We start from the raw sequence: 57,372 nt of genomic DNA, 5'->3' as shown, positions 1-57,372 counted from the left end.
CTCGATGTCTTTGTCACGCAATACCAGTTCTGTTCCCGTGCCCCGTTTCTCGGTCTTGACCGCCTCGGCGCGCGCCTCTTGCCGTGCGTCGGCCAGCCGCTGCCCCACCCGTGTACCGAAGGCCAGCTGAAAGTTCAGGCGGGCCGTGATGGTTGGTGTGGGCCGATGCGCACCCGAACCGATGTAGGTATCCGAGGCCCTGACCATCTGGACCACCAGGCTGGCGTAGAGCGCGTGGACGGCGTCGATGTCCTCGGCGAAGCCGTAGGCATATACGTAGGTCGAGTTGGATGCGACATCACACGTGACGTCATTGGCGCCGGCGATCAACGCGAACAGGTTGACGTAGGTCCGCAGGCCACGGGTGCCCGCCTCACCGATGGTGATGGTGCGCTGGGTGGGCCGCGCCTGGGCGTCTCGTTTGGCCGAGTGCGCACGGGCGACCGCCAGGTCGATCGAGGTCGCGGTGGCAAGGCGCTGCGCCGCCGCCATGAAAGCCTCGGCTTCATGGGCGTTGTCCGTGCCCTCGGCCTGGCGGAGCAGTGCGGCGATCCGCGAGAGCTGCTTGTCCTCTGTCACGAAGGCCAGATTAGGCGAGCGCGGGGACATGCGACCGCGGCAAGCATCACCCCCACTTCTGACAACCTCTGTTGTCAAGTCGTTCGAGTTGTGTTTCGATAGCCGCACATGAGACATACGGAGATACCGGAGGCCGCGTGACCATTCAGGAAAATGCAGTACTGCCTGCGGCTTACGCGGAAAATCTCGCACATCCCGCACCCGCACACACAGGGCTGCGCAACACCCTGCGCCGTTGGACGGGATTCGATCTCACCCCATCCGAAGAGGTAGTCCGCCAATACGGGGCCGGCCTGTGGATAACCGATCCGGTCGCCGAGAGCTTCGTTGAGGAGGTCTACTACGGGCAGATCGGCCCGGAGCACGGCCGCGCGTTACTGGAGCGCGCGCTCAGTGAGGGAATCGACGCCGTCGAGGAGGCACCGGAGTCGATGCGGGCGTTGTTCGCCGAATTCGACACGCTGCCACCGTGGGCCGATCCGCAGCTCATCGAGGCCGGTGCTGCCGTGTGGCGGCGGTGGGGCTATGACATGGGCTCCATCGCCAACGCCGGCACCATGGACACCTACACCGAGGGCTGGCTGGCGACCCCCCTGTCGCTGGCCGGTGGTTATGCGGGCCAGGGCGCGATGCACCGGCATCTCGAGACCAGCCGGTGGTGGCTGGAATGCGCACGACCCGGCGCCGCCCTGGACCGATACTCAGTTGCCCGGCAGATCACGATGAAGATCCGTGTCATGCATGTCTCGGTACGCCGCGGGGTGCGCAAGCATCCCGAGTGGCGCCGCGAGCAATGGGGCGAGCCCATCAGCCAATCAGAGATGCTGCTGACACTTATCGCCGGCAGCGTGGCGCCCGGGCTCGGCCTGTGGGCGGTCGGCTATCTCACCACACGATCGGAAATGATTGCGGCCCTGCATTTTTGTCGATACCTGGGATACCTGCTCGGGGTGCGCTGTGATGACATCTATCCCGAGACAGTCGCCGATGCGGTACGGATCCTGTACCACTTCGACGCCACCCGCGCCTACGACGGCGGTGACGCCTCACGTGAACTCGTGGAGTCCTTCGTCCCGTCGTTCACGCCGAGTCCCGGCTCATCACCGGCCAATCGGCTCCGGGGCCTGTTCCATCTGCAACTGCAGGCGGGTTTCACACGGCTGTTCATGCTGCCGTGGAACCGCCGGCTCTATCGGATTCCCAATGGCTGGCTGGGCACCGCGGCACTCGTCGCCCGTGCTCCGTTTGTCGCCGCGATCGAGCTGGCGCGCCATGCCGTCCCGGCGGTAGACCAGCGCTGGCAGCGGGGCAAGATGCGGCGCTGGGAGCACTGGATCGACTGGCAGTCCGGCGCCCACACCCACGACTTCCAAGACCTGTCCGCCATGCGGCGGTAGCGGCGGCCGCGCGTCAGAGCCGGGCGTCGATCCAGGACAGCACCTCGTCGAGCACGAGTTCCTTCTCGAACTCGTTGAAGATCTCGTGGTACAGGCCCTTCCAGATCTTCAGCGTCGCATCGGGCGCGGACTCGGACAGCCACACGCTGCCTTCGGGCGCGGTCAGCCGGTCGTCTCCTCCGTGCATCGTCAGCACCGGGCGCCGCAGACCGGCAGCGCGCTGCCGCATCGTCTTCCCCACCCCCAGCAAGGCCCGGCCGATGCCCGCGGGCACCCGACCGTGATGCACCAGCGGATCGGCGTTGTATGCGGCAATGATCGCCGGGTCATGGGAGATCGCGTTGACATCGAGCTTCTGCACCGGCAGCCCGGGCGCCAGACGCCCCACCACCGGAGCCACCAGCGTCAGCACGTACGGCAATCCGACCTGCGCGGCAATCGCAGGCCCCGAGAGCACCATCAGGTCGTAACGGTCCTGGTGGTCCACACCGTAGGCGAAGACGATGCCACCGCCCATGCTGTGCCCGAGCACAATTCGCTTGAGGTCGGGGTACTCGCGTGCCGCGATGTCCACCAGGGTGCCGAAGTCGTCGGTGTACTCGGAGATGTCCCGCAGATACACGCGCTTACCCCCGGAACGACCGTGACCACGGTGGTCCAGGGCGTACACCAGGTACCCGGCATCATTGAACCGCTGGGCGACGTGGTCGTACCGCCGCGCATGCTCGCCGAAACCGTGCGAGAGCACGACGACGGCACGCGGCGGTCTCTCCGGCGTCCAGGTGTCATAAACAATCCGCACGTTGTCGGCGCCGTCGAAGGCGCGCTGCACCCGAGATCCACTCACCCCGAAAACTCTACGGAACCGCCGAACCTGCCATCCTCAACTAGAACACGTTCTAGTGTGGGGCCATGGGATTCCTCAAGCCCACACTGCCCGTCGTCGATATCGCCGAATGGAGCAAGGGCACCCGCGCCGAGAAGATACGTCCGATGGCCCGGCACTGGGCCGAGGTGGGCTTCGGGACACCGGTGGCCTTGCATCTCTTCTACGTCCTGAAGATCGGCCTGTACATCCTTGGCGGCTGGCTGTTCGCCATGGTCTCGACTGACGGAGTCGGGCCCGCCGACTGGTCCGCACCCATCGTCTTCCAGAAGGTGGTGCTCTACACCATGCTGTTCGAGGTCATCGGCCTCGGCTGCGGCTTCGGCCCACTCAACAACAGGTTCTTCCCTCCCCTGGGTTCAATCCTGTACTGGTTGCGTCCCAGCACCATTCGCCTGCCGCCCTGGCCGCGTATCCCCCTCACCCGAGGCAGCGCGCGAACCCCCGTGGACGTGGCGCTGTACGCCGCCTTGCTGGCGATGCTCCTGGTCGCGTTGTTCTCCCAGCCCGCACCGACGGGGCTGCTGCCCCTCTGGCCGGTCGTCGCCATCCTCGGATTGCTGGCCATCGCCGGCCTGCGCGACAAGGTGATCTTCCTGGCGGCACGCGGCGAGGTGTACGGCGCCCTCACTGTGACATTCCTCTTCACCGGGGCCGACATGATCGTCGCCGCCAAACTGATCTTCGTCGTCATCTGGATGGGCGCGGCAACATCAAAACTCAACCACCACTTCCCCTTTGTCATCTCGACGATGATGTCCAACAACCCGCTCATCCGCGCCAAACGTCTCAAGCGGGCGTTCTTCGAGAAGTTCCCCGACGACCTGCGCCCCGGACGGCTCTCCCGCGTCGTCGCACATCTGAGCACCGCAATCGAGATGCTGGTACCCATCGCACTGTTCTTCAGTCACGGCGGCTGGGTCACCACGGTCGCCGCCATCGTGATGGTGTGCTTCCACTTGGGCATCCTCACCGCCATCCCGATGGGTGTGCCGCTGGAGTGGAATGTGTTCATGATCTTCGGCGTGCTGTCGCTGTTCTTCGCGCACGCGAACATCGGTCTGCGCGATATGGAACATCCCGTGCCCGTGCTTGCCCTATTCGCCCTGAGCGCCGGGGTGGTTGTCGTGGGAAACCTGTTGCCCCGCAAGATTTCCTTTCTGCCCGGCATGCGCTACTACGCCGGCAACTGGGATACCACACTGTGGTGCATCAAACCGTCCGCCAGCGCGAAAATCGACAAAGGCATCGTGGCGATCGCGAGCATGCCGCAGGCCCAGATGGAGCGCTACTACGGCACCGACCAGGCACCGCTGCTCATGTACATCGGCTATGCGTTCCGCGCCATGAACACGCACGGCCGGGCCATGTTCACGCTCGCGCACCGGGCCATGGCGGGCCCGAGTGGTCGCGACCGCGAAGATGACTACGTCATCACCGACGGCGAACGGATCTGCAGCACGGCGATCGGCTGGAACTTCGGCGACGGGCACATGCACAACGAGCAGCTGATCGCCGCGATGCAGGAGCGGTGCCAGTTCGAGCCGGGTGAGGTGCGCATCGTCTTACTCGATGCCCAGCCCATCCATCGTCAAACCCAGCAATATCGGCTCGTGGACGCGGCCACCGGCGAGTTCGAGAGCGGCTACGTTCGGGTGGCCGACATGGTCAACCGTCAGCCCTGGGATGACGAGCTGCCCGTGCACGTCAACACCCGGTAACCGGCTGACACGTGTCGGTGGACGCGACTATTGTCGCCCCCGTGACGGCACAAGCCATCGAGGATGAATTTCTTTCGCACACCGAACAATATCGGCGCGAGATTCTGGCCCACTGCTACCGGATGACGGGCTCCATCCACGATGCCGAGGACCTGGTGCAGGAGACCTACCTGCGCGGCTGGAAGGCCTACGAACGGTTCGAGGGCAAGTCGTCGGTGCGCACCTGGCTGTATCGGATCGCCACCAATACCTGTCTGACGGCACTGGAGGGCAAGCAGCGCCGTCCGTTGCCCACCGGACTGGGAGCCCCCAGCGCCGACCCGCTCGCCGAGTTGGACGAGCGCACCGAGATCCCGTGGCTCGAGCCACTGCCCGATGACGCGACCGATCCGGCCAGCATCGTGGGTTCACGGGAGTCGGTCCGCCTGGCGTTTGTCGCCGCACTGCAGCATCTACCCGCCAAGCAGCGCGCGGTGTTGGTGCTGCGCGAGGTGCTGCAGTGGAAAGCCCAGGAGGTCGCCGAGGCGATCGGCTCCACCACCGCCGCGGTGAACAGCCTGCTGCAACGCGCCCGTGCACAGCTGCAAGAAGTGTCGCCACGGGAAGAGACCCTGCTGGAACCCGAGGACCCGATGCTGCGCGAGCAGCTCCGCCAGTACATCAACGCATTTGAGCGCTATGACGTCGATGCGATCGCGAAAATGTTCACCACTGAAGCGATTTGGGAGATGCCGCCGTTCACCGGCTGGTATCAGGGCGGGCAGAGCATCGCCACGCTCATCAAGGAACAGTGCCCCGCCGAGCACGCCGGCGATATGCGCCTGCTCGAGACGTCAGCCAACGGGCAGCCCGCCATCGGCCTCTACATGCGCGAGGGCGACGGGGTGCACCGCCCGTTCCAGATGCACGTGCTGGACGTCACCCCCGGCGGCGTAGCCCATGTGGTGTGCTTCTTCGACATCTCGCTGTTCGAGAAGTTCGGTCTCCCAACCGAACTCACCGAACTCGAAACCTAGGTTGTTGCGGGTTCGTCTCGCCTTTTCGCGCCACAACCTCGGTCTCGGCGTAGCCGCTTACCGCTGAGCGAGGCTCCCCGGGAATAGGTACTGGTCCGCGGGGCGGGTGGTGCTGTGGAACCACGCGGTGAAGAACCCGGAGAGGTCCTTACCGGTGACCTTCTGCACGTACGCCTCGAACTGCGGCCAGGTCGCATTGCCCCATTTGTGCACCGACGGCCATGACCGCAGAATCTGCAGGAACGGCCCGTCCCCGATAGTGCGGCGCAACGCATGCAGTGCCAGCGGGCCCTTGCCGTACACACCGAGTGGGTTGAAGACCTCGTCCGCACTGCATTCGGCAGCGTCCGGGCACATGTCGTAGAGCAGGTTCCCCCACACCTTGTCCTCATCCCAGATCTTCTCGACGGTTTCGCGGTAGTGCTTGTCGATGGACTTACCTTCCTTCTCCTCCGACCACATCCACGGCAGGTAAGAGGCGAAGCACTCGTTGAGGCAGATATCGCGCCACTGTTCGACCGACACCACGTCGCCGTACCACTCGTGGGTGTTCTCGTGCACCACCACCGACAGTCGCTTTTCCTCCTCGGTATCGCGGCTGAACGTGTAGTACGGGCGGGTCTGAGTTTCCAGGGCGCTGAATGAAATGTCCTCGCGCATCGGGTCGGCGAAGATGCCGCCCGCCGCGACATGCGGGTACTTGCCCAGCTTGGATTCCAGGAAACTGAGCACCTCGGGCAATCGTGCCTCGGCGCTACCGGAGCCGGCGTCGGGCGCAAACGCGCTCACCACCGGAGTACCACTGGGCAAGGTGGACCGGAACACCGAGAAATGATCCACCGCGAACGGAACCAGGTACATGGCAACGGGATTCGGCTCGTTCCAGGTGGTGGTGGTCCAGCCGCCGGACTCGGTGGCCTTCCCTTCCCGGCCACCGCCCACGGCCACCCACGAGGACGGCACCGTCGCGGTGAGTTTGAACGGCGCTTTGTTCACCGGGGTGTTGTTTGACGGGTACCAGTTCTCGGCACCATCGGGTTCACCGCCCTTGGCATAGCCACCGCTGGTGCTGCGTACCCAACCCGACAGCGCGCCGAGACCACGTTCCTTGGCCTCCTGCTGCTCGTTGAACGCGTACGTGACCGTGGTCGTGAAGGAACTTCCGGTGCGGATGCCCTTGTCCGGAGTAACAGTCATCTCGTGCTCGCCGCTGAATTCGGTGGCGGCCGGCCGGCCGTCCACGGAGGCCGTCACCGTTCCCAGATCCGAGAAGTCCAGGTTGAAGCTCGACAGGTTCTGGGTGGCGGCTGCGTGGATCACCATCGTGCCGTTCACGTCGGTGGTCTCCGGATCGAAGCGCAGCGTCAGGTCGTACTGGGTGACCCGGTAGCCGCCGTTGCCATCCTGCGGAAAGTAGCTGTCGATCCCGTTGGGTGATCCCGGGGTGAAGACGTCGGTCGCCTGCGCGGGGGCCACGCCACCACCGATCACAAGCGCCGCCAGAGCGGCCGGGATCCCGAGAGTCTTGAAAATCATGTGAGCCTTACGTAGAGCGGGCCCCTGTGACCCTGATGAACGACTCTACGTAAGGCAGCACCGATCGCGGGTAGCTACTGCAGGTGTGCCGGATCCATCCAGCTGACCTCCCACACGTGTCCGTCCAGGTCGCGGAACGACCGTCCGTACATGAAGCCAAGTTCCTGCGCCGGCATCCAATCCACCCCACCGGCAGCAAGCGCCGCATCCGTCAGTTCGTCGACACCCTCGCGGCTGTCGGCCGAAACGCAGAGCAGCACTTCACGATTCTTGGACGTGTCGGTGATGTCGTCGGCGATGAAACCGCGGAATCGTTCTTCCTCCAGCATCATCACCCAGCTCTGTTCGTTGATGACCATGCAGAGGGTGTTCTCGTCGCAGAACTGGTCGTTGAAAGAGAAGCCGAGGTGATCGAAGAACTTGCGGCTGGCCGCGGCATTGGCGATCGGAAGGTTGACGAACAGCATGCGGGACATCGGGTCTCCTCAGTGCGTAGACGGCGGCGTTTCCACCGTTCATCAGTACCGACTACCCGGAGTCCGGAAACTCATCGCCGTTCCCATGCGTACTCGGGAACGGCGCGCAGAATATCGCTCAGGTACCGCACGTGCGGCTCAACCCACTCTGGCCTGAGCGCCTCCCACCTCCAGGTAAACAGGTTGGAGTTATCGAACCTCATCGGCAGTTGAAACCGCCGGTCGGTCAGCATGCGGTGCATGGTGCTGGGATTCAGTACGTCGTAGGCGAATCGGTTGTTGTTGGTGCGGATGTGAAAGCGCCGATTGAAATCCTCCGACTCCAACTTGAGATCCCCGAGCCCCATCGCCTCCTTCAGTCCGGACAGCGCCCCTTCGGGAGTCACCACCAGCATGTTCGGCGACGGCGGAGTCCGCACACACGTCACCATGGCGGTGTAGGTGACCTCGGAGTTCTCCGATGAGTCACCCGTTCGATACGTGTAGGTGAACGACACGAAGGGCGCCCCATCAATGACGCCGCGAATCACGTCCGTCGCGGATCTACTGTGTCCCAGACCAAATGGCGCATAGGCCGAAAGCCTGACGAGACCGGGTTCACTCTCGGCGAAACTCCATCCCCGCCCGGACGCGAAGGACCATAACCACGCCAACCGTCGCTGGCGGTTGCGCCGAGTTGTCGTGAACAGCCAGATGCCCAGCACCGCCAATCCCCCGAAGATGACAGCGACCGTGCCGAGGCTCAGCAGGCCCAGCAGCGTGCTCACCTACTGCTGCGGAGGTGGATTCAGTCGGTCGAAGGCTCCGCGAATGTTGGGCACCTTTCGCGCCGCTGGATCGTCAAGCTCGAAGTAGTCGGCTGCGGTGAACCCGAACCATTTCGCCACAATGTTGGAGGGGACCGTCTGGACCTTCGTATTGAGCGCACGCACATTGCCGTTGTAGAAGCGCCGGCCCGCCGCGATGCGATCTTCGGTGTTGGCGAGCTCGCCCTGAAGTGCGACGAAGTTCTGAATCGACTGCAGCTGTGGGTAACTCTCCGCGATGGCGAAGAAGCGCCCCAAGGCTCCAGAGAGCTGCTGCTCGGCCTGAGCCTGGGCCGTCACGCCCTGATGTGTGGCGGCCGCGTCGCGGGCAAGGTTGCGCGCAGCGGTCACCTGCTGCAAGGTGTCTCGCTCGAATTGCGCTGCCGTGCTGGCTACTTCAACGAGGTTGGGAATGAGGTCATGACGTCGCTGGAGTTCGACATCGATCTGCTTCCACGCTTCCTGAACCAGATTGCGGATCCTGACGAACCCGTTGTATGTGGTCAGGAGCCAAAGTCCAATCGCCAGCGCGAAAAACACCGCCACGACGATGACAATCAGAAGTGGAGTCATTTCCTTCTCCTAGTGTTGTTCCCACGCATACGCCGGGATTGGTTCAACGGTATCTATCAGGTACTGCACCTCGCTGGCGATTCTCTGCTCATCGAGCTTGCCGCGGCGCCAGGTCAGCAGTCTCCCGTTCTCGAATCGCAAGGGCTGCGAATATCTTTGGTCGGCCAGCATCCGCTCCATGGCCCGCGGATTGAGCACGTCATACGCAAACCGCTCCGGATTGGCCTTGACGTTGAACCGCTTGTTGAACTCGTCCGATTCGAACTCCAGATCCGTAAACCCCACCGCACGAGCGAGTCCCGCAAGTAGGCCCTCGGGCTTGATCTCGAGCCGATACGGCGACGGTGGCGTAACGAGACAGGTCACCATGAAGTAGTAGGTCTCGGTGCTCCGCTGGTCACCACTGCCGGTGGTCACCTTGTATGTGTACTGGAATGACACGAATTCGTGACGGCCAATGCTGCCGTTGAAGACGTCTTGGAACCTGCGGCTATGCCCCTGCCCGAAGGGCTCATCATGGGACAGCCCCAGCAGACTCTGGTCCTCGGCGGTGTACGTCCAACCGTGCGCCTGGGCCCAGGCGCTCAGGGCGGCGATTCTCTTCTGCCGCATCCGGGACGAAAGAAACCACACCCCCGCAAAGACCAGCACGAAGAGAGCGACACCCGTCGCGATCAGCAGCCCCTCAGACACGATCCCCCCTCGCTAACCGTTGCCCCTGCACACATCGTACCGGGACACCGAGCATTGCCTGTTAGCTCGACGAATTCCACACTCGAGACAGCCCAGGACGGCAAGATCGGGGTATGCAATTCACCCAGTGGCTGCACCGTGCCCTACAGCAGGACCCGAACCGCCCCATCACGATCGATCAGGGTCGGGAACGCACCGTGGAGCAGTTCGCCGACCGTGTCGCCCGGCTGGCCGCGGGGCTTGCATCGCTCGGCGTCCAACCGGGTGACCGCGTGGGCATGCTGTCGCTGAACTCCGACCGTTACGTCGAATACCTCACCGCGGTGCCGTGGTTGGGTGCCGCGCTGAACGCCGTCAACATCCGCTGGAGCCTTGCCGAGATCGGGTATTCCCTGCGCGAGTCCGGTACTCGTGTGCTGCTGGTCGACGACGTGTTCAAGGCTGCTGCCGCGCCCTTGCGCACCGCGTGTGCATGCCTGGACACCGTCATCTACTGCGGTGACGGTCCGACACCCGAGGACATGATCGGGTATGAGGACCTTCTGGCCGCACACGAACCCATCGGCGACACCCGCACCGGGGGCGCTAGCCTGCTGGGCGTCTTCTATACCGGCGGGACCACCGGAAACCCCAAGGGCGTCATGCTGTCTCACGACAATGTGTTGACATCGGCGATGGGGTCGCTGTCCACCGGCAACTTCCTCACCCGGGGCGGCCGCCTACTACATTCGGCACCGATGTTCCACATGGCCGACTTCAGCGCCGTGATGGCGGGGAACCTGTCCGGTTCTACGCACGTGGTCATCCCGTCGTTCACGCCGCAGGGCGTGCTGGATGCCATCGTCGAACATGACGTTCAGGACATGCTCTTGGTACCCACCATGATTCAGATGCTGGTGGATCATCCGGCAGCCACCGAGCTCGACCTCAGCGGCATCCGCGGAATCACGTACGGCGCCTCGGTCATCTCCGAGGCGGTGTTGCAGCGCGCCAAGCAGGTGTTCCCCAACGCGCGATTCACCCAGGCCTACGGGATGACCGAGGTCTCTCCCGTGGCGACACTGCTGTTACCCGATGATCATGACGACCCCGCGCTGCTGCGCTCGGCGGGACGCGCGGCGCCGCACTGCGAGGTCAAGATCGTCGGCCCGGACGACAACGAGGTGCCGCGCGGCGAGATAGGCGAGGTAATCGTCAAGGGCGACAACGTCATGCTGGGTTACTGGGAACTGCCCGATGAGTCGGCAAAGGCCATCCGCGGCGGGTGGATGCACACCGGCGATGCCGGCCGGATGGACGACCGGGGCTACGTATACATCGTCGACCGCATCAAGGACATGGTGGTAACCGGCGGCGAGAACGTCTACTCGGCCGAGGTGGAGAATGCGCTGGCCAAGCATCCGGCGGTGGCGGCATGCGCGGTGATCGGCATTCCCGACGAGCAGTGGGGTGAACGCGTGCACGCCGTAATCGTCAAACAGACGGAAGCCGCGTGCTGCGACAGCGACTTGCAAGAGCATTGCCGCGCGCACATCGCCAACTACAAGGTTCCCCGCAGCTTCGAGTTCGTCGACGAGCTTCCCCTGTCGGGAGCAGGAAAGATTCTCAAACGAGTTCTCCGCCAGAAATATTGGGAGAAACGAGACGCCGGCGTCTCCTGAGATAGCTGGTGTACGGTGGCGCCCACGCCGATCGACAAGGAGAAATCGCATGGGACGCGTCACCGGGAAAATTGCTCTGATCAGTGGTGGAGCACGTGGGATGGGCGCCGCCCATGCGCGCGCGCTCGTCGACGAGGGCGCCCGCGTGGTGATCGGCGACCTGCTCGACGAGGCCGGTCAAGCCCTAGCAGCCGACCTGGGCCCGAGTGCTCACTACGTGCACCTGGACGTCACCGACAAGCAGCAATGGATCGATGCCGTCGCGGCCACTAATACGACGTTCGGACCGGTGAATGTGCTCATCAACAACGCGGGTATCGCCAACGGCAACCTGCTCACGGACTTCGAGCTCTCCGAGTGGCAACGCATCCTCGATATCAACCTGACGGGCACATTCCTGGGTTGTCAGGCGGTAGCGCAGACGATGATCGACAACAAGGCCGGGTCGATCATCAACATCTCGTCGGTTGAGGGCTACCGCGGCAGCCCCGGCCTGCACGGCTACACGGCGACGAAATTCGCGGTGCGCGGGCTGACCAAGTCGGTCGCACTCGAGCTGGCACCGCACGGCGTCCGGGTGAACTCCGTACATCCCGGACTCATCCGGACCGATATGACGGCGGGTATCCCGGAGGACTTTCTGCAGATCCCGCTGGGCCGCGCGGCCGACCCCGCCGAGGTCTCGGCTCTGGTTCTTTACCTGGCCAGCGATGAGTCCTCCTACTCGACGGCAGCGGAGTTCCTCATTGACGGCGGCCTCATCGCAGGCGTTCCGCACAAGACCTCATAATCATGCATAGATAGTCGTCAGAGCCCCTCTTGGCTCGCTGACCACGCGCTTTTAGAACGCGTTTCACTTTTCGCCTAAAGCCGCTATCCTCGTCCACGAGAGTGATCTGGTTCACGTGTATCTGGAAGGACTAGCCAGTCAATGAAGACAAAAGGCGCGCTGATTCGCGAGCTCAACAAGCCGATCGTCGTCGACGACATCACGCTCGGCGATCCCGCTGAAGGCGAAGTTCAGGTCCAGTTGCACGCCGCCGGCATGTGCCACTCCGATTACCACGTGCTGACCGGCGCCACCCCGATGGAACTGCCGGTGCTGCCCGGACATGAGGGCGCGGGCGTCGTCACCAAGGTGGGCAAGGGCGTCACCTCCGTCCAGGAGGGCGACCACGTCATCTTCGCCTTCATCCCGGCCTGCGGTAAGTGTCCGCCATGTATGCGCGGCTATCGATCGCTGTGCGACCGGGGCGCAATCCTGCTGGGCGGCAAGGCTATTTCCGACGGCACCAATCGCATCCACGCCGGCGACACCCCCGTCTCGGCAATGAACCTGCTCGGCACCTTCTCGCCGTACGCCGTGGTCCACGAGGACTCCGTCGTCAAGATCGACGACAGCGTGCCCTTCGAGTCGGCCGCTCTGCTCGGCTGCGCCGTGCCCACCGGCTTCGGCTCCGCCACCAACATCGCCGAGGTCGAGGCCGGCGAAGACGTCATCATCGTCGGCGTCGGCGGAATCGGCATGAGTGCCTTGCAGGGCGCCGTCGTCTCCGGAGCCCGGTACGTCATCGCGATCGACCCGGTGCCGTGGAAGCGTGAGCAGGCCCTCAAGTTCGGCGCCACCCATGTCTACGCCTCGATGGCCGAGGCCATCATGCCCGTTATGGACCTGACCTGGGGCATCATGGCGCAGAAGACCATCATCACGGTCGGCGAGATGAAGGGCGAATACATCGAAGAGGCCATGATCCTCACCGCCAAGACCGGCACCTGTGTGGTTACCGGCATGGGCGCCATGGTCGACGTGGACGTCAAGTTCAACCTGTTCCTGTTCACCATGTTGCAGAAGACGCTGAAGGGCAACATCTTTGGTGGCGGAACCACACACACCGAGACCCCGCGCCTTGTCGGCCTGTACAAGCAGGGCCTATTGAAGATCGACGAGATGGTCACCACCACCTACAGCCTGGAGCAGATCAACGAGGGCTACCAGGACATGCTCGACGGCAAGAATATCCGCGGCGTCATCAAGTACACCGAAGCCGACTGGTAAGCCGAATCTTTCACCGGCAGTAACGCCACGCAGACGATTCCCCGGATTCTCCGCGTGGCGTTACTGTCGGTATATGGCCATCGACATTAGGCGCGCGAGTGAGCGGCTCGCGACCACAATCTCGTGGCTGGATTCCAAGCACTCGTTTTCCTTCGGTGAGCACTACGACCCGCACAACACCCATCACGGGCTGCTCCTGGTCAACAACGACGACATCGTGCTGCCGGGTGCCGGATTCGAGACACATCCCCATCGCGACATGGAAATCGTCACCTGGGTGCTCCAGGGATCCCTGGTCCACCAGGATTCTGAGGGTAACGCCGGGGTGATCTACCCCGGTCTGGCACAACGGATGTCGGCAGGTACCGGCATCCTGCATTCGGAGAAGAACGACTCCTGGCGGTTGTCCGGAGAGCGGCATAGCGATCCGGTGCGATTCGTCCAGATGTGGGTGACCCCGGATGACTCCGGGATCGATCCCGGTTACCAACAACGAGAGATCGACGCAGAGCTGCTCGCCGGCGGGCTGGTGACCGTGGCCTCCGGAATGCCGCGGCACCGGGATCAGACGGCGATCACCATCGCCCAGAAGAACGCGGCGCTGCACGCGGCCCGTATCCGTGCCGGCAACAGCGTCGAGCTTCCCGCGGCACCCTTCGTGCATCTTTACCTCGCGCGCGGCGCCATAGCCCTCGAGGGCGCGGGTGAGCTGACCGAGGGGGATGCCGTGCGGCTGACCGACACCGGGGCCGCCCGGGTCACCGCGACCATCGACGCGGAAATCCTCGTCTGGGAGATGCACACCCGTCTGGGCGGCTAGCGCGCCAATCGCGACGCTGCCGATGTGGGATCGATCCCCACTTGTTACCAAAGTTGACTGTGTTGCTGCTGTGATTATCGTTGACTGTTCAGGAACTTCACAGAAGGGGCGGCCGTGGGCATTTCACCCTTTTCTCGCCTTCGGCGCCCCACTTCCGGACGTCGCCTGATGACCGCAACCGTTGGCATGATGCTGATAGCCGCGCTGCCCGTTCCGGCCACCCACAACACCGCCCGCGCCGAGGCGGCTCACGATGCGGTGCTCGCGGCCATCGCCAACACCAAGGGCACCTTCCTGGTCTACAACTTCGGAGGCGGCAACCCGGCGCCGTTTCGCAACGCCGCGGGTAGTGAGTACACACTGGACAACGGCGGCCATCTGATGGTCATCAAGAGCGCCTCGTCACGGCTGCGCGCAAATCTGTTGGTGGACACCCATTCTGGGTATCAATCCCGATGTGAACGCGATGCACGCGCGCGTACCTCCGAAGGTCTGTGGCAGGCCTCCGAGACATACAAGCCGATGGCCGCCTGGACGCTCATGGGCAAGCCCACCTTCATCATCAACGCCAACTTCTTTGACGTCCGTGGCCAACAGGGCGGCACCTGGAAGAGCACCGGATGCACCTCCCCCCTGGGCGCCTATGTCGATACCGCCAACGGGAGCGCCAACTACAACAAGCAGGTCACCGGAACGCGCGTGTACGCGGGGAAACAGGCGCTCTCCGGCGGTGACGAGATCTGGACGGCGCTGGCCACCATGGTCTTTTCTCCGGGTTCGGCGCCCGAGGTCATCGCCTCCGCGGGACCGAAGGACTATGGGTATGCCACCGCACCCCTAGAAGGCCTGATGGACAAGGGAGTTCAGTTCGTCGCGGTAAGCGGCTTGAAGCTGTTACTTCCAGGATTCACCGAGCAGCTGAACGACCCGGGCCCGGCCGCCGCCCGCACCGCGCTCGGCTACAAGTCCGCGACCGATGAGCTGATGGTCTTCCAGGGCGGTAGTTACACCCCCGACAACCTCCAGGATCTCTACCGCGGGCTGGGTGTCGACAAGGCCATCGCGCTCGACGGCGGCGGCTCATCGGCCATCGTGCTGCGCCGCGATGCCGGTGGCATGTGGGCCGGATATGGCTCACCCAAAGGCAATTGCGATACCACCTACACCCTGTGCGATGCCGCGGGAGGTGTCGGCCGGGCACTGCCCAGCTGGCTGGGATTCAGTTAGACGGGTTAATGCGGCGGTTCGATGGGAAGCGTCGGGCCACCGTAGGGTGTGGGAATAGTGAAGCGGCCCTTCGGAGTTGGATCTGACCGCTTGCCAAGGTCGGCACCTAACGGTGGACCGGCGGTGTCGTCACCGGCTGGCCGCGGCGCGTTCTTGGCGCCACGGATCAGAACCGCGGGATCGTTATCGCGGCAATAGCCGGCGTACAGGAACGGCTCCGGATAGTCGGCGGCCGATACCGGCGGGCGTGGCGTCCCGTAGTCGCAGGTGTAGCGAGGGTAGATATCGCCGACGGCCCAGACTCCGTGATCATAGAAGGTGTTACTGAGCGCCTCGATCACCGATCCGCGATAGGTGGGGAACAGCGCGTTGAGTGCCGGCACACGCACGTACGACAGCTGTGCCACCGTAGTGAGGTTCCCCAGCAGCTGCGCCATGGTGTCGGAGTTGTCGGCGAAAACAGCATCGGTGGTGGCCAGTGGTCCGGGAACCCTATCGATCAGCGTGCGGAAACCGCCGTCCATCCGGGCCACCCCGCTCAGCGACCGATTCAAGCCCGGAGTGGTGCTGGCCAGGCCATTGTTCATCTCTGCGAGTGTGGACAACGTCACCCGGCTCTTCTTGAGGACGCTGACTGTCTCAGGAAGCACGGAATCCAGTGTGGACAAAAGGAATACGCCGCCGTCGATGATGTCGGTCATCTTGCGGGGCGCCTCGCGTGAGAGGTGGAGTTCCTTCTTGATGATCTCCAGCTTCTTCGTATCCGCCTGAGCGAGAGCACCATCGGCGTCGGCAAGCAGCTTCGAAAGTGACACCGGAACCGTCGCCTGGCCGCGTGTGATCACACTGCCATTGCCCAGATAGGGGCCGGCAGTCGTCACCGGTGCGAAGTCCACGTACTGCTCGCCGGCCGGCGAGAGACCGGATACACGCACGGGGCTGCCCACCGGAATCTTCACGTCGGATTCGATATGAATCACCGCGACCGGTCCGCGCGGGGAGGGAGTCACCGAGTCCACCCGTCCAATCCGCATACCGCGCAGTGCCACATCTTGGTTGGGGATCAGCCCTCCGGATTCGGGCAGCTCGATGGAGACCTGATAGGTCGATGCGAATGCCCGCGCCCGCAATGCGCCCACCGCCAGATAGGTGCACGCCACCACCAGGGTGGCCAGCAGCGCGAATCCTGAGAGCCAGAAGCGGTTGCGATGCCCCATCTTCACGGCGTCCACTACGGCGTTGGCCACTGACCTGATCATCGTGGCGGCTCCTGCGTCACGGGTACCGCACCCGGTACGGGCTCGATGACACCGGGCTCGGTAGGACTGGGGCGTAACGGAACCGTCGGGACGTCCGGCCCCTGCCCCACCACGCGCTCCTGCAGGCGCCACAGGGTGTACTTGAAGGAGCCGACGAGTTTGGCCCAGTCATAGCGTTTCGGCCCGTGCAGCCCCGGGTCGCCCTTGTAACCGATGTCGGGAATGGACCCGAGCGCGATCTTGTCTATCGATGCCCGGGCGGCGAAGCCCGAGCCCGCCATGATCTTGACGATCGGAGGCATGAGCCGGTTGAGCGCGGCCAGGCTGGTGTCCGGACTGACCGCAATGTCGTTGAAGGAACGCGACAGGGTATTGAAATCCGCGATGACGCTCCGGCCGCTCGTGTCGGTCCCGGCGATGGACGGGAACTTGGAAAGTTGCTTGGTCACCGCGCCGACCTGATCGGCGAGGTCGGCGATATGTGTCGCGTTGACGGACAACGCATCGGTGGCGGGCGCCGCCGCCGTCAACAGCTCGGCGATCGTCTGATGCCGGGTATCGAGCTCGGCGGCAAGCTCAGCGGTATCCCGCAGCGCGGAATCCAATTGGCTAGAACGCGCATTGAGTGTGCCGAGCAGCCGATTCGACTTGCCGATCAAATCTCCGAAGGCAGCACCGTTGGGACCGGTGGCACGACCAAGTCCGTTGACGGTCCCGGTGAGATTGCGCACCGCACCACCGTTGACGATGATCGCGGCAGAACTCAGCACCGCTTCCACTGTCGCGGCCGCCGTGGTCGATTCGAGGCCAAAGGTGTCTCCGTCACGCAACAGAGGCGCGTTGGGGTCGGCGGGGCGCGGCGGCTTCAGCGCGACGAACACGTCACCCAGCGGTGTCGCGGTGCGCAACTCCACCGTGGTCCCCTTGGGAATCTCCACGTCCGAACGGATTCGCATCGTGACCACTGCGGTGTAGTTGGTGGTACTCATCGAATCGACCTCACCGATGTCGGCGCCACCCAGCTTCACCTTGGCACGCGACGGCAGGTTCAAGATGTTAGTGAAGATCGCTTTCAAACCGTAGGAGCCACCCGACATACCCGGTGCCGGAAGTGGCAGGCTGGCAAGACCGTTGGTGCTGCATCCGCTGGTCAGCAGTACAGCGACTGCGACGACGGGCCCCGCCAATCTTCGTAACCCGATCATTTCTGTCCCATCGCCGCAAGACCATCGAGAACGTAGGTCAATCCGAAGTCAGGTCCGTAGTCCTGCAGAGTGCCGGTGCTGCAACCCAATTGGCGAAGCCCCAGGAGATTGCAGATTTCCTTGGCGGCCTGCGTGTCAAAGATGAGCCTGTCCACGGGAACGTGGGCGCGCACCACATTGTTGACCGGGTCGACCACGTTGTAGACGTTGTCCGCCATCAACGGCAGCAAGTCGAACCCTTCCGACAGCTCGCGCCGGTTGTCATACACCGCCTGGGCGATTTGGTTTGAGTTACCCACCGATTGCTTAATGGCATCGCGGTTCTGCTCGAGCAGCGAACCTGCCTGCAGCAGAATGTTGTTCAATTGCTTTCCCGTGTTACCCGACCCCAGCTGCTCGTCGTCGAGCACCTGCGACAGCTGCCGGACGGTGGACGAGAACTCCCGGATGTTCTGGTCGTTACGTGACGCGGCCTCGAAAAGCGAACTGAGACGGGTGATGATCTTGGTCAGCTGATCGCGGGTCATCGCACCACCATCCGCGCTCAGGCGGAGCGCCTTGGACAACTCGTCCAGAGATGCCCGCATCAACTCGCCGTTCCCGGACAGCGCGTTGGCGCTGTTGTTGACGACGTCCGCCAAAGGCCCGGCACCCTTACCGTCACCCTTCATCGCCTTGGAGAGCCTGTCGACCATGGCCAGCACCCTGTCGAACTCCACCGGCGTCTTGGTGCGGTCCAAGCCGATGATGTCGCCGTTCTTGAGCGTGGGTCCGCCGCGATACACCGGTGTCAGTTCGATGTGGCGGTCGGTGAGAATCGAGGTCGATACCGTGACGGCCTTGGCGTCCGCCGGAACCTTGACCTTTGAGTCGACCGTGAATTCGACCTCCATATACGTGCCACGCGAGGTGATCTTCGTGACCTTGCCGATCGGCATGCCGAGCACAGACACCTTGTTATCGGGGTACAGACCCGAGACCGATTCGAATTGTGCCGTGATGGTGAGGCGATTGCTCCGCTCGCGCAGGTAGGTCCATCCGACCGCAGCCACCACCACCGCGACAACTACCGCTAGCGCCCCCGCGACCCAGATGATCCGCCGCGTCCGTGTGCTTATCGGTGTGCTCATTGGCAGTCCTTGAAGTATTCGATCATGTTGAACTGCTTGGCCCGTCCGCTGATCGCACACATCCACGAATCCACCGCCAGGCCGCCCGGCGCGTTCAGCTCGAGGGCGTTGCCATAGCCCGTCAGGTTCGTGACATTTCGCGCCGCAACCGCGGTTACCTGGAGAAGGCTCCGGAACAAATCGTCGTGGCCGCCGACCAAATTGCTGAATGTCTTCACGTCGGCGATCAGTGCGTCGACCGCGCGCCTGTCCTTGACCACAATCTTGCTCAGGACATTCACCAGCTCGGTCACCGCTTGCATCATGGAGTGGAAACTCGCTCGCCGCGAGACGAATTCACCGAGCAGATCGCGACCCTGCACGATCAGCTTCCCGATATCGCCCTGCTGCCGGTACAGCGTGCCCGTCACCATCTCGGTGCTTGCCAGCAGTGTTCCCAACTGATCGCGGCGATGCGAGATGACCGACGACAGCGTCTGGATGTTCTCCATCGCCTTGGGCAGCACCGCAGGCAAGCCCTCGAGCTGCTTACCGAGTATCGCCGTCGACTCCGCGATCTTGTCCGCGTCTACCTGCTCGAAGGTAGAGGTTGCGTCCTGCAAGGTGGCCTGTAGGTCGTATGGAACGTCGGTGTGCGCCAGATCAATACGCCGATTGGCCAGCTTCCCGTCGCCACCGTTGCGCAGTTCCACGTACTGATTTCCCAGAATCGTGGTGATCTTGATGGACGCCTTGGCGTCCTTGCGCAACGTGATGTCGTTGCGCACCCGCATACCGACCTCGATGCGGTCGTCAACGAGTTCGACGCTGGTGACGTTGCCCACCGGCACCCCGGCATACGACACGTTGGCGCCCGGTTGCAGCGACGCCGCCTGCAAGAACTCCGCGGTGTAGTGGGTGTAGCCGATGCCGATCGCCTTGACCAGCAGCATCGACCCCACCAGGGAACCGATCACCGCGAGGGCGATTGCACCCAACCACGTCTTGTTGTACGTCTCGACGGGGCGTTGCGAAATACGCTGCCACACACTGGGTTTATCCATCTGCAAGGTTCCTGCACTTCGGGGTGTATTTGGCCTTGTTGCCTGGTGTGGCGGCGTTCACGATGATCGGAACGACGTCATTGAGGCCGGGGAAGAATCCGGTGATGTTGAGATCGCAGACATACCCGTTGATGAAAGCGCCCTCTTGGGTGGTTCTGACGAGACCCTTGAGAAGCAAGGGCAGATTGGCGCCGGTGAAGGCAAGCTGCGGTTCGATGCTGTTCAAATGACTGACGAATCCCGGTTCCCGATGCAGGATTTCGTTCAACTGCGGGTACACCGTATCCGTGATCTTCGACAAGCGGCGCACCGCGAAGCCTGTCGAACCGATCGAGTCCACCAATGCCGCGCGCCGGTTGTCCAGAATCGCCACCATCTCACGCGTGTGTGTCAGCACGGTGTCCAGGTTCTTATTCTGGCCCGCAAGCGTTTTCGTCAGACCGTTGAGATTGGTTATCACGTCATCGAGAACCTGATCCCGGCCCGCGAACGTCTCGGTCAGTTGTGATGTTTGGTCAACCAGCCCGACGATCGAGCCAGTATCTCCTTGTAGAGACTTGACGACGCCGTCGGTGAGGTTGTCGACCTCCGTGGGATCGAGCACGCTGAAGAGCGGTTCGAAGCCGTGCAGCAGCATGCCGATGTCGAAGGACGGCTCTGTCTGCTCCACCGGAATCACACTCCCCGGCTTGAGCCGATCGGTGCTGCCGGTCTTACCCAGCGACAAGCCGAGGTAACGCTGTCCGACGATGTTCTGGTACGTGATCGACGCAATGGTGTTGCCGTACAGGGGTTGCTCGGTTTGTACCTGGAATTCCACCTTGGCCAGATCGCCGTCGATCGCGACCGATTCGACGCGGCCGACGCGTACACCCGCGACCCGCACGTCATCCCCGTCGCGCAATCCGGTGACATCGGTGAACATCGCGGCGTAGTTGTAGGTCGATCCCGCGACCTCGCGGCGCAGGGTGGCGTACACCAGCCATGTCATCGCCAGCGCGATCACCATGAACACCGAGAGCCCGATCAATGGCCCGCGAAACCTCATCGCTGACCTCCCGACTGCACCTGCTGGGCAACAACGGGTTTGGTACCACGCGCAACCGGCCCAAGTAGCAGCTGAGTAGCCGAGGTTGCCGTACTACCCGTGATCATGCCCAGTTGTTCGCGTTCACTGTTACTGCCGACGGGCCCAACATCCCCGCCGTAGGAAGCGGGCGCGGTACCCGCGGACTGTGGCGGGGGTTCGGCGTCTCCCGGGTCGGCGGTGCCGGGGATGCGCGGCGACGGGTTGGGTTGCCACCAGGGCAGCGGCGGGTTGGGGTCCACCAGGCTGGGATTCGGATTGTGCAGCGGTGGTCCCGTGACGATCAGGTTTCCGTCCGGGCCGACTGTCGTTCCCGGCGGCGGTGCAAGATCGGGCGGCGGCTTGAAGTTCTGCGGCAGCAGCACCTCGGGGAGGTCCGGCCGTACCACCAGCTCCGGCGCCGTGAAACAGCTCGGTCCCTTCAGCTCCCCGTACTGTGGGCAATCGGCGCGGGTATACATCGTCGACGGTGTGAACGACAGGACCGCGCGGATGTTCACCGTGTCCTTTTCGGAATCCCACACATCACTGAAGAACTTGTCGGAGAACACCTTCAGACGCGTAGCGATAGGAAGGAACTGCACGGAGTTCTGGGCGAGCACGCCGACGACCGGAGTCAGCTTGGTCGTGATGTCGATCATCCGATCGGTCTGGTTATCCAGCGATTGCCTGACCGTACCGGTGGTGTGCAGCCCGGCGTTGAGCAGCGTCTGCAGCTGGTCCCGCTTTTCGGCCACCGTCTGCATGGGCTTGATCGCTTGATGTAGCGCATCGACGAGTTCAGGAGCAGTGCTCTGCAACCCCTTGGTCGCGTTGAGGAGCGCGGAGAGGGTGGACGGGCCGGTATCCGTCGCGACGATGTCGTTGAGCTGATCGATGAGCCGGGTCAGTTGGCCGGCCGCGTTCAGCAGCGTCGCGCGCCGCCCCTCGGTTGCCGCGGCGATGACGGCGAAGATACCCACGGAGTCGTCATCGCGGCCGCGGCCGTTGGCAAGAAGAATGTCGCGCAGCTTGCTGATGGTCGTCTGGAACAACACCGTCGGCAGCTCGGTCTCCTCGCTGATGACGGTGCCGTTGGTGATCGCCGCACCGGGACCGTGGTCGACGAGTTCCACAGAGGAGACCGCGAAGACGTTACTGGGGACCACCCTGGCAGTGACCGACCGCGGGATCGTGTGCGCCAGATCCGGTTTCAGATCGATGTGAACGACGTTGGGCCTGCCGCGCTGCGAGGGAGTCAGATCGTTGACCGAACCGACGAGCACGCCCTGGAATTTGACGTCCGATTTCGCTGGAAGACCGTCGCCCACGTTCGTGAGCTCCGCCACCACACGCACATAGTTGTTGAAACGGCCGGTCGACTTGATGACCAGGGCGGTGCCGACCAAGGCGGCCACGAGGGCAATCGCCACACCACACAGGAGGAGCTGGCGGTCCGACGGACCACGCCCGTCGGTTTCAAAGGAGTTCGGCACGCAGCCCCCCTCCCGCACCGCGCGCGTCGGTATGGCGCCACCACAGGATCCGAAGCATCACATGGTCCCTTCCGTCAGCCAACGCGGCCTGCAGTACCTACAGGTTCGGTCACGCCAACCCCTCCGATGTGACGCCGATTACAGGAATGTACATGACGTACAGTTCTACGTATTACGCTTTACCAAACTTTTCTGAATCCAGATTCATATTTGCTATCAGGCACCGCCGAACTGCTTGCGCAGTTCATTCTTGAGGACCTTGCCCGACGGATTACGGGGTAACGCTTCCACGACCACGAGATCCTTGGGGTGCTTGTACCGGGCCAATCGCTCGGTGAGAAATCCGTCGAGATCACCGATGGTCAGTCCGTCACCATGGATCGCTGCCACCGCCACCGGCACCTCGCCCCACTTTTCATGAGGCCTGCCGATCACCGCGACCTCGGTGATCTGCTCGTGCTCTGCGAGCGCGTTCTCCACCTCGGCGCAATAGATGTTCTCGCCGCCGGAGATGATCATGTCTTTCTTGCGGTCCACCACCCAGACGAAACCGTCCGCGTCCTGACGGACCAGGTCACCGGAGTGGAACCACCCACCCGTGAACGCTTCGGCCGTGGCCTCGGGGTTGTTCCAGTAGCCCTGCATCAGCGTTGGCGCCCGGTAGACAATCTCCCCGACCTCACCGGCCGGCACATCGTTCATGTTGTCGTCGACGACCCGCGCGGACACCGTCGGAATCACCCGGCCGACGGACCCCATCTTCCGGATTGCGTCCTCCCCCATCAGCATGCAGGTGACCGGAGACATCTCGGTCTGCCCGAACGCGGCCAGGATCTTGGCGTCTGGGAACGTCTCAGACATCGTCCGCAGCAGCACGTCGCTGGCCGGGGCCGCACCCCAGGAGAGTGTCTTCAGTTTGATCTTGCGCGGGTTTGCTTGTTGGGCCGCGCAGACGGCTTGCCACTGGGCCGGGACCAGAAAGATCCCGGTGACTCCCTCGGACTCCAGAACATCCAGCAGCGCACCGGGATCGAAGGCGCCCAGCGGGTGAATGACCGTGGGCAGGCCCAGCAGCAGGCCGGTGATCATGTTGCCCACGCCGGCGATGTGGAACATGGGAACGCCGATGAATCCCACATCGGCGTTCAGATCAACGGTGGTGCTCAGCAGATAGCTCATGGCCTGCCCGGACAGATTGAGGTGCGTCAGCACCGCGCCCTTGGGCCGGCCCGTCGTCCCGGAGGTGTACATGATGAGCGCGGGGGTATCGCCGGGCAGATCCACCTCTGGGTGCGGTTCACCCACTTCGGCGATGACCTCTTCATATCCGAGAGCGCCGTCTTCGGACTCCGAGCCCGCGATGATGACCGTCTCCAGCGCGGGCACCTGCTGGCGTACCGCGGCCGCCACCGGAGCCAGCACCGTCTCGGTGATCGCGACCTTGGCCCCGCTGTTCTCAACCAGGAACGCCACTTCCGGTGGCGTCATGCGGAAGTTCACCGGAATGGCGATGGCTCCGAGTTCGTTGATGGCGAGCCATGATTCGACGTACTCGGGGCGGTTGAGCATCAAGATGAGCACACGGTCCCCAAACCCGACACCCCGGCGGGACAGTGCATCGGCCAGGGATTGCACGCGCTGGTTCAGCTCTCCCCAGGAGATGCTGCGCCCGAGATACCGGATCGCCGTGGCATTGGGTTGCATGAGCGCATGCCGGGCCAGCTGGTTACACCAGTTCTGCCGTCGCGCGCGGTAAGGCTGGTCAAGGCTCGCGGACGTCGCGGTCGCATCGATTGTGTCGGTCACAGACTCTCTCCTACTAACTGAAATTGGGGCGTCGGCCCTCGAGGAATGCGGCGAAGCCCTCTTGGGCATCGGGTGAAATCAACAGTTCGATCTGCCCCTCACGCTCACGGGCGATGGCCTCGTCGAACAGCTTGAGTGACACCGAGTTCATGGCTTCCTTGGTCAGCTGCAACGCACGACGGGAACCATGGGCGAGCCTGCGCGCCGATTTATCGACACGTTCGCGCAGTTGATCCCCGGGCAGTACCTCGTTGACCAACCCGGCCGCATGAGCATCGGCAGCGTTGAGGGGTTGAGCCAACAGCGCCATCGCGTTGGCCTTCACACGACCGATCGAGGCCGACACCAATGCGCTCGAACCTCCATCGGGCATAAGCCCGATGTTCGCAAATGCCAGCAGAAAGAATGCCGAATCGGCGGCATAAACCAGATCGCACGCCAGGCCCACCGACGCACCGATCCCGGCGGCCGCGCCCGTGACTTCGGCGATGGTGGGCACCGGACAATTCAGGACCGCGCGCACCAACCGCTCGGCGTTGTCCATCGTCAGCTCGGCGGCTTGCAGCGGAGTCAGGTCTCCGGCCCCCGCAGCAAGCTCTGCGACGTCGGCGCCCGCCGTGAACGCACTCCCCGGTGCACCCCCACTGATGACGACGACTCTCACGTCATCTCGCCCGGAAACCGAGTCCAGCGCTTCGATCAATCCGGCTGTGGCTGGCGCGTTGAGCGCATTCATCCGATCCGGTCTGGTGAACGTGATCCGCATGATGCCGTCCTCGACGGCTACATCGGGTGCGCCGACAGATTCATGGGGACTCAAGTCACTGCCTCCTGGGTTTGTCGCTTCGTCGCGTCGGCTCAAATATATTTGATATGACTTTAGATGCAAGGGCGTCACCACACATGGAAATGGCAGGCAGATCGGATGAATGCTCCCCGGGCACAAACCCGTGAAATTCGCAGGCCGCAGCTGTCCGAGGAGGTTGCCGGCCGACTCCGCGCGGCGATCATGACAGGTGAACTGCGTCCCGGTGAGTACATCCGGATGGATGAGACTGCCGCCCAGCTGGGCGTCAGCGTCACACCCGTGCGCGAGGCACTACTGACCTTGCGCGGCGAGGGCCTGGTCGAGGCCGTCCCTCACCGCGGGTACATGGCCGCCGCATTGAGCCGGGCCGATATCGAAGACATTTTCGCGCTGCAGGCGCACCTCGCCGTCGAGCTGGCGAAGACCGCAGCCGAACGCATCACCGCGGACCAGATCGACACCCTGGCAGATCTCAACGACACCCTGCGCCACGCCGCTTCGCCCGAATTGATCTCGGTCGCGGAGTTCGAGTTCCACCGATTTCTCAACCACGTGGCCGACCGCCCCAAGCTGGCCTGGTTTCTCCTGCAGGCCACCCGCTACACGCCGCACATGATGTTCGCCTCGGCCGACGCATGGGCTCGGCACGCGGTGGAGGCTCACGACAAGCTCATCGCGGCTTTGCGTGCGGGCGACCTCGCCGAAGTGATTACCCAGACCGAGGTTCAGTTCGTCGACGGAGCACGCCGACTCACCGAGTATCTAGACCGCGCCGGGATGTGGCCCGGGGGGTAGTGGCGCTGCCTGCGGCGGCGCCGGCGGTGCGATGGCACCCGACGCGATCTGCTCGGCGCGGCCCTTCAATCCCTCGGCGAGATGTTCGAGGACCTGGTTGGCGAGCTTCTTCACCATCGGCTTGGGGATCGGGAGTTTGGTCTCGACATCCATGTCGACCGTGAGCAGACACGTGGGCCCCATCGGGACGATCGAGAACGTCTGTTCCTGCTTCTCGAAGATGTCGCTCTCAAGCAGGCGCGTGGCCACCTGCGCGGCGTTGAGGTACGCGATCTCCGCGACGTTTGTCGAAGCCATGCCCGTCATCTCCACCCTCAAGCGCACGATGCGGGGGCGGCCGTCCGGGAGCCGATCCAGAATCTCGACGCTGGAGATCTCCTTGTTCCACTCGGGGTAGGCCTCGTAGTTGGTGACGATGGAGACGATCACCTGCGGCGGGGCGGCCACCTCGACGGTCTGACTGACGACTGGCATTGGTTCACTCTACCTTTGTAGTTGGCATGCGCAGGAACTCACGCACGAGCTCGTGCACTACGTCCGGGCATTCGAGATGTACGAAATGTCCACCGCCATTGATGATTTCAACGCGGCGATCGGGCAGATCCGGGCGCGCAGAATCTACCAGCCGCCACGTCATGCACCCATCGTTCCGGCCATGCAGGTAGAGCAGCGGGGTGCGCGCATCGTCCAGCAGAGATCGCTGCGTCTGCCAGTACTTCCGCGAAGGAACCAGGGCCCGCCGAATGTTTGCGCGGTAGTAGCCGATGACAGCGCGGCGATTCCCCTTCTGAAGCATCGCCTCACCGGTGTACAGCAGGTCCGCGCGTGCGTCGTATCCCGGGGACCATCGTCGCCAATACAGACGAAGAAGCCAGGGCAGCAACAACTCCGGCAGCACCGGAATCTGATGGAACATCGTGTACCAGCTCATCGACAGCTGGCGCCCGAGCACACCGGGCCAGCCGAGCGGCCCGATCGACGCGAAACTCGAACCGAGGACCTCGAACGGGGGCACGGCCATGGTGACAATGTGGGCGAACGGCGACAGCCGGCTACGGGCAAGGGCGTTACCCACCAGCGCTCCCCAGTCGTGACCGATATATACGGCGCGCTCGTCACCGCCCAGCAGCGTGTGGATGTCCAGGACGTCCTGCATCAGCGCACCCAGTCCGTACTCGGCGTCGGCCGGTATCTCACTGGGCGAGTAACCGCGAGTGAACGGCGCCACCACACGCCACCCGTCGGCGGCCAGCTTCGGCCCCAGCAGGCGCCACGTGTGGGCGGAGTCGGGGAAGCCATGTCCGCAGATCACCAGCGGACCGTCCTGCGGTCCCCAGCACAGTGCCTGCAATCTGACGTTGGGCAGATCCAAGGTCAGGGTGGAATCAGCGGCCACTACAGCTCCGCCACTAGGGGGTGCCGTCAACGGACGTCGCCGTCGCGACGCCCAGCGGATCGTTGATCCGCGTTTCCTCATCGCGAATCAACCCACGCAACAGCGTGGTGCTGAACTCCACGGCGATCTCCTGGGCGCTGCGGCGGCCGCTCGGGTTGAGCCAGCGGTAGGACCCGAGAACCATTCCGATGTAACCGAGCGCCATGACATGCGAGTCGCACTCGACGAACTCGGAACTGGCGATACCCCGCTCGATGATGTTCTGAACCCGCTCCTGCACCATGTCCTCGCGCTTACGGATCTCGGCGACCTGTTCGGGCGAGAGCCACTCCGACAGGAACGGGTTCTCCTGGAAGTACACCGCCCCCTGCTCGCGATTCGAGAAAATGAGCGCCAGCATGCGGCTCGTGCATTGGTACAGCGATTCCCGCGCCGACCATCTCGGGTCGTCCTGCAGACAGGCCAGCGTCTCCTCGGCAGCCTTGAAGTAGATCTCATACAAGATGAGTGCCTTGGAGGCGAAGTAGTGATACACCGTCGCCTTGTTCAGGCCCGCGACATCAGCGATGTCGTCCATCCTGGTGCCGTGATAGCCCCGCGCCGCGAACAATTTGGAAGCCACCGCCACCAGTTCCTCGCGGCGGCCGGCACGGCGCTGCGAGGAATTGCCTGCCTTCGGGGCAGCGTGGACCGGTTGCATGGTGCCTCACTATATGCGCAGGCCTTCCACGCACGGACGAAATCCCGATCAACTGGTTGGATTATTCGGGCGTTATGTTCGCCGGCCCCGACGCCAGAAGCACGTTAAGCTGCCCCCGTCCGGCGCTCCACCGACCCTGAATAGGTAACCACATGACCAGTGGCCTGCGGGCCATGGTGGCACGCGATCCCGCGCAACCGCACCGCGCGGCCACCCCGCTAGAACTGCTTTTCGACCTCGTCTTCGTGGTCGCGGTCTCGCGCGCCTCCGGAACCCTCCACCATTTCTGGGCCGAGGGCCATTTCGCCGAGGGACTCGTCGGGTACGCGATCGGCTTCTTCGCCATCTGGTGGGCCTGGATGAACTTCACCTGGTTCGCCAGTGCCTTCGACACCGACGACTGGCTGTACCGCTTGACGGTGGTCGTCCAGATGGCCGGGGCGCTCACCGTCGCGGCCGGTGTTGAGCGAGCGATGACCGGGGCCGACTTCGGCATCGCCATCGGCGGGTACGTGCTCATGCGTATCGCCGCGGGCAGCCAATGGGTGCGCGCGGCCATCAGCGATCCGACCATGCGCGCCACCTGCCTGCGCTACGTCTCGGGTATCGCCGTCGTCCAGGCAGCATGGGTCTGTTGGGGGCTCTTCGCACCGGAACATCTGCGCATACCGCTGTTCGTGGTGATCGCGCTGGCCGACCTGTCGGTGCCCGTGTTCGCCGAACGCGTCGCCCCCACCTCGTGGCATCCCCAGCACATCGCCGAGCGCTACGGCCTGTTCACCTTGATCGTGCTGGGCGAGTCCATCCTGGCCTCCGCGAACTCGATCATCGGCGGCGCCGAGGAAGCCGACCACACCGGCACCATGATCGGTATTGCGGTGTCGGCCTTGGTCATCGTCGCCGCGGTGTGGTGGATCTACTTCGACCAGGAACAGGAGTGCAAGGACACGTCGCTGCGCTCAACCCTGCTGTGGGGCTACAGCCACTACTTCATCTTCGCCGCCGTCGCGGCAATCTCGGCGGGGTTCGAGATCGCCGTCGACGAGGGACTGGGCAAGAGTCACCTGAGTTCGACCGTTGCCGCCTTTACGATCACCGTCCCATTCGCCATCTACCTGGTGCTGGCATGGCTGGTCCTGCTCCTGCAACGCCGCGACACCATCTTGAACATCGGGCTACCGACGATCGCCGTTGCCTCAGTTGCCATCTCGACGCTGCCGCACACGTTGTACTGGCTGGCCGGGTTGGCGGCGCTGGCCGCCGCGCTGGTCACCTGGCGACGCGTCGAGGACACCGAGTCCTCTTAACGCATCGGGCATACGTGTTCCAATGCCGCCAAGGCATTGACCGCATCGGCCATCTCCTCGCCCGGCGGCGCGAGCACACCGTCCACCGAGGTCGCGGCGGCCATCACCTCGGCGTAGTGCTCGGCGGCCGCCGCGGCGTCCAGGGCGCGGCTTTGCACTGTCAGGTCGGCCGTGTCGCGCGCTGCCGTGCGTAGCAGCGCGGCAATCGACCGATTTCGCGCGACAGCGGTCTGACGCACCGCGACCCCGTTCTGCTGCGAGAGTCCCCGCATCTGTACCCGCGCCCGATCGACCGAAGCACAGTCATGCGGCTCCGCTGCGGCCACCGGAGCCAACGCGGCCCACGCCACCACGAGTGCGACCAGCGGCCAACGCATAAACCCCTTCATACGCCGAATGGGAACCTCACGAGGATTTCCGGCTGGATTTCCGCGTGAGGTTCCCATTCGACGACAAAGAGGTTGGGCTACAGCGCCTTAAGCTCCTCGATGACTGCGGACACCGACTTCTTGGCATCCCCGAACAGCATCGAGGTCTGCGGCTGGAAGAACAGCGGGTTCTCGATACCGGCGTAGCCCGAACTCATCGAACGCTTCAGCACGATCACCGAGCGCGACTCGTCGACGTTCAGAATGGGCATCCCGTGAATCGGGCTGGACGGGTCGTTACGCGCCGCCGGGTTGGTGACATCGTTGGCGCCGATCACGATGGTGACATCGGTGCGGTTGAACTCGCCGTTGATGTCATCCATTTCCTTCATGGCGTCGTACTCGACGTCGGCCTCGGCGAGCAGCACGTTCATGTGGCCGGGCATACGGCCGGCGACCGGGTGAATGGCGTACTTGACCTCAACACCCTTGCTCTCCAGCAGGTCCGCCATCTCCTTGACGGTGTGCTGGGCCTGCGCGACGGCCAGACCGTAACCGGGCACCACGATCACCTGGTTGGCGTAGGCCATCTGGATCGCTGCGTCGGAGGCAGACGTGGCCTTGACCGTGCCCTGCTCGGCCGAACCAGCGGCGGCTCCGGTGTCACCGCCACCGAACGAGCCGAACACGATGGCCGGAATCGACCGGTTCATCGCGACGGCCATCAGGTTGGTCAGGATCGAACCGGAGGCGCCCACGATCATGCCGGCGACAATCATCGCGGTGTTGTTCAGCGCCAGACCTGCGGCCGCGGCAGACAAACCGGTCATCGCGTTGAGCAGTGAGATGACTACCGGCATATCGGCGCCACCAATGGGGAACACCACGAACAGACCCATCACACCGGCGAAGACCAGTACCGCGACGATCCACCAGACCGGCAGTCCGGGGTGCAGCCCGATGTAGACGGCAGCGCCGACCGCGGCCAGCAGCAGCACGATGTTGGAGGCCTGGAAAAGCTTGGCGGAAGCGACAAGCCGCTTCTCGACGTTCTTCGGGATGGACTCCTGCAGTTTAGCGAAGGCCACCAGCGAGCCCCAGAACGACACCGAGCCGATGACCGCGGCGAACAGCGATCCCACCACCAGCGCCACGGTCGGCGACTGATCCGGCTTGAACTCCGAAAAGCCCTTCGTCTCAATGAATTCCGACCAGGCGATAAGAGCCACGGTGCCACCACCGACACCGTTAAACAACGCCACCAGCTGCGGCATGGCGGTCATCTTGGTCTTCAGCGCCGGCGGAATGCCCAGTACGACACCGATACCCAAACCGGCACCGATCAGAATCCAGTCCAGCGTGGTGGCGCTCTCGCTCACCTTGATCAGCGTGGCCAGTACCGCGATTCCCATACCCACGGCGGCAATCCAGTTGCCGCGCACCGCGGTCTTGGGCCCGGTCAGGCCGGACAGACCGTAGATGAAGAGGGCGAACGCGGCGATATAGAGAACATCGACGAGGTAGTTGAGGCTTTCGGTGCTCACTTGGCCGCCTCTTTCTGCTCAGGCTTCTTCGACTTGAACATGCCCAGCATGCGGTCGGTCACCAAGAAGCCACCGATCACGTTCAGGGTTCCGAAGATCAGCGCGACGAACGCGATGATCCGGGTGCCCCAGCTGGCGTCGGCGGGCAGGTTGCCCAGCACGATCAGCGCACCCAGCACCACGATGCCGTGAATGGCGTTGGTGCCCGACATCAATGGGGTGTGCAAGGTGTTGGGCACCTTGGAGATAACGGCGAATCCAACGAACCCGGCAAGCACCAGGATCGCGATGTTGGCCAATAGCTGTCCGTACATGTCTAGGAGACCTCCCGGGTAACGCAGGAGCCCGCGACGATCTCATCATCGAAGTCCGGTGCCAGAGCGCCGTCCTTGATGAGGAGTTCGAGAACGGACGTGATGTTCTTGGCATACAGCTCGCTGGCGTGCTCGGGCATGGTGGCCGGCAGGTTGAGGGGCGACGCGATCGTCACACCGTGCTTAACGACGGTCTGACCGGGCTCGGTCAGCTCACAGTTGCCGCCGGTCTCCCCCGCGAGATCCACGACGACAGAGCCGGGCTTCATGCCCTCGACCGCCGCTGCGGTCACCAGACGCGGGGCCGGACGCCCGGGCACGAGTGCCGTGGTGATGACGACGTCGAATCCCTTGATGGCCTCTTCCAGCGCCTGCTGCTGCTTCTGACGCTCTTCCTCCGTGAGCTCGCGGGCGTAGCCGCCCTCACCGGCCGCATCGATGCCGAGATCGAGCCACTGGGCACCTACCGAGCGGACCTGATCTGCCACCTCGGGGCGAACGTCGTAGCCGGTGGTACGCGCGCCGAGCCGCTTGGCCGTGGCCAGGGCCTGCAGACCGGCCACACCGACACCGAGCACCAGTACCAGCGCGGGCTTGACGGTTCCGGCGGCCGTGGTGAGCATCGGGAAGAAGCGGGTCGATTCGGTGGCCGCCACGAGCACGGACTTGTACCCGGCAACGTTGGCCTGTGACGACAGCGCGTCCATCACCTGTGCACGGGAGATACGCGGAATAGCCTCCACGGCAAAGGCTTGCACGCCCGCGCTCTTGAGCGCACCGATGCTGTTGTCGGCATTGCGCGGCGCCAGGAAGCCGATGAGGGTCTGCCCTTCACGCAGGCGAGCGACCTCGGCGGGCGAGGGCGGCGCAACCTTGACGACGACATCGGCAGACCAGGCGTCACCCACACTCGCACCGGCCTCGGTGTACAGCTCGTCGGGCAGTAGCGCGCGCTCGCCGGCACCGCTTTCTATGACGACGTTCACACCCTTGCCAATCAGGCCGGCGATCGCCTTGGGCACCAGCGCAACGCGGCGCTCGTCCTCACCCGACTCTCGGACAACTCCGATAGTGACTGGTTGATCGGTCATCTACTCGCCCTTCACCCTGTGGTGCAGCATGCCGACGGATACTAAGGAAAGGCATGCTTGTTAACAAGTCTTCCGTTTTTGTAAATCCTGCAAAGGTCGTTAACCAGGGCAAGGACCGTGATCTGGCACGCGTTCCGACTCTCTCGGCTGCCCCGGCGGGGTGCCATCCCCGAACGGTCTGCCCCCCAGTGTCTCGCGTCCATGCGGGGTAAGCCAGCCACTCAGATCCGGCCCCTTCGGGACAATCCGAGTGGGGTTGATATCGGTGTGCACCACGTAGTAGTGCTCCTTGATCTGCCCGAAATCGACGGTGTCACCGAAGCCCGGTGTTTGGTACAGATCCCGCGTGTACGCCCACAGCACCGGCATCTCGCTCAGCTTCTGGCGATTGCACTTGAAATGCCCGTGGTACACCGGATCGAACCGGGCCAACGTGGTGAACAGCCGCACGTCCGCCTCGGTGATGGTGTCCCCCACCAAATATCTCTGCCCGGCAAGCCTTTCCGACAACCAATCGAGTGCGGTGAACAGGCGATCGTAAGCGGCGTCGTAGGCGTCCTGGCCTCCGGCGAAACCGCAGCGATAGACGCCGTTGTTGACCTCTGTGTAGACGCGGCGGTTCACCTCGTCGATTTCTGTGCGCAGCGCCTCGGGATACAGCTGTGGCGCACCCGGGCGGTGGTACTCAACCCATTCGGTGGAGAAGTCCAGCGTCATCTGCGCGTAGTCGTTGGTCACGACCTCGCCGGTGGCCTCTTCCACGATGGCGGGCACGGTGATGCCGCGGGGATAGTCCGGATACCGCTTGAGATAGGCATCGCGCAGGAAGTGGATACCCAGGACGGGATCGACACCGCCCGGATCCAGATCGAAAGTCCAGCTGCGCTTGTCGTGCGTGGGGCCGCAAAGCCCGAGAGATAAAACGTCTTCCAATCCGAGGAGGCGACGGACGATGAGCGTCCGGTTCGCCCAGGGACAGGCACGCGCGGCGACGAGCCGGTACCTCCCAGGCTCTACCGGATAGCCGTCGCGGCCGTCTGCCGTGATCCGTGTATTGATGTAGTTGGTATCCCGCTTGAACTCACCGGGCTCGACGTACTTGGTGTTCTCCGGGTTCTGGCTCACACACTCCAGTCTGGCACCGTCAGCATTCGAGGCAACGTCCTTCAGCCGGCCGATCCGTCAGGTTCGCCCTTCTCGTTCAGCGGATGGCCACCCTTGATGCCTTGGACGATTCCCGATGGAAATGCCGACGTCGTATTGGAGCCTGCACTGGGCGCACCAGGTATCACCAGGCACGTGGTGTCCATCGCGACGCCCGGCAGGTTCGGCCAACCCCTATCCGAGTGATACTGGGCGAAAGCGTTGACCTCCATGTTGACCGTTCCCTGCCCGTCCGGGTCGGGCTCCACACGGTAGGCCGTCAGCTGTGCCATGGCGGCATTTTCGGGGTCGGCCGGCGACTTCTCGAGATTTACTTCAACACCCGACAGGGTCTGGGGTGCGCTTGCCGACGACATGGGCCTCGCCACAGAGCCGCAGTGGGCATAGGTCAGTACCCATCCGTTCTGCAGGGCCTTCCGTGTCTCTCGGGTGACAACGTCCAATGGATCGCCGTGTGTGAAAGACGCAGTCCTGACCACCGACTCACGTGAGACGTTGTTCAGCCCGTTGTACGAGGCGTGGTACGCCTTGGCGGGAGCAAGCCAGGCATCCGCCGTCAGCCGGGCAGATCGCGCCGAGTCAACACTGTTCGGCTCGAAAGTCTCGGGATGCTTAGGACACGACGCGGCCAAGACGAAAACCAGCAACAGCGCCGGTGAAAGTCGTAGGACCTTCACTTCGGGATCACCTCACCCCAGGGCCGATAGCGCGTTTCGCCACCGAACGATATTCGATTGTTGACGAAATCATCCTTCGGGATTGTCATCTTCTGTCCAGAAGAGGGCTCGTAGATTTCCAGTGAGTCGCCCTGCATTCCTGTCACCAAGACGATGTGCCCGTTCACTCCGCTGCCGACGAACAGCGGAACTGACTGACCGGACTGGACGGCCGCTGTGATCGCCTGATAGTCCCCAGACGGGCCCAGCGGATTAGCCACCTCGAATCGATACGCGCTGCCCGGGACACCAGGACCGCCGGGCTTGCCCATCTCATCCGCGGCGCCTCCCGGGGGCGTCCCCAACGACTCGGGCCAGGTCGTGCCCCAACCCGGGACGATCGCGTTGTTCGTCGAATCGTGCATCTTCTTGGCTTCATCCGCGAACTTGGATGTGACCTCCGCGCTGGTTATCGATTGTCCAGATTGTGGCGGTTCGGACCCGGTCGCGTCATATCCCGTGAGCATCTTCATCGCGTACACCGGATCGTTGATCATCTTGGCGACAACAAGCGAGGAAGACCCGCAGGTGGTGCCATCGGGTTGCGTCAGGACGCCCGGATGATTCTTCGCGTACTCCACCGGGTCAAGCTCACGCACCTGTTGATCGTCCATGAGCGCCAACTTGTCCGAGAAGCGTTGCAGCGTATTAATATCCCCGCCCCGCGCGAGGGCGGAGATGATCCAGTTCCGTCGGGCCTCATCCTTCGCGTTGTCGAGCATCGCTTGCGCCTTGGCGCGATCCTCGGGGCTCATCGCCGCCAGGTTGGCATCTGCACGCTCCTGCACGCCCGGCCGCAAACCAGTTCCGTCCTTATGACCATCCGGATCGTCCTTGACGCCGGACCAATTGTTGACCGAACCGATCGCACCTGCCGCTACGGAGGTGTGGTCGGGCAGCGTGATGCCCTCCACCGCTTTCCCGAGCTCACCCTTCGCGGTGTTCACCGCCTTGTCGGCGTCCCCATACGCGCCGGCGAGTTCTTCGACACCGTGCACGACATCGCCCACAAGCTTCCGGACATATGGGATGGCGTCCCACGGCGCCTTGGGGATGTTGCCCCAGTCGACGTCGTCCTTGAGCGAGGCGAATGCGTTATGCCACCGTTCCCGCGCCTTCTCCATCGACCCGCCAAACGTGTCGAGCGAGGCTGCCACCCCGGTAGCGGCCGGACCGATCGTCGTGGATCGTGTCTTGAAGTTCGCGATGCTGGTGCGCGCCTTATCCCCGGTCGTCTCACCGTACGGATCACCCGGCGTGCGCCCCCACACCGTTTCGGGGATCGTGTTCTGAGCCTGCTGAACATCGTTGGCGTGCCATTCCCCCATAGCGGGCGCCATTTCCCGCCAGCGAGCGGCTACCTCGCGCACGGTCGCCGGGTCCGGAGGAGGTGGCTCGGTGGCCACCGCGATGACCTTCCGGACAGCACTGACGACCTTGCGCGCTATCGGCCAGACCGTGCTCACGGTGATCTCGCCGATCTGTCGCAGGTCGGCGATTACCTGCTCCAGCTGTTTTTGCGTGTCACCCAGCGTCATCGCGCACCGGCCCTAGCTGAGCACCGGAAACTTGATTCCGGTGTCGCTGAGATTGCCCGCATTGCGCTGATCCATCTCGACAAGCGCCTTGGTGCACGACCGGATGTTCTGCGAGATCTCTTTTTGCACAGCGGTAACCGTGCTGAGCGCGCCGGATACCCGGCTCCGCGCGGCGTTCATGGCATCGCTCAGGTCACCGAGGTCCTTGCCCTCCGTGGCACGCAACTTTCCCTTCGCGAACTCGACGTGGGTATCCGTTGCGTCGAGTTGTGCCGCGCATTTCTCCGTAGCTACCGGGTCGATCTTCATGGGCTCCCCCTCCAGACATGCCCCTTCCGCATGTTAGCCCGGAACCGGTGGCCCAACCACCCCTTGGGGATAGACCACTTAGCGCGGCAGGGCAGCGGTGAGGTAGTTGCCCTGCTCGATGAGTTCGACGACGTCCTGCGGCAGATCCGGAATGTCGATTCCGTAAGCCGCGGCCAGTTCCAGCGCGTGCGCGCCGTGCACCGTCCACCCGCGCGCGGCGAACCACTCTGCGACGTCAGCCCGCTCTTCGTCGTAGAACAACGAACTGATGTCCACCTTCGACATGGGATGGCTATCGTCGGCGTACTTCTTCTGGACCTCACCCCACTTGGCGATATCGGGCCGTCCGCGCGTGGCTTCCACGGCGACCTGGCTGCCCGGCGCCGAGAGCGCGACAACCCGCTCGAACAGCAGATCCTGTGCCGCAGATGGCAGGTAGACGATCAGGCCCTCCGCCGACCACGCCGTCGGGGCCTCAGGGTCGAAGCCTGCGGCGAGTAGAGCGGCAGGCCAATCGTCGCGGAGGTCCACGATGACCTCACGCCGGTCACTCGTGGGGGTGGCGCCCTGTTCGGCCAGCACACGGTCCTTGAACTCCAGCACCTTGGGCTGATCCAACTCGAAGACCTTGGTGCCTTCCGGCCACGGCAACCGATGCGCCCGCACATCCAGCCCGGCAGCGAGGATCACTGCCTGCGTGCAGCCGGACTTGGTTGCGTTTACGAAGAATTCGTCGAAAAACCTGCTACGAAGACCGATCTGGCGAAATGCGGTCGTCGGGTTCAGCGCCTGGGCATCGGGATTGTCCAGCAGCCCAATCAGATGCGGCTCACCGGCGGCCCGCACGAAATGCTCCGCGTACTCGTCGCGCACCAGGGGATCAGGCTGCGCGTTCTCGACCGCGCGAGCCGCCGCGACTCCCAGGGCGGTGAACCCGACGCTCGACACAATGTCCCAGGAATCGCCCTCGCTGCGCGACCAGTCCTTGTCCTCGATATTGGTCATAACGTTCCTTTCAGGCAGGCAGTGTGCAGGTCAGGTAATGCATCGAACCGGCGAGCTCCCGGATGTCCTCGGGGACTTCCGGATACTGCACGCCATAGCGTTCTGCCAGATCAAACATGTCCACCCCCAGCGTGTTCCATCCTCGTGTGGAGAACCACTCGACGGGCGGTGTCTTCTCCTCGTCGTAGAACAGCTCGGTGATGTCGATCTTGCCGAAGGTGTCCTTCTCGGATCGGTACTTCTGCTCGACCTTGGCGAATTGACTCACGCCCAGCACGCCCGTGGGGCCCTCGATCGCGGCACGACTGCCGGGGGCCGACAACTCAACAATCCTCTCGAACAACAGTTCCTGCGCGACGGCAGGCAGATACGGCAGCAGTCCTTCGGCTGACCATGCGGTGGGCTGGCTGGGATCAAATCCAGCCTCCTTGAGCGCGGCCGGCCAGTCATCACGCAGGTCCACGGCCACCGCCCGACGATCACTGGTCGGCGCTGCGCCCTGCTCGGCATACACCCGGTCCTTGAAGGCCAAGACCTCTGGCTGATCCAGCTCGTAGACCGTGACCCCGGCGGGCCAGGGCAGCCGATGTGCCCGTGCGTCCAATCCGGCGGCAAGGATGACGGCTTGCCGGATGCCAGAGGCGGCGGCATCCAGGAAGAATTCATCGAAGAACCGGCTGCGCATACCCATCCCACGCAGATACTCGAACGGGGAGGCCCGTGGCACATCGCGTTTGGTGATCGTATCAATCAAATGCGGTTCTCCCGCTGCGAGTACGAAATGCTTGGCGAACGGGTCGACGATCAGCGCGTCCGGCCGCTCGCTCTCCACGGCACGCTGCGCACTGACCCCCAACGCGGTGTACCCCACGCTGGACACAATGTCCCAGGAATCCCCCTCGCTGCGCGACCAGTTCTTATCCTCGACGTCTGTCATGGCGTCCTCTCAGCTTATCCGGGTAGCGGTGAAAAACTTTGTACGCAGCAGTGTTTCGAATGATCGGGGTATTTCCCCGAACGGCCTGCCGTATCCCACGGCCGCCTCCACAAGGTCGATTCCCGCGACGGTCCAGCCTCTTTCAGCAAGCCACGCCGTGGTATCTCGCCGGGGATCGTCGTACCAGAGTTCGGAGACCTTCGGCTGACCAGGAGAATCTGCATGCGACGGCATGTCCCGCTCAAACTGTGCAATCTCCCCGGGCAAGGGACCCAGCTCGGCCGCGATCCGGCTTCCAGGAGCCGACAGCTCATGCAACTTCTCGAAAAGTGCGTCCTGTGCCACCCCGGGCAGGTAGGGCAACAGCCCTTCCAGAGCCCATGCGGTGGCCTGTTCGGGATCGAACCCGGCCCCCACCAACGCATTCGGCCAGTCATCACGCAGGTCGACGGCCACCGGCACCCGACCGGCCGCCGGACCAGCCTCCGCCCCGGCGAGTACTTGATCTTTGAATTCGAGAACCCGCGGTTGGTCCACCTCGAAGACGGTCGTACCCGTGGGCCAGGGCAATCGGTACGCACGGGCGTCTAATCCGGCGGCCAGAATGACCACTTGCCGCACCCCGGCTCCGGCCGCATCGGCAAAGAAGTTGTCGAAGAATCGCGTCCGCACGCCGACCCAACTGGCATTGGCACCGGCGAGGCCGCTGATGTCGCCAGCGGCCACGGCTTCGGCCAATTGCGGTTCGCCGGCGGCGGCAACGAACTTCTCGGCGTACTCGTCGTGTGCCAGTGGCGGATCCAGTTTCGCGTCGAGTGCTCGAGCGGCCGCGACCGCCAGCGCGGTGTAGCCGACGCTCGTGACGATGTCCCAGGTGTCTCCGTCGGTGCGCGCCATGGTCATGCCCCCAGAGATGCGGTGAAGTACCGGCTCTGCCCCATGGCATCCGTCAGCTCATGCTCACCGGCCAACGGAGCCCGGTTGTACCGCTTCAGCAGTTCACCCGCTGTGGTGGCCTCGACGGTCCAGCCGTGCCCGGTTAGCCACTGCGCCGGATCCTCGCGCTCGTCGGCGAACCAGAGGCTCGATGGGGGTGCGTCCTCCTCGACGATGCTCTTGAATATCCGGCGCAGTGCGCCGTCTTCGTTCTCCATCGCGCTCGACATCCGATCTGCCTGGGTACCGGGGGCACCGAAATCCTCTACGGCAACACGGCTTCCGGCCGCGGACAGCGTGACAATGCGCTGGAACAGCAGGTCTTGCGCGGTACCGGGCAGGAACGGAAGCAGCCCCTCGGCCAGCCAGGCCGTCGGCTGGGTGGCGTCGAAACCCGCCGCTGTGAGCGCCTCGGGCCAATCGTCGCGGAGGTCGACGTGCAGATCGTGGACGGTAGTCGTGGCCCGCACCCCGTGCTCGTCGAGAACCTGTTTCTTGAACTCGAGCACCTTCGGAAGGTCAAGCTCATAGACCGTGGTGCCCGGCGCCCAGGGCAGCCGATACCCGCGGACGTCGAGGCCCGCCGCCAGGATCACCGCCTGGCGCACACCCGCATTTCCCGCAGCCAGGAAGAACTCGTCGAAGTACTTCGTCCGCGCCCCCAGATAACTCGAGAACAGCTGCACGTCGGGCTCCTGGGCGACAGTGGGGTCCTCCAGGAGCTCGGAAAAGATCGGCGCCTCAGTCTTGGTCGCAGCCACAAAGTGCTGCGCATAGTCGTCCCGCGCAAGCGGCTCTGCCTTACGCGCCTCGACAGCACGCATGGCAGAGACGATGAGCGCAGTCGCGCCCACGCTCGTCACGATGTCCCAGGTGTCACCTTCGGTTCTGGCCACAGCAGTGTCTCCCATCAAACGCGCATGTCAGGTGTGCGTACATCTAAAAATGCAGGTCACGGGGTTTTACCCATGAAAAGTTTGCACAACTAACTACAGTACGCCGATTGACTGGGAGCGCCACTGATCCTTTTCGAGATGACAGATGCGAGAGGGCTACTTGCCCTTCCAGACGGGTGCACGCTTCTCGGCGAACGCCTGCGCGCCCTCCTTGGCATCCTCGGAGACGAAGATCGGCATGAGGATCTCGCCCTGCTTGGCGAAGGCTTCCTCAGGGGCCCAGCTTGCCGACTCGATGACAATGCGCTTGGTGGCTGCGACAGCTAGGGGCCCATTGGCGGTGATCTTGGCAGCCAACTCCAGCGCGGCCTCCAGTGCCTGACCATCGTCGACGAGCCGGTTGATGAATCCGTACCTGGCGGCATCCTCCGCGGTAAACGAGTCTCCGGTGAGCGCCAACTCCATGGCTACCTGGTACGGGATTCGCTTCGGCAGACGCAACAGGCCACCGGCGCCGGCCACCAGACCACGTTTGACCTCGGGGATGCCGAACTTTGCACTCCGGCCGGCCACCACCAGATCACAGGACAGCACGAGTTCAGTGCCGCCTGCCAGGGCGAAGCCCTCCACCGCGGCGATGATCGGCTTACGCGGCGGCACATTGGTGAAACCAAGGCCGCGCTCGGACAGTACCGCCTCGCCGCTTACGAATGCCTTGAGATCCATTCCCGCACAAAAATTTCCACCCGAGCCGGTGATGATGGCGACGGACAGGTCGTCGGAGGTGTCCAGCTGATCCGCCGCTGCGGCGAGCCCCTGGCTGACGGCCCTGTTTACCGCGTTACGCGCGTCCGGACGGTTGATGGTGATCAATAGGACACGGTCACGCTGTTCGATCAGGACTTCGTCGGCCATGACATTCCTCCAGGTGGTCGGTGAGTTTGTTTCTTGATGCTAGCTAGTAGCAGGAATCAGGCTGCGAGCCACCGAAAGTAGCCTCGGAACACCCTGGTCCAGCTCGGCGAAGAAGGGGTCGTCGGTGGTTCCGGCGAGATGGCGCTGATAGGACACCTCCAGCAAGGTGGCGAGCTTCCACCCACCCAGCACCTGGTAGTAGATCAAATCCTCTGGTGTCCAATAGCTTTGGTCGCCAGTTCGGGCTCCACGGTAGGCCTCGGCGATCTCGACGTGCGAGGGGCAACCCTCTTGCGCGGTCACCGAACCAGTGAGCTCCGACATGGCGACCTCCCCTCCCGGCTCGGGGGTCATGTACAGCAGATAACCCAGGTCCGCCAGTGGATCGCCGACGGTCGCCATCTCCCAATCCAGCACCGCGGTAATCCGCGCCGTGGCCGCGTCGACCAGCACGTTGTCCAGCTTGTAGTCGCCGTGCACGACGGCCGCGGGGCGGTCTCCCGGATAGTTCTGGGTGAGCCACGCGGTAATGGCCGTGTGATCCTCCAGATCACGGCCGGTGGGCAGCTCCTTGATGGACTCCCATTGCCCACCCCATGTCTTCAATTGTCGTGCTAAGTAACCTGATTCACGACCCAACTTGGCCTCCACCAACCGCATCGGGTCCGCATTGTGAATCTCGGCCAATGCGACCGCCAGATCGAGCACCAGCTCCCGGCGCGCCGTGCCGACGAACCACTCCGGCGAGACGTCCCTGATCACCTCTCCTTCCTGACGCTCCATCAAATAGAACGGGGCGCCGAAGATCTCCGCATCGGTGCTGGCCAGCGTCACGCGCGGAACCCGCACCTGGGCCGCGCTGAGCGCGTCGAGCACCCGGTACTCACGCATCACGTCGTGCGCACCGGCCTGCAGCCGTCCAAACGGTGGGCGCCGCATAATCCACTGCACACCAGAGCTTCCCGTGACCACATAGGTCAGATTCGAATGTCCGGCCGAGAGCCTCCGGACGCTGACCTCCTCCCCCAGCTCGCGGTTGAGGTACGCCAGCAGGCTCGCGGGAATGGCATCGGCGTCCAGCGACACGTCGCCGGCGGGGCCTTCGGGTGAAGCGGACACGTCCTTGTGCATGGGTCATGTTTACCTGACGGCACAAACGATCAGTGAGGGGCCGGGACATTCCTTAGCGGTTCGCGCTGCCAACTGGGCCGATGTCCCCCACTATTGGTGTCCAATGAACCTCTCTACCCGCCTCATCGTCATGAACTTCCTGCAGTTCTTCGTGTGGGGAGCCTGGCTGTTGACGCTCGGGGCGTACTGGTTCAACGCGAAGCACTGGTCGGGAGCGCACTTCGGGGCGGTCTTCTCCACCATGGGTATTGCCGCGATCCTGACGCCGCCGATCATGGGGGTGATTGCCGACAAATGGGTGAACGCCGAAAAGCTCTACGGGATCTTGCATCTGGGCGGAGCTGCAGCGCTGTTCAGCCTCCCCCAGGTGAACAGCCCCACGGTCTTCTTCTGGGTTCTGCTGCTCAACATGCTGTGTTACATGCCGTCGCTGTCCCTGGCCATCACCGTTGCCTTCAACGCCCTCAAGGATGCCGGCAAGGACACCGTCGTCAGCTTCCCGCCGATCCGCGTGTGGGGCACCGTCGGATTCATCGCCGCATTACATACGGTGAGCCTGCTGAAGCTGGAAACCTCGGCCGGCCAGTTCTACGTCGCCGGAACGGCGGCGCTGCTCCTGGGGCTCTACGCGTTCACGCTACCTAGCTGTCCCCCGAAGCTGGACCGCACGCGCAGCACCACATTCGCCGACAGATTCGGCCTCACTGCCTTCACCCTGTTCCGTCACCGCAATATGGCCGTCTTCTTCGTCTTCGCGATGCTGCTCGGCGGGGCGCTGCAACTCACCAATGCCTATGGCGACACGTTCCTGCACGACTTCGCCACCATCGACGAGTACAAGGGCCTCTTCACCGTCGAGCATCCAGCGATCATCATGTCCATCTCACAGATCTCCGAGACGCTGTTCATCCTGGCCATCCCATTTTTCTTGCGCCACTTTGGAATCAAGGGGGTCATGCTCATGAGCATGACCGCTTGGACATTGCGCTTCGGGCTGTTCGCCTATGGCAATCCCGGCGCCGGGCTCTGGATGATCGTGTTGTCCTGCATCGTCTACGGCATGGCCTTCGACTTCTTCAATGTCTCAGGCCAGCTGTTCGTCGAGGACCAGTGCGACCCCGCGATCCGGGCGAGCGCGCAGGGTCTGTTCATGTTGATGACCAATGGGGTCGGCGCCATGCTGGGCAGTCTCATTAGTGGAGCCGTCATCGAGTACTTCTTCACCTATCCGGATCAGAGCAAGGACTGGCATGGCATCTGGTTGAGCTTCGCCGCGTACTCGTTGGTGGTCACGATCGCGTTCTTCCTGCTGTTCCGCCACAAACCGGGCGAGAACGCCGTCAAAAACGCGCCCGCTACCGTGGGGGTGTGACGATCTCCAATGCTGAATCGACCGCCTCCCCCGCAGACAGCCCTGTGGAGGGCATCTGGAACTTCCGGGATGTCGGCGGCGCGGATTCACCCGTCACCCTCAGACCTGGAGTGCTGTTTCGGTCTTCTGAACTGAGCGGTCTGACCGCGGCGGGCGCCCAGACACTGCGCACTCTCGGCATCACTGATCTGTATGACCTGCGCAGCCCCACCGAGATTGCACGCACCGGTTCTGACCGGGTGGACGACGCAATCCGGGTACACGAGGTTCCCTTCGCCACCCCGGCTGCCGGGGAGGAGCGCGCTCCGCATGAAATCGCCTACCGGCAGATGATGATCACGAGCATGACTTCGGGCCGTGGCCCGGATCCGGCATCCCAAGTGGAGTTCATGCTGGCCGAGTACCGCCGGTTCGTCGAACTCCCCGGCACGCTCGTCGCCCTCAAGGCAGTTGCCAGCCAACTCGCCAGCGGTGCAACAGCTTTGGTGCACTGCGCGGCGGGCAAGGACCGTACCGGTCTTCTGATCGGGGTGTTGCTGCACACGGTAGGCATCGACTATGCCGATATCGCCGCGGACTACCTGCGCAGCAATGCGGCGATCGGCGCGATGCGGGCTCATATCTCGGCACAGATGGCTGCCGCCGAACCAGAGCTGGCGCAGACCATGGCCGCGATGCTCTCCGATGAGGTGCTCGGCGTTCGCGAGGAATACCTCGACACCGGATTCAGCGAAATCGCAAAGCTTTTCGGGTCACCCGAAGCGATGGTCACTGCTGCCGGAATCGACGGCGATGGCCTTGCAGCACTGCGGAAAGCACTGACCTAGAAGACGATTCAGAGCAGTACGGCACCCAGCCAGATGCCTGCCGATACCATCGCGCCCACCATCTCGATACCGATCGAGGTGGCGACCGCCTTCACAGCCGTGACGGTCGCGGCCCACGCCTGCTTCTGGCTGCTGCGGCGCAGGAATTCCGCGAGGTAGATACCGAGCACGAAGCCGATCACCAACCCAACCACCGGGATGACAAAGAACCCGATGATCGCCACGACGCCGCCCAGCACCAGGCTCAGCGTCGGCACTCCTGCCTCGCGCATGCGCGCAGCGGGCCATACGTATTTCACCACCGTGGTCACGACGGCCAGTGCCACCACAATGCCAAGGACCACCCAGGCTTTGGCGGTCGATTCGACGAGGGCCCACGCCCCGATGGAGAGCACCACCAACGTGGTTCCGGGAACCATCGGCACCACGATGCCGACCATCCCGATGGCTATCCCCAGGGCGACGAGTAGCAGCCCACCGACACTCATTAGAGGGGCGGCTAAGTCAGTTCGACATCGCTGGCAAGCCAGCGTCCGTCGACCTTCTCCATGGTTATCTGAACGCGGCTACGGTCCATGCGCGCATCCGGAACCGCCACATTGGACACTGCCTGATCGATGAACATGAGCACCTCGACCTTGTCGGGCGTCGCCGACTTCACCGCCGAATCGACCACAACACCCGTTGCCTTGGCCTTGTTCTCGATCATGACCTGGCGCAGCGTGGTGCTGGACTCGGAGTACTTCTGCTTGAAGTCACCGGTAGACCTGTCCAGCGTCTTGCTGGAACTCTCATCGAGTTTGGCGCTGTCCACGTTGATCATGACGTTGGCGAATTCCTGTGCCGCGGCCAGTGCCTCACGAGACGACCGCTCCTCGATGCGCTGCTCTTCGTAGAGCCGCCCGATGATGGCAGTCCCGGCGGCGATCGCAATGACCACCAATGCGGCCGCGGTCAAGGCCCAGTGGCGGGCCCCGAACCGCTTCGGGCTCTGTTCCTCTTCGTCGGGTTCGAGGCTGATGTCCTCGTCATCGACGTCCTTGGAATCCTTCGAGCCCTCGGCGTCCTTCGAATCCGTGGAGTCTTTCTCAGATGCGTCCGCATCGAGGTCAGCGACCTCTTCTGCTGCAGCTTCCGTTGCCTTGTCCGCCGAGGATTCGACCTTCTCCGCATCCGAGGTCACCGCAGACTCATCCGCGTTCTTGGCGTCCTTGCCGGCAACGTCATCTGCCATGGTTGTGCTCCTTGCGCGTGTTGCTTGGTACCGGTCCGAACGTACCTAGCGTCCGGTAGGTGGAGTATTACCGAAACCGGGTGGCGGCGCAGGTGCATCGGGAGGCAGAGGCGCATCCCCGGGAATCGGCAGAGGCCACTGCGGTCCACCATACGGCGTCGGAATACTCCACTTACCGCGCGGCGTCGGATCGGACACCTTGGACAGATCGGCGTTGGGCGGCGGGCCCGCGGTGTCGTCGTCGGCCGGACGCGGAGCGTTGCGAGCACCGCGCACCAGCATCGCCGGGTCCGGATTGGCACAGTACGTGGAGTACAGCGCCGGTTCGTAGAAGCTGGCATCCGAGACGGGCTTGCGCGGTGTCGCGTAATCACATGTGGGTCGCGGATACAGCAGGTCCGCGAGCGCCCAGATGGCGCCATCATGGAAGATCGTCGCCGCGCTCTCCAGCGCCGACCCACGCACCTCGGGTCCAGGGAACAGCGCGTTGAGCGCCGGGACGCGCACGTAGTTCAACTGAGCGACCGTCGCGAGATTGCCCAACAGCTGCACCATGGTGTCGGAGTTGTCGGTGAAGAGATTGTCCACGCTGTGCAACGTCTGCGGGGCGCGCCCGAGCAGCGTGCGGAAGCCGCCATCCATCTTCTTCAACCCGCCGAAGGTGCTGCCCAGCTGCTGGCCGGTCGCATCCAATCCCGCATTGAGGTCGACGAGCGTCGAGAAAGTCACCTTGCTCGACTTCAACAGGGTCACCGTCTCCGGCAACACACCATCCAGGGTCGTGATGAGGAAGGTGCCGCCATCGAAGATGTCGCCAAGCTTCTCCGGGCCTTGCGTGCTGACCCCGAGTTCCTTACGGATGGTGCTCAGCTTCTCGGTATCAAGCTGTGCCAGCAGCCCATCGGAATCGGCCAGCACCTGCGCCAGGGTTATCGGAGTGGTCGCCTGCCCCAGCGCGACCACGCTGTTGTTCTTCAGAAAAGGGCCGTCGTTCGTCGTCGGCCGGAAGTCGAGGTACTGCTCACCAGCGGGCGATAGTCCGGAAACCCGCACCTCGCTGTTGACCGGCAGCTTCACGGCACCGTCAATCGCCGCGGTCGCGACCACGCCGCCCTTCTCGAGATTGACGGACTGCACCCGGCCGATCGGCACTCCGCGCAGCGTCACTTCCTGATTCGGCAGCAGCCCACCGGATTCGTGCAGCTGCACCTTCACCTGGTACTTGGACTCGATCGGATTGACCTTCAGAGTCCCGAACATCACGTAACCGACGCAGATGACGAGGATGGCCACCAGGCCCACTACGGACAGCCATTTCCAGCTGCGCTTGAAGACATCGGACAGCGCAACCAGCCCTCGCGAGAGCGATTCCAGCAGACCGTGGGACTGGGTGGGTCCCGTCGCGGGGGCGGTCATCGGCCCGGTCCCGGTTCGGGCGCAGGTGCCGGCGCGGGAGCGGGCTCCGGGGCAGGCGGCATGGGCGGGTTCGGTCCCTGACCCACGACGCGTTCCTGCAACCGGTACAACGAGTACTTGAAGCTACCGACCAGATAACCCCAGTCGGCCTGCTTGGGGCCATGGAAGGTCGGATCGCCCTTGTATCCGGCGTCGGGCCAGTTACCCAGCGCGAGCTTGGCCATGTTCACATCGACGGCCAAGGCGCTACCCGCATTCGCCTTCACCAACACCGGAAGCAGCCGGTTCAAGGCGACCAGGCTGGTGTCAGGGCTCACGGCAATGTCGTTGAAGCCCCGCGCAATCGAGTTGAAATCGGCGATCATGCTGCGCGAGTCGGTGCCCTGGATCGACGGGAACTTCGCCAGCTGATCGGAGATGTGACCAGCGGTGTCGGCGAGATCTCCGACCTGGTCGGGATCAACAGCCTTCAACGCCGGCGCACCGGCCTCCAGTAGATCGTTGATGGTCTTCTCCCGAGCCGACAGTGTCGCGGCCAGCTGGGAAGTCCTGTCCAACGAGTTCTGAATCTGTGACGACCGGCCGTTGAGCGTGCCCATCAACTGATCGGACTGCTTCACGATCTCACCAAACACGATGCCGTTACTGCCATTACCGCCAGAAGACTTACCGAGCCCGTTCACCACGTGCGTCAGATTGCGGATGACGCCGCCGTTGACCAGCACGGCAGCGGAGGCCAGCACACCTTCGACGGTGGCCGCCGACGACGTGTTGTCCAGATCCAGCGTGCCGCCATCCTTGAGGAGCTGACCGGTGACCTTGGCAGGCGGAGTGACCGCCACGAACACATCACCCAATGGGGTGGCCGTGCGCAGTTGCGCCGTGGTTCCGACAGGCAACCGCACGCCTTCGCGGATACGCAGCTGGACTACCGCGACATAGTCGACGGCTTCCATCGACTCGACCTCGCCGACGTCGGCTCCGCCGAGACGCACCTTGGCCTTCGCGGGAAGGTTGAGCGCGTTGGCGAATCGCGCGGTCAGCTGGTAGGACTTCGAGCCCATGTTGGGGGCCGGAAGCGGCAGGCTGTCGAGTCCCGGTGGGGTGCACGCAGATACAGACAGCACACCGGCCGCGGCCAGCGCGGCGACTCTCAGCTTGGAAACCTTCAAGCGGCTCATCACTGCCCCATCCTGGCCATGCCGTCGAGCATGTAGGTCAGTCCGAAATCGGGTCCGTAATCGGCTGGGGTTCCGGTGCTGCAGCCGAGCTGCCGCAGACCCATCATGTTGCAGATCTCCTTGGTGAACTGGCTCTCGAAGAGCAGCTTGTCCAACAGCGGGTGCAGGCGGATCGACCCGTTCACCGGGTCGATGACTCGGTCCACGTTGTCGAGCGTCAGCGGCAGCAGATCCAGAGTTTCCTTGAGCTCGCGCTGGTTGTCGGTCAACGACTGCAAGGTGACATTGCCGTTTCCGACGAGACCCTTGATGACGTCGCGGTTCTTCTCGAGGAGTTCGGCGGTGCTCTTCAGCACCTCGTTGGCCTTGCGGCCGGTGTCCCCGGTGCCGAATCGCTCGGCGGCCAGCACGTCCGCCGTGCCGTGCACCGCGGAACCGAACTGACGAATCGCCTTGTCGTTCTCCCCCATCGCGTTCACCAGCGAGCTCACGCTCTTGATGATCGTGGTGAGCTGATCCTTGGTCTCGGCTCCGTCGGTGGTCATCTTCAATGCCTTCGACAGCTCATCGAGGGCGGTCTTGACCTGTTCACCGTTACCCGAAGCGGCTTGCGCGCCGATGCTGACCAGGTCAGCCGCCGGCCCACCGCCCTTTCCGTCGCCCTTCATCGCCGAGGCGAGCTTGTCGACAGTGGCCAGTACGCGGTCAAACCCCACGGGCGTGCGAGTGCGGTCGAGCGGAATGACATCGCCATCCTTGAGCACCGGGCCCTCGGTATACGGCGGACTCAACGCCACGTGCCGATCGGTGAGGACCGAGCTGGTGAAGGCGGCGGCAATGACATTCGCCGGTACCTTCACGTCCTTGTCGACGTTGAACTTGACCTCGACATACGTGCCCTTGGCCTCTACCGATTCGATGGCACCCACCGGCAAGCCGAGTACCTCGACCACATTGCCGACGAAAAGGCCAGAGCCTTCATCGAATTGGGCGGTAACGGAGATCTTGTCGTCCACCACACCGGCCTTGCGCAGCCCCAGGTAGCCACCAATCGCGGCGGCAATCACCAGCACCGAAACCACACCGATCATGAAGACGCGGCGCGCGGTGGACCCCTGCTGTGTCACGTTCACGCTCATGCGCAGTCCTTGAAGTACTCGAGCAGACCCCATTGCTCCGCGCGGCTGCTGATCGCGCACATCCAGTTGTCCACCACCAGACCGTTGGTCAGGTTGATGTTCATGGAGTACGCCGAACCGGTGGCATTGGTCAGGTTCCTCAGCGGGACGGGCAGGATCTGCAACAGGTTTCGTACGTAGTCGTCATGGTCGCTGGCCATCGCCGTGACTTCCCGCAGCTGCTGCAACAGTTTCTCGAATGCGGGCCGGTCCTTGACGACAACCTTGCTCAGCAGGTCGACCACCTTGGTGATCGAGGCCATCAGGCGCTGGAACGATGCCTTACGGGATACAAACTCTCCCAATAGGTCCCGCCCCTGGAAGACCAGGTGCCCGAGGTTGGCCTGTTGCCGATGCAACGTGGCGGTGACGGTGGACGCACTCTTGAGCAACTCGCCGATCTGCGTGCGGCGGGTGGAAACAATCCCCGAGAGTTCCTTCAGGTTCTTCATGGCCTCGGGCAGCGCCTCGGGCAGCCCCTCGAGCTGCTTGGCCAAGATGTCGATGGACTGCGCCAGCTTGGTCGTATCGACCTGTTCATAGGTGGCAGCGGTGTCCGCGAGCAGCGCCTGCAGGTCGTATGGCACCTCAGTGTGCGACAACGCGATTCGCTTGTTAGGAATGACCCCTGCACCGCGCGGCCGCAGCTCGACGTATCGCGAACCGAGCAGCGTGGTGGTCTTGATCGCGGCCTGGGTCTCGGCACCCAGCTTCACCTCGTCCCGAACGCGCATGTCGACGAGGACCTTGGTGCCATCGAGCACAACGCTTTTGACCTCGCCGACATCAACCCCGGCGACACTGACGTAGTCGCCCTTCTTGAGCTGTGCCGCCTGCGCGAACTCTGCCTTGTACCGGGTGTATCCGAAGCCGATCTGGCGGAACAGCAGCATCGACGCGATGATCGCCGTAACGACACCGACGGCGATCATGCCGATCCAGAACTTGCTGCGGTCTTCTAGCCTGCGTTCACGGGGGCTCATTCGATCCCTCGGCATTTCGGTGTGTACTTCGCGACACCACCGTGCGTGGCGTGCCGGACAATGGCGGGCACCAGGTCATTGAGGCCCGGGAAGAATCCGTTGATGTTCAGCTGGCAGGCATACGAATTGCCGTACGCACCGTCTTGCATCGTGCGGGCCAGTCCCTTCAGGAGCAGCGGCAGGTTGGAGCCCAGGAAGGCGAACTGGTCCTTGTTGGCAAGGATGTGCGCTGCAGTGCCCGGCTCGCGATAGACGAGCTCCTGCAACTGCGGGTACACGTTGTCGCCGATGGTCTGGATCCGGCTCACAACATGGGTGGCCGAACCGATGGACGAGACCAGGCTCTGGCGGCGGTTATCCAGCTCCCCGACGACGTTCTGGCTCTGCACCACGAGCTGGTCCAGATTGTCGTTCTGCTTGGCGACGTTCTCCAGAACCGTGTTGAGGTTCTCGATGAGCCCACCCAGCGACTGATCGCGCCCGGCAAAGGATTTCGTGATCTCGGTGGTCTGTGCCACCACATGGGCCAGCGCGCCCCGGTCACCGGCGAAGGCGTCGATGAGCCCGTTGGACAGGTTGTCCACCTGCTTCGGATCCAGCAGGGTGAACAGCGGCTCGAATCCGTTGAGCAGCGCGCCGACATCGAAGGACGGCTCCGTGCGCTCCACGGGAATCACGCTGCCTTCGGGCAGGCGCTCCGGGCTGCCGTCCAGACCACGAGAGAGCGAGATGTATCGCTGTCCGATGATGTTCTGGTAGGTGACCGAGACGATCGAATTGCCGTACAGGTTCTGGTTGCTCTTCACCCGGAACCTGAGCTTGGCCAGCGAGCCGTCCAGTTCGATCGAGTCGACGCGGCCCACACGCACACCCGCGATGCGCACGTCGTCGCCGACGCGCACACCCGTGACATCGGTGAAGATCGCGCTGTAGCTCTTTGTCGAGCCCGTGGTGTCGCGGCGCAGCGTGCCGTACACCAGAGTCGTCACGCCGATGGCGAACACGACGAATAGCGATAGTCCGATCACCGCGGCCCGGAAGTTCTTCATCGTCCGCCTCCCTCGACCGCATTGGGCTGTACCGAATCGCGGCTCACCGAAATCGTGGTCCCGCGAGCCACCGGGCCCAGCAGCAGCTGCTGCGAGGCGCTGGGATCTCCGCCCAGCGCCTTGCCGAGCTGCGCGCGCTCCATCGCGCTTCCGACCGGCCCGACGTTCCCACCGAAGGAAGCCGGTGCCACTCCGGCAGGTGCCGGGTTAGGTGGCGGGCCGAACGGCGGCAGCACCGGGTTGGCGGCCCGGTCGACTTCCTGTGGGTTGGGGCCCGTGCCGTGCAGCATGATGTCGGCTGCGGTCGGCGGGAAGATGGTTCCCGGGGGTGGCGCGATATCCGGCGGCGGCTTGTAGCTGCCCGGCTGCAGCACCTCGGGAATGTCGATCCACTGGCGGGTCTCCGGTGCGGTCGTGCAGCTGGGTCCGGCCAGCTCTCCATACCGCGGGCAGTCGTCGCGGACATAGGTCCACGCCGGGCTGAACGACAGGATCAGGTTCAGGCCCAGGACCTGACGGCCGGGATCCCAGCCGTTCTCGAAAATCGCGTCCGACAGCACCTTGATGCGCGATGCGATCGGCACGAACTGGCCCGAATGCTGCGCCAGGACACCGACAACGGGCGTCAGGTGCGTACCGATGCCGATCATCTGGTCGATGTGGTTATCGATGGCAGTCGATGCGGTGCCCGCGGTGTGCAAACCGGCCGAGAGCAGCCCCCGCACATCGGATTGCTTCTGGGCCAGGGTGCGCAGCGGCACCAGGGCGTTCTCCAGGTTGTCCAACAGTCGCGGTGAGGTGGTGCTGAGCGCCGCCGACACCTTCTCCAGCGCCGCGATCGTCGAGGGATCGTTCGGGCTGGCAGACACGATGGCGTTGAACTCGGTGAGGATGGATTGCAGCCGGGCGCCGGAGGTCAGCAGCTTGTCGCCGCGCCCCTGGGTGGCTTCGCCGAAGACCCCGATCAAGCCGATCGGTGCATCGCCGCGTTGCCGTTCGGTGGCGGCGAGCACCTGACGCAGCTTGTTCGTGGTGGTCTGGAACAGCACGGTCGGCAGCTTGGTGTCCTCAGTGATCACCGCACCGTCGCGCAGTGCGGCACCATCGCCGTTATCGACCAGCTGCACCGACGACACCGCGAACACGTTGCTCGGCACCACCCGCGCGGTGACCGTGCTCGGAATGCCGCTGGCGTGCTCGGACTTCAGGTCGATGTGCACGATATTCGGCTTGCCGTCTTCGGCCGGTGTCACCGACGTGACGGCGCCGACGAGCATGCCGCGGAATTTCACGTCGGCACGTTCTGGCAGACCGTCACCGACGTTCATCAGCTGCGCGTTGACCTTGACGGTGTCTTCCAGCAAGCCCTTGGACTTGGCGAGCAGTAGCCCGGTCACCAATCCCAGGATGGCCAGCACGGCGATGCCGGAGAGAAGCAGCGCGCGATCGGACCAGCCGCGGCCGCTCGATGAGAATGAACCACCACTCACGTCAACCACCGAACCTTGCGCCAGCGTCGACTCCCCACAACGCCATGGTGAGAAGCATGTTCACGATGATCACGACGGTGATGGCAGCACGCATCGCGTGTCCGGCGGCCACACCCACGCCCTCGGGTCCACCCGAGGCGTTGAATCCGAAGTAGCACTGGATGGTTGAGGCGATCCAGACGAAGACGACGGCCTTGATCACCGAGTAGACGATGTCGGTGCCGCTCAGCATCATCGTGAAGTAATGGTTGTAGGCACCGCCGATCGAGCCGCCGCTGGAGATCCCGACAAGCAGACGGCACGTGATGTAGCTGATGACCAGGCACAGCAGGTACAGCGGAACCACCGCCACGGTGGAAGCCATCAATCGGGTGGTGACCAGGTACGGGATGGGCCGGATCGCCAGCGCGTCCAGTGCGTCGATCTCCTCGTTGATGCGCTGAGCACCCAGCTGCGCGGTGAAGCGGCAACCGGCCTGCATCGCGAAGGCGAGGGCCGCCATCACCGGCGCCAACTCACGGGTCGACACCAAGGAGGAGATGAATCCCGTGGCCGGCCCCAAACCGATGATGTTCAGCAGGTTGTAGGCCTCGATACCGATCAGGGCACCGATCGTGGCACCCAACACAGCGGCCACGCCGACGGTTCCGCCACCGGTGACCAGCGAGCCATTACCCCAGGTGACGTCGGCCAGAAGCCGGAAGAACTCCTTGGAGTAGTAGCGCAGCGCGTTCGGGATGGACGCGATGGCCTCCACGAAGAACGCCAGCATGTGTCCGAGCCGCCGAATCGACTGGGCGATCCGATGCCCGGCATCGATGATCGGCTGGACGCCCTTGGGGCGGTATGTAGAGATAGTCATGACGCGCCCCTATATCCCATGCCTGGGGAAGACCATGACGTACACCTGGCTGACGAGCACGTTGATCAGCATGAGCACCAAGATCGACTCGACGACCGCGGCATTCACGGAGTTGGCGACACCGGCGGGACCACCCTTGGTGGTCAATCCCTTGTCACAGGCGACGATGGCGACGATGAGGCCGTAAAGGATCGCCTTGAGCAGCGCCAGGATCAGATCGTCGACCCGGGTGAACGACGCGAAGGTCGCGACGAAGCTTCCGGGTGCGCCGTGCTGAAAGTAGACGTTGAACAAATAGCTGGCCAGGAAGCCGACAAAGCAGGTAGTGCCCGTGAGGCCGACACCGACGAGAACCGCAGCGGCGACGCGTGGGACGACGAGCCGCCGAATCACCGAGACACCCATGACTTCCATGGCATCTATCTCTTCACGCATGGTTCGTGACCCCAGGTCCGCGGTGATGGCCGAGCCCACCGCGGAGGCCATCAGCACCGCGGCAACCAGCGAGGCGCCCTGACGCACGATCGCGACACCACTTGCCGCACCTGCCAACGAGGACGCACCGACCTGGCCCGCGAGCAGGGCGAACTGGATCGACAAGGTGACGCCGATCGGAATGGCCACCAACAGCGTCGGGACCACCGCGCTGCCCGCCATGAACGCACCCTGGTGGATGAATTCCTTCCACGGGAACGCGCGGTGGATGAGGTCCGAGAACATGTACTGCATCGCCCGTACACCGAGGACGATCTGGCTGCCTGCGGTTTCTACCGCCTGCACCGGGTGCTTGCGTACGTACTCCTTGAGGGCGCCGGATACGGCGTCACGAGACGGTGTTGCGGGGCGGCCGGTACCGGCCGTTTCGAAAGTGGTCATCACGCGCTCACGATCGAATGCACCGAATACCCCAGGGCAACACGTCCGTGTGCTGGCTGACCCACGTGATGCCCTCTCGTCCAAACCTCTCGGGCCCACCATCTTCGCTGGTCACAGAGAAAGCACGGCCCAAACTGAGCAGTAACATAACACCTGACTGACGTGATCTACACATCGTCGTAGATCACGGTGAGATTTTGGACACTCTGCTATATGCGCTGTCTAAACGATGGACAAATCGCAGGTCGCGATTTCATTGGGCGAGAATAGCTATCACACCGACTGGCGTGCAGTTTCTCACCCTTGTCACGGACCGGCCGAAATGAGCTGTGGCCCCGAGCCTCTAACGCGATATCCCGGTCGGCTAGGCGATAAAGCGCGAAATCGATTCGGCCACACAAGCCGGCTTGTCGACGCCTTCGATCTCGACGGTCGTCAAGATCGTCACGTCCACGGCGCCCGGCTTCTGTTCGACATGGGTCACCTCGGCCCGGGCACGCAGTCGCGATCCCACCAGGACCGGGTTGAGGAATCGAATCTTGTTGTACCCGTAATTGATCCCCATCGCGATGTTGTCGACCCGAATAAGCTGGAACTGAAACTGCGGCAATAGCGACAACGTGAGCAACCCATGGGCAATGGTGCCACCGAACGGACCATCAGCGGCTCGTTCGGTATCGACGTGAATCCATTGGTGGTCACCGGTGGCGTCGGCAAAGGTGTTGACCCGCTCCTGATCGACCACAAGCCAATCGGTGGCCCCGAGATCACCCACCGCGACGTCGGCAATTCCGTTGAACACCTTGGTGGTCACGGAACGAGGACCATCTTCCCGTAGACCTTTCCATCGGCGAAGTCCTGGAGCGCCTGACGGCCCTCCGACAGCGGTATCCGTGCGCTCACCGGCGGCCGCATGCCCTCGGCCACCAACTTCTCCAACCCCGCCTGGGTCTCATAGAGGTAATCCGTATGAGTGCGCAGGAATTCGCCCCAGGCCACACCGATCAGCGAGGCGTTGCGCAGCAGCAGCCGATTCACCTTGATTGTCGGTATCGCACCGGCCGCAAATCCGACGACCAACAGCCTGCCTTCGGAGGCCAGGGTGCGTACCGCGTCGTCAAAGGCGGGCCCACCGATGGGATCAACCACCATGTCGACACCGACACCGCCGGTCGCCTCTCGCACCGCCTTAGCCCAGCCATCCTCGAGGGGCAGGACGATATCGGCACCGACACTCTTGACGAATTCCGTTGCGGCGGTCCGGTTGACGACCGCGATCACCTTGGCCCCCAGGCCCTTGGCAATCTGGATGGCGGCAGTTCCGATACCACCGGCCGCACCGAGTACCAGCACCGTCTCCCCCGCACGCAGTTGTCCACGGCGGGCGTACGCGAAGTACATCGTGTGGTAGTTCGCGATGAGGGCGACGGCCTCGGCATCGTCTAGCTGCGGGGGCGTCGGAAGAATGTTGGATGGCGCCACTGCCACCCGTTCGGCATACCCGCCAATGAAATTGAAGGCCATCACCCGGTCACCGGGGTTGATCCCCGAACCCGCGGGTGCCGACCGCACGACCCCGGCGGTTTCGATACCTGGGACGAACGGAGGCTCCATTCGTAACTGGTACTCGCCCTTGGTCATCAGGTAGTCGGGAAAACAGACTCCCGCGGCCTTGACGTCGACGACCACGACGTTGTCACCGCGCGGCTCCTCGACATCGGTGTAGACCAGCCCCTCTGGGCCCGACAGCGACTGCGCCTGTACAGCTTTCATGCGAGCGAAGGAGGGCCGGCCTTGACCGCATTCGACAGATCCGCGATCTGCGACCACTTCTCGGCGACCTCGTCGACGGTGGGCGGGGTCTCGAAGTCCGCACCGGCGTTCTCGAACAGTGCGACGCGTTGCACCTTGCCGCCACCGACGACGAAAACCGAGCCGTTATCGGTGCTTTCCTCGGTGCACAGGTATCCGACAACCGGGGCGACGAAGGACGGTGGCAGCTTGTCCAGCACAGCCTCCGGGGCGATGTCGGCTGTCATCCGGGTGGCCGCGATCGGCGCGATCGCGTTGGAGTGGATGTTGTACTTGGCGCCCTCTAACGCGAGGGTGTTGATGAGCCCAACGAGTCCCAGCTTCGCGGCGCTGTAGTTGGCCTGCCCGAAGTTGCCGAACAGACCACTGGTCGAGGTGGCGACCACGATGCGGCCGTAACCCTGCTCGCGGAAATGCGGCCATGCGGCGCGGGTGATGTTGTATCCGCCGTACAGGTGAACCTGTTGCACCGCATGCCAACTGTCATAGGTCATCTTGTGGAAAGTGCCGTCTCGCAGGATGCCGGCGTTGCTGACCACACCGTGGATGGCGCCGAACTCTTCGACCGCGGTCTTGACGATGTTGGCGGCGCCCTCTTCGGTAGCGACACTGTCGTAGTTGGCAACGGCGCGGCCCCCGGCCGCCTTGATCTCATCAACCACGCTATCGGCCATGGCGGACCCGGCACCGGATCCGTCTCGGGCACCACCTAAGTCGTTGACGACCACCGAGGCGCCCTCGCCGGCGAGGGTGAGGGCGTACTCACGGCC

At 63.6% G+C, this 57,372-nt stretch carries 57 protein-coding genes (2 of these 57 running past the window's edge); 12 read left to right on the top strand and 45 right to left on the bottom strand.

Annotated elements, in window-relative coordinates; all coding sequences use genetic code 11:
* Positions 1-579: the 5' portion of a DUF2786 domain-containing protein gene (locus AOT83_RS08005; RefSeq protein ID WP_030097385.1), read on the bottom strand. Its footprint begins 174 nt before the window's first position; only the first 579 of its 753 coding nucleotides appear in the window; its start codon is at positions 577-579; its stop codon lies beyond the left edge, outside the window.
* A 137-nt stretch (positions 580-716) separates the two neighbouring features.
* On the opposite strand from AOT83_RS08005, the gene AOT83_RS08000 reads away from it, so the two are divergent.
* Positions 717-1,976 carry an oxygenase MpaB family protein gene (locus AOT83_RS08000; protein WP_232783267.1) on the top strand — a complete coding sequence of 420 codons (1,260 nt, stop codon included), beginning with the start codon at positions 717-719 and terminating at the stop codon, positions 1,974-1,976.
* 13 nt (positions 1,977-1,989) lie between these two features.
* On the opposite strand, the gene AOT83_RS07995 is transcribed toward AOT83_RS08000, so the two are convergent.
* Positions 1,990-2,808, bottom strand: a complete 819-nt coding sequence (locus AOT83_RS07995) for an alpha/beta hydrolase (RefSeq protein ID WP_078344344.1) — start codon at positions 2,806-2,808, stop codon at positions 1,990-1,992.
* An 80-nt stretch (positions 2,809-2,888) separates the two neighbouring features.
* Between AOT83_RS07995 and AOT83_RS07990 the strand changes: the two genes are divergently transcribed.
* The gene (locus tag AOT83_RS07990; RefSeq protein WP_057965522.1) at positions 2,889-4,583 is read left to right on the top strand and encodes a DUF3556 domain-containing protein; all 1,695 of its coding nucleotides are present in this window, start codon (positions 2,889-2,891) and stop codon (positions 4,581-4,583) included.
* A gap of 41 nt (positions 4,584-4,624) precedes the next feature.
* Positions 4,625-5,599 carry a sigma-70 family RNA polymerase sigma factor gene (locus AOT83_RS07985; RefSeq protein WP_057965619.1) on the top strand — a complete coding sequence of 325 codons (975 nt, stop codon included), beginning with the start codon at positions 4,625-4,627 and terminating at the stop codon, positions 5,597-5,599.
* Between the two features lie 57 nt (positions 5,600-5,656).
* Here the strand turns inward: AOT83_RS07985 and AOT83_RS07980 are convergent, their stop codons facing one another.
* From AOT83_RS07980 to AOT83_RS07960, 5 genes are all read right to left on the bottom strand, one after another.
* Positions 5,657-7,135, bottom strand: a complete 1,479-nt coding sequence (locus AOT83_RS07980) for a M1 family metallopeptidase (RefSeq protein ID WP_057965523.1) — start codon at positions 7,133-7,135, stop codon at positions 5,657-5,659.
* A gap of 74 nt (positions 7,136-7,209) precedes the next feature.
* A complete protein-coding gene (locus AOT83_RS07975) occupies positions 7,210-7,611 on the bottom strand; it encodes a glyoxalase (RefSeq protein ID WP_030097391.1) in 402 nt (133 codons plus the stop codon).
* Positions 7,612-7,682: 71 nt separating this feature from the next.
* Positions 7,683-8,378, bottom strand: a complete 696-nt coding sequence (locus tag AOT83_RS07970) for a DUF3137 domain-containing protein (RefSeq protein WP_057965524.1) — start codon at positions 8,376-8,378, stop codon at positions 7,683-7,685.
* Entirely contained in the window at positions 8,379-8,990 is a 612-nt protein-coding gene (locus AOT83_RS07965) for a LemA family protein (protein WP_057965525.1), read from the bottom strand. It abuts the gene before it with no gap.
* Positions 8,991-8,999: 9 nt separating this feature from the next.
* A complete protein-coding gene (locus AOT83_RS07960; protein WP_057965526.1) occupies positions 9,000-9,683 on the bottom strand; it encodes a DUF3137 domain-containing protein in 684 nt (227 codons plus the stop codon).
* 113 nt (positions 9,684-9,796) lie between these two features.
* Between AOT83_RS07960 and AOT83_RS07955 the strand changes: the two genes are divergently transcribed.
* The 5 genes from AOT83_RS07955 to AOT83_RS07935 all read left to right on the top strand — a co-directional run bounded on the left by AOT83_RS07955 (position 9,797) and on the right by AOT83_RS07935 (position 15,447).
* Entirely contained in the window at positions 9,797-11,344 is a 1,548-nt protein-coding gene (locus tag AOT83_RS07955; RefSeq protein WP_057965527.1) for a long-chain-fatty-acid--CoA ligase, read from the top strand.
* 49 nt (positions 11,345-11,393) lie between these two features.
* The gene (locus AOT83_RS07950; protein WP_030097396.1) at positions 11,394-12,134 is read left to right on the top strand and encodes a glucose 1-dehydrogenase; all 741 of its coding nucleotides are present in this window, start codon (positions 11,394-11,396) and stop codon (positions 12,132-12,134) included.
* 141 nt (positions 12,135-12,275) lie between these two features.
* Complete coding sequence (locus AOT83_RS07945; RefSeq protein WP_057965528.1) at positions 12,276-13,400, top strand: NDMA-dependent alcohol dehydrogenase; 1,125 nt, start codon at positions 12,276-12,278, stop codon at positions 13,398-13,400.
* Positions 13,401-13,473: 73 nt separating this feature from the next.
* Positions 13,474-14,220 (top strand): pirin-like bicupin family protein, encoded by a 747-nt coding sequence (locus AOT83_RS07940; protein WP_057965529.1) that lies wholly within the window; start codon positions 13,474-13,476, stop codon positions 14,218-14,220.
* A 114-nt stretch (positions 14,221-14,334) separates the two neighbouring features.
* Positions 14,335-15,447, top strand: coding sequence for a phosphodiester glycosidase family protein (locus AOT83_RS07935; RefSeq protein WP_057965530.1), 1,113 nt, complete (start codon positions 14,335-14,337; stop codon positions 15,445-15,447).
* A 5-nt stretch (positions 15,448-15,452) separates the two neighbouring features.
* On the opposite strand, the gene AOT83_RS07930 is transcribed toward AOT83_RS07935, so the two are convergent.
* From AOT83_RS07930 to AOT83_RS07895, 8 genes are all read right to left on the bottom strand, one after another.
* Positions 15,453-16,706 (bottom strand): MlaD family protein, encoded by a 1,254-nt coding sequence (locus tag AOT83_RS07930; RefSeq protein WP_057965531.1) that lies wholly within the window; start codon positions 16,704-16,706, stop codon positions 15,453-15,455.
* Complete coding sequence (locus AOT83_RS07925; protein WP_057965532.1) at positions 16,703-17,911, bottom strand: MlaD family protein; 1,209 nt, start codon at positions 17,909-17,911, stop codon at positions 16,703-16,705. The genes AOT83_RS07930 and AOT83_RS07925 overlap by 4 nt, the downstream gene beginning before the upstream one ends.
* The gene (locus AOT83_RS07920) at positions 17,908-19,041 is read right to left on the bottom strand and encodes an MCE family protein (protein WP_046255179.1); all 1,134 of its coding nucleotides are present in this window, start codon (positions 19,039-19,041) and stop codon (positions 17,908-17,910) included. Before AOT83_RS07920 ends, AOT83_RS07925 begins: the two co-directional genes overlap by 4 nt.
* On the bottom strand, positions 19,038-20,084 hold the full coding sequence (locus AOT83_RS07915) for an MlaD family protein (RefSeq protein ID WP_057965533.1): 1,047 nt from the start codon (positions 20,082-20,084) through the stop codon (positions 19,038-19,040). Before AOT83_RS07915 ends, AOT83_RS07920 begins: the two co-directional genes overlap by 4 nt.
* Positions 20,077-21,132, bottom strand: coding sequence for an MCE family protein (locus tag AOT83_RS07910; protein WP_057965534.1), 1,056 nt, complete (start codon positions 21,130-21,132; stop codon positions 20,077-20,079). Before AOT83_RS07910 ends, AOT83_RS07915 begins: the two co-directional genes overlap by 8 nt.
* Positions 21,129-22,646, bottom strand: a complete 1,518-nt coding sequence (locus AOT83_RS07905) for an MlaD family protein (RefSeq protein WP_057965535.1) — start codon at positions 22,644-22,646, stop codon at positions 21,129-21,131. The genes AOT83_RS07910 and AOT83_RS07905 overlap by 4 nt, the downstream gene beginning before the upstream one ends.
* 216 nt (positions 22,647-22,862) lie before the next feature.
* Positions 22,863-24,452 (bottom strand): fatty-acid--CoA ligase FadD5, encoded by a 1,590-nt coding sequence (gene fadD5 / locus AOT83_RS07900; RefSeq protein WP_057965536.1) that lies wholly within the window; start codon positions 24,450-24,452, stop codon positions 22,863-22,865.
* Positions 24,453-24,465: 13 nt separating this feature from the next.
* A complete protein-coding gene (locus tag AOT83_RS07895) occupies positions 24,466-25,272 on the bottom strand; it encodes an enoyl-CoA hydratase (RefSeq protein ID WP_030097407.1) in 807 nt (268 codons plus the stop codon).
* 105 nt (positions 25,273-25,377) lie between these two features.
* Between AOT83_RS07895 and AOT83_RS07890 the strand changes: the two genes are divergently transcribed.
* Positions 25,378-26,055 carry a GntR family transcriptional regulator gene (locus AOT83_RS07890; RefSeq protein WP_057965537.1) on the top strand — a complete coding sequence of 226 codons (678 nt, stop codon included), beginning with the start codon at positions 25,378-25,380 and terminating at the stop codon, positions 26,053-26,055.
* Here the strand turns inward: AOT83_RS07890 and AOT83_RS07885 are convergent.
* From AOT83_RS07885 to AOT83_RS07875, 3 genes are read right to left on the bottom strand one after another with little or no spacing between them, the layout of a single operon-like run.
* Positions 26,023-26,529, bottom strand: a complete 507-nt coding sequence (locus AOT83_RS07885; RefSeq protein WP_057965538.1) for an SRPBCC family protein — start codon at positions 26,527-26,529, stop codon at positions 26,023-26,025. The genes AOT83_RS07890 and AOT83_RS07885 overlap by 33 nt on opposite strands.
* A 4-nt stretch (positions 26,530-26,533) precedes the next feature.
* On the bottom strand, positions 26,534-27,451 hold the full coding sequence (locus AOT83_RS07880) for an alpha/beta hydrolase (RefSeq protein WP_057965539.1): 918 nt from the start codon (positions 27,449-27,451) through the stop codon (positions 26,534-26,536).
* Between the two features lie 13 nt (positions 27,452-27,464).
* Positions 27,465-28,151 (bottom strand): TetR/AcrR family transcriptional regulator, encoded by a 687-nt coding sequence (locus AOT83_RS07875; RefSeq protein WP_057965540.1) that lies wholly within the window; start codon positions 28,149-28,151, stop codon positions 27,465-27,467.
* Between the two features lie 152 nt (positions 28,152-28,303).
* Between AOT83_RS07875 and AOT83_RS07870 the strand changes: the two genes are divergently transcribed.
* A complete protein-coding gene (locus tag AOT83_RS07870; RefSeq protein WP_030097412.1) occupies positions 28,304-29,458 on the top strand; it encodes a low temperature requirement protein A in 1,155 nt (384 codons plus the stop codon).
* On the opposite strand, the gene AOT83_RS07865 is transcribed toward AOT83_RS07870, so the two are convergent.
* The 14 genes from AOT83_RS07865 to AOT83_RS07800 all read right to left on the bottom strand — a co-directional run bounded on the left by AOT83_RS07865 (position 29,455) and on the right by AOT83_RS07800 (position 42,322).
* Positions 29,455-29,835 carry a hypothetical protein gene (locus tag AOT83_RS07865; protein ID WP_057965541.1) on the bottom strand — a complete coding sequence of 127 codons (381 nt, stop codon included), beginning with the start codon at positions 29,833-29,835 and terminating at the stop codon, positions 29,455-29,457. The two genes, AOT83_RS07870 and AOT83_RS07865, sit on opposite strands and share 4 nt — an antisense overlap.
* Positions 29,836-29,924: 89 nt before the next feature.
* Positions 29,925-31,370, bottom strand: coding sequence for an NAD(P)(+) transhydrogenase (Re/Si-specific) subunit beta (locus tag AOT83_RS07860; protein WP_046255191.1), 1,446 nt, complete (start codon positions 31,368-31,370; stop codon positions 29,925-29,927).
* Positions 31,367-31,684: an NAD(P) transhydrogenase subunit alpha gene (locus AOT83_RS07855; protein ID WP_030097415.1), complete on the bottom strand. Its 318-nt coding sequence runs from the start codon at positions 31,682-31,684 to the stop codon at positions 31,367-31,369. Before AOT83_RS07855 ends, AOT83_RS07860 begins: the two co-directional genes overlap by 4 nt.
* Before the next feature lie 2 nt (positions 31,685-31,686).
* On the bottom strand, positions 31,687-32,775 hold the full coding sequence (locus AOT83_RS07850; protein ID WP_046255192.1) for a Re/Si-specific NAD(P)(+) transhydrogenase subunit alpha: 1,089 nt from the start codon (positions 32,773-32,775) through the stop codon (positions 31,687-31,689).
* A gap of 99 nt (positions 32,776-32,874) precedes the next feature.
* Positions 32,875-33,900, bottom strand: a complete 1,026-nt coding sequence (locus tag AOT83_RS07845) for a glutathione S-transferase C-terminal domain-containing protein (RefSeq protein ID WP_057965542.1) — start codon at positions 33,898-33,900, stop codon at positions 32,875-32,877.
* A gap of 41 nt (positions 33,901-33,941) precedes the next feature.
* Complete coding sequence (locus AOT83_RS07840) at positions 33,942-34,616, bottom strand: hypothetical protein (protein WP_057965543.1); 675 nt, start codon at positions 34,614-34,616, stop codon at positions 33,942-33,944.
* Positions 34,613-36,193, bottom strand: coding sequence for a hypothetical protein (locus AOT83_RS07835; RefSeq protein WP_057965544.1), 1,581 nt, complete (start codon positions 36,191-36,193; stop codon positions 34,613-34,615). The genes AOT83_RS07840 and AOT83_RS07835 overlap by 4 nt, the downstream gene beginning before the upstream one ends.
* Before the next feature lie 12 nt (positions 36,194-36,205).
* Entirely contained in the window at positions 36,206-36,502 is a 297-nt protein-coding gene (locus AOT83_RS07830) for a hypothetical protein (protein ID WP_057965545.1), read from the bottom strand.
* 78 nt (positions 36,503-36,580) lie between these two features.
* The gene (locus AOT83_RS07825; protein WP_057965546.1) at positions 36,581-37,507 is read right to left on the bottom strand and encodes a class I SAM-dependent methyltransferase; all 927 of its coding nucleotides are present in this window, start codon (positions 37,505-37,507) and stop codon (positions 36,581-36,583) included.
* 10 nt (positions 37,508-37,517) lie between these two features.
* The gene (locus tag AOT83_RS07820; protein WP_030097422.1) at positions 37,518-38,444 is read right to left on the bottom strand and encodes a class I SAM-dependent methyltransferase; all 927 of its coding nucleotides are present in this window, start codon (positions 38,442-38,444) and stop codon (positions 37,518-37,520) included.
* Between the two features lie 9 nt (positions 38,445-38,453).
* On the bottom strand, positions 38,454-39,341 hold the full coding sequence (locus tag AOT83_RS07815; protein WP_057965547.1) for an SAM-dependent methyltransferase: 888 nt from the start codon (positions 39,339-39,341) through the stop codon (positions 38,454-38,456).
* Positions 39,342-39,343: 2 nt separating this feature from the next.
* On the bottom strand, positions 39,344-40,276 hold the full coding sequence (locus tag AOT83_RS07810; RefSeq protein WP_057965548.1) for a class I SAM-dependent methyltransferase: 933 nt from the start codon (positions 40,274-40,276) through the stop codon (positions 39,344-39,346).
* A gap of 156 nt (positions 40,277-40,432) precedes the next feature.
* On the bottom strand, positions 40,433-41,191 hold the full coding sequence (locus AOT83_RS07805; RefSeq protein WP_057965549.1) for a crotonase/enoyl-CoA hydratase family protein: 759 nt from the start codon (positions 41,189-41,191) through the stop codon (positions 40,433-40,435).
* 39 nt (positions 41,192-41,230) lie between these two features.
* On the bottom strand, positions 41,231-42,322 hold the full coding sequence (locus tag AOT83_RS07800; protein ID WP_030097426.1) for a phosphotransferase family protein: 1,092 nt from the start codon (positions 42,320-42,322) through the stop codon (positions 41,231-41,233).
* A gap of 103 nt (positions 42,323-42,425) precedes the next feature.
* On the opposite strand from AOT83_RS07800, the gene AOT83_RS07795 reads away from it, so the two are divergent.
* A complete protein-coding gene (locus AOT83_RS07795; RefSeq protein ID WP_057965550.1) occupies positions 42,426-43,694 on the top strand; it encodes a nucleoside permease in 1,269 nt (422 codons plus the stop codon).
* Positions 43,691-44,521, top strand: a complete 831-nt coding sequence (locus AOT83_RS07790; RefSeq protein WP_030097428.1) for a tyrosine-protein phosphatase — start codon at positions 43,691-43,693, stop codon at positions 44,519-44,521. Before AOT83_RS07795 ends, AOT83_RS07790 begins: the two co-directional genes overlap by 4 nt.
* Before the next feature lie 8 nt (positions 44,522-44,529).
* Here AOT83_RS07790 and AOT83_RS07785 read toward each other — a convergent pair whose 3' ends face one another.
* The 13 genes from AOT83_RS07785 to AOT83_RS07725 all read right to left on the bottom strand — a co-directional run.
* Positions 44,530-45,009, bottom strand: coding sequence for a DUF456 domain-containing protein (locus AOT83_RS07785; RefSeq protein ID WP_057965551.1), 480 nt, complete (start codon positions 45,007-45,009; stop codon positions 44,530-44,532).
* A gap of 11 nt (positions 45,010-45,020) precedes the next feature.
* Positions 45,021-45,755, bottom strand: coding sequence for a hypothetical protein (locus AOT83_RS07780; RefSeq protein WP_057965552.1), 735 nt, complete (start codon positions 45,753-45,755; stop codon positions 45,021-45,023).
* A 45-nt stretch (positions 45,756-45,800) separates the two neighbouring features.
* Entirely contained in the window at positions 45,801-47,171 is a 1,371-nt protein-coding gene (locus AOT83_RS07775) for an MlaD family protein (protein ID WP_030097431.1), read from the bottom strand.
* A complete protein-coding gene (locus AOT83_RS07770; RefSeq protein ID WP_030097432.1) occupies positions 47,168-48,352 on the bottom strand; it encodes an MlaD family protein in 1,185 nt (394 codons plus the stop codon). Before AOT83_RS07770 ends, AOT83_RS07775 begins: the two co-directional genes overlap by 4 nt.
* Complete coding sequence (locus AOT83_RS07765) at positions 48,352-49,491, bottom strand: MCE family protein (RefSeq protein WP_057965553.1); 1,140 nt, start codon at positions 49,489-49,491, stop codon at positions 48,352-48,354. The genes AOT83_RS07770 and AOT83_RS07765 overlap by 1 nt, the downstream gene beginning before the upstream one ends.
* Positions 49,488-50,513 (bottom strand): MCE family protein, encoded by a 1,026-nt coding sequence (locus AOT83_RS07760; protein ID WP_030097434.1) that lies wholly within the window; start codon positions 50,511-50,513, stop codon positions 49,488-49,490. The genes AOT83_RS07765 and AOT83_RS07760 overlap by 4 nt, the downstream gene beginning before the upstream one ends.
* Complete coding sequence (locus tag AOT83_RS07755; protein ID WP_057965554.1) at positions 50,510-51,562, bottom strand: MlaD family protein; 1,053 nt, start codon at positions 51,560-51,562, stop codon at positions 50,510-50,512. The genes AOT83_RS07760 and AOT83_RS07755 overlap by 4 nt, the downstream gene beginning before the upstream one ends.
* Complete coding sequence (locus AOT83_RS07750) at positions 51,559-53,052, bottom strand: MCE family protein (protein ID WP_030097436.1); 1,494 nt, start codon at positions 53,050-53,052, stop codon at positions 51,559-51,561. Before AOT83_RS07750 ends, AOT83_RS07755 begins: the two co-directional genes overlap by 4 nt.
* 1 nt (position 53,053) lies before the next feature.
* Positions 53,054-53,914: an ABC transporter permease gene (locus tag AOT83_RS07745; RefSeq protein ID WP_057965555.1), complete on the bottom strand. Its 861-nt coding sequence runs from the start codon at positions 53,912-53,914 to the stop codon at positions 53,054-53,056.
* 9 nt (positions 53,915-53,923) lie between these two features.
* A complete protein-coding gene (locus AOT83_RS07740; RefSeq protein ID WP_057965556.1) occupies positions 53,924-54,790 on the bottom strand; it encodes an ABC transporter permease in 867 nt (288 codons plus the stop codon).
* Positions 54,791-55,154: 364 nt separating this feature from the next.
* Entirely contained in the window at positions 55,155-55,604 is a 450-nt protein-coding gene (locus tag AOT83_RS07735) for a MaoC family dehydratase (protein WP_030097439.1), read from the bottom strand.
* Positions 55,601-56,563, bottom strand: coding sequence for an NADPH:quinone oxidoreductase family protein (locus AOT83_RS07730; RefSeq protein ID WP_030097440.1), 963 nt, complete (start codon positions 56,561-56,563; stop codon positions 55,601-55,603). The genes AOT83_RS07735 and AOT83_RS07730 overlap by 4 nt, the downstream gene beginning before the upstream one ends.
* Positions 56,560-57,372 carry the 3' portion of an SDR family oxidoreductase gene (locus tag AOT83_RS07725; RefSeq protein ID WP_057965557.1) on the bottom strand. 54 nt of this gene lie beyond the right edge of the window, so only the last 813 of its 867 coding nucleotides appear in the window; the start codon falls outside the window, past its right edge — the gene reads right to left on this strand; the stop codon is at positions 56,560-56,562. The genes AOT83_RS07730 and AOT83_RS07725 overlap by 4 nt, the downstream gene beginning before the upstream one ends.

Origin of the sequence: Mycobacteroides sp. H001, assembly GCF_001440005.1 — a bacterium.
GTDB lineage: Bacteria > Actinomycetota > Actinomycetes > Mycobacteriales > Mycobacteriaceae > Mycobacterium > Mycobacterium gwanakae.
This window is presented reverse-complemented; position numbering and strand designations above follow the sequence as displayed.

Excerpts from the sequence above, each read along its gene's own strand:
- AOT83_RS07980 (WP_057965523.1), bottom strand. The coding sequence starts at position 7,135 with ATGATTTTCAAGACTCTCGGGATCCCGGCCGCTCTGGCGGCGCTTGTG.
- AOT83_RS07825 (WP_057965546.1), bottom strand. The coding sequence starts at position 37,507 with ATGACCAATATCGAGGACAAGGACTGGTCGCGCAGCGAGGGCGATTCC.
- AOT83_RS07740 (WP_057965556.1), bottom strand. The coding sequence starts at position 54,790 with ATGACCACTTTCGAAACGGCCGGTACCGGCCGCCCCGCAACACCGTCT.
- AOT83_RS07775 (WP_030097431.1), bottom strand. The coding sequence starts at position 47,171 with ATGACCGCCCCCGCGACGGGACCCACCCAGTCCCACGGTCTGCTGGAA.
- AOT83_RS07950 (WP_030097396.1), top strand. The coding sequence starts at position 11,394 with ATGGGACGCGTCACCGGGAAAATTGCTCTGATCAGTGGTGGAGCACGT.
- AOT83_RS07925 (WP_057965532.1), bottom strand. The coding sequence starts at position 17,911 with ATGATCGGGTTACGAAGATTGGCGGGGCCCGTCGTCGCAGTCGCTGTA.
- AOT83_RS07920 (WP_046255179.1), bottom strand. The coding sequence starts at position 19,041 with ATGAGCACACCGATAAGCACACGGACGCGGCGGATCATCTGGGTCGCG.
- AOT83_RS07765 (WP_057965553.1), bottom strand. The coding sequence starts at position 49,491 with ATGAGCGTGAACGTGACACAGCAGGGGTCCACCGCGCGCCGCGTCTTC.
- AOT83_RS07745 (WP_057965555.1), bottom strand. The coding sequence starts at position 53,914 with ATGACTATCTCTACATACCGCCCCAAGGGCGTCCAGCCGATCATCGAT.
- AOT83_RS07965 (WP_057965525.1), bottom strand. The coding sequence starts at position 8,990 with ATGACTCCACTTCTGATTGTCATCGTCGTGGCGGTGTTTTTCGCGCTG.
- AOT83_RS07760 (WP_030097434.1), bottom strand. The coding sequence starts at position 50,513 with ATGAGCCCCCGTGAACGCAGGCTAGAAGACCGCAGCAAGTTCTGGATC.
- AOT83_RS07770 (WP_030097432.1), bottom strand. The coding sequence starts at position 48,352 with ATGAGCCGCTTGAAGGTTTCCAAGCTGAGAGTCGCCGCGCTGGCCGCG.
- AOT83_RS07890 (WP_057965537.1), top strand. The coding sequence starts at position 25,378 with ATGAATGCTCCCCGGGCACAAACCCGTGAAATTCGCAGGCCGCAGCTG.
- AOT83_RS07910 (WP_057965534.1), bottom strand. The coding sequence starts at position 21,132 with ATGAGGTTTCGCGGGCCATTGATCGGGCTCTCGGTGTTCATGGTGATC.
- AOT83_RS07975 (WP_030097391.1), bottom strand. The coding sequence starts at position 7,611 with ATGTCCCGCATGCTGTTCGTCAACCTTCCGATCGCCAATGCCGCGGCC.
- AOT83_RS07940 (WP_057965529.1), top strand. The coding sequence starts at position 13,474 with ATGGCCATCGACATTAGGCGCGCGAGTGAGCGGCTCGCGACCACAATC.
- AOT83_RS07835 (WP_057965544.1), bottom strand. The coding sequence starts at position 36,193 with ATGACGCTGGGTGACACGCAAAAACAGCTGGAGCAGGTAATCGCCGAC.
- AOT83_RS07795 (WP_057965550.1), top strand. The coding sequence starts at position 42,426 with ATGAACCTCTCTACCCGCCTCATCGTCATGAACTTCCTGCAGTTCTTC.
- AOT83_RS07955 (WP_057965527.1), top strand. The coding sequence starts at position 9,797 with ATGCAATTCACCCAGTGGCTGCACCGTGCCCTACAGCAGGACCCGAAC.
- AOT83_RS07780 (WP_057965552.1), bottom strand. The coding sequence starts at position 45,755 with ATGGCAGATGACGTTGCCGGCAAGGACGCCAAGAACGCGGATGAGTCT.
- AOT83_RS07930 (WP_057965531.1), bottom strand. The coding sequence starts at position 16,706 with ATGATCAGGTCAGTGGCCAACGCCGTAGTGGACGCCGTGAAGATGGGG.
- AOT83_RS07805 (WP_057965549.1), bottom strand. The coding sequence starts at position 41,191 with ATGGCCGACGAAGTCCTGATCGAACAGCGTGACCGTGTCCTATTGATC.
- AOT83_RS07870 (WP_030097412.1), top strand. The coding sequence starts at position 28,304 with ATGACCAGTGGCCTGCGGGCCATGGTGGCACGCGATCCCGCGCAACCG.
- AOT83_RS07815 (WP_057965547.1), bottom strand. The coding sequence starts at position 39,341 with ATGGCGCGCACCGACGGAGACACCTGGGACATCGTCACGAGCGTCGGC.
- AOT83_RS07785 (WP_057965551.1), bottom strand. The coding sequence starts at position 45,009 with ATGAGTGTCGGTGGGCTGCTACTCGTCGCCCTGGGGATAGCCATCGGG.
- AOT83_RS07730 (WP_030097440.1), bottom strand. The coding sequence starts at position 56,563 with ATGAAAGCTGTACAGGCGCAGTCGCTGTCGGGCCCAGAGGGGCTGGTC.
- AOT83_RS07915 (WP_057965533.1), bottom strand. The coding sequence starts at position 20,084 with ATGGATAAACCCAGTGTGTGGCAGCGTATTTCGCAACGCCCCGTCGAG.
- AOT83_RS07820 (WP_030097422.1), bottom strand. The coding sequence starts at position 38,444 with ATGACAGACGTCGAGGATAAGAACTGGTCGCGCAGCGAGGGGGATTCC.
- AOT83_RS07800 (WP_030097426.1), bottom strand. The coding sequence starts at position 42,322 with ATGCACAAGGACGTGTCCGCTTCACCCGAAGGCCCCGCCGGCGACGTG.
- AOT83_RS07850 (WP_046255192.1), bottom strand. The coding sequence starts at position 32,775 with ATGACCGATCAACCAGTCACTATCGGAGTTGTCCGAGAGTCGGGTGAG.
- AOT83_RS07945 (WP_057965528.1), top strand. The coding sequence starts at position 12,276 with ATGAAGACAAAAGGCGCGCTGATTCGCGAGCTCAACAAGCCGATCGTC.
- AOT83_RS07830 (WP_057965545.1), bottom strand. The coding sequence starts at position 36,502 with ATGAAGATCGACCCGGTAGCTACGGAGAAATGCGCGGCACAACTCGAC.
- AOT83_RS07755 (WP_057965554.1), bottom strand. The coding sequence starts at position 51,562 with ATGAAGAACTTCCGGGCCGCGGTGATCGGACTATCGCTATTCGTCGTG.
- AOT83_RS07875 (WP_057965540.1), bottom strand. The coding sequence starts at position 28,151 with ATGCAACCGGTCCACGCTGCCCCGAAGGCAGGCAATTCCTCGCAGCGC.
- AOT83_RS07855 (WP_030097415.1), bottom strand. The coding sequence starts at position 31,684 with ATGTACGGACAGCTATTGGCCAACATCGCGATCCTGGTGCTTGCCGGG.
- AOT83_RS07990 (WP_057965522.1), top strand. The coding sequence starts at position 2,889 with ATGGGATTCCTCAAGCCCACACTGCCCGTCGTCGATATCGCCGAATGG.
- AOT83_RS07865 (WP_057965541.1), bottom strand. The coding sequence starts at position 29,835 with ATGCGTTGGCCGCTGGTCGCACTCGTGGTGGCGTGGGCCGCGTTGGCT.
- AOT83_RS07885 (WP_057965538.1), bottom strand. The coding sequence starts at position 26,529 with ATGCCAGTCGTCAGTCAGACCGTCGAGGTGGCCGCCCCGCCGCAGGTG.